General features: G+C 74.2%; 39 protein-coding genes and 1 riboswitch. Of the genes, 25 read left to right on the top strand and 14 right to left on the bottom strand.

Annotated features, from left to right (window positions below):
- The 3 genes from IEZ12_RS15645 to IEZ12_RS15635 form a co-directional block, all read left to right on the top strand.
- A partial coding sequence (locus IEZ12_RS15645; RefSeq protein ID WP_229847565.1) for a DnaJ-like cysteine-rich domain-containing protein occupies positions 1 to 638 on the top strand: 638 nt, incomplete at its 5' end.
- A 122-nt stretch (positions 639 to 760) separates the two neighbouring features.
- Positions 761 to 1,297: a SigE family RNA polymerase sigma factor gene (locus tag IEZ12_RS15640; RefSeq protein WP_043910125.1), complete on the top strand. Its 537-nt coding sequence runs from the start codon at positions 761 to 763 to the stop codon at positions 1,295 to 1,297.
- A 58-nt stretch (positions 1,298 to 1,355) separates the two neighbouring features.
- A complete protein-coding gene (locus IEZ12_RS15635) occupies positions 1,356 to 2,567 on the top strand; it encodes a hypothetical protein (RefSeq protein WP_189272584.1) in 1,212 nt (403 codons plus the stop codon).
- A gap of 22 nt (positions 2,568 to 2,589) precedes the next feature.
- Here the strand turns inward: IEZ12_RS15635 and IEZ12_RS15630 are convergent, their stop codons facing one another.
- The gene (locus IEZ12_RS15630; RefSeq protein ID WP_189272583.1) at positions 2,590 to 3,900 is read right to left on the bottom strand and encodes a type I glutamate--ammonia ligase; all 1,311 of its coding nucleotides are present in this window, start codon (positions 3,898 to 3,900) and stop codon (positions 2,590 to 2,592) included.
- A 203-nt stretch (positions 3,901 to 4,103) separates the two neighbouring features.
- Between IEZ12_RS15630 and IEZ12_RS15625 the strand changes: the two genes are divergently transcribed.
- Together IEZ12_RS15625 and IEZ12_RS15620 are read left to right on the top strand one after the other, a co-directional pair.
- The gene (locus IEZ12_RS15625; protein WP_189272582.1) at positions 4,104 to 4,736 is read left to right on the top strand and encodes a TetR/AcrR family transcriptional regulator; all 633 of its coding nucleotides are present in this window, start codon (positions 4,104 to 4,106) and stop codon (positions 4,734 to 4,736) included.
- Positions 4,737 to 4,860: 124 nt separating this feature from the next.
- Positions 4,861 to 6,348, top strand: a complete 1,488-nt coding sequence (locus IEZ12_RS15620) for an MFS transporter (protein WP_189272581.1) — start codon at positions 4,861 to 4,863, stop codon at positions 6,346 to 6,348.
- A 65-nt stretch (positions 6,349 to 6,413) separates the two neighbouring features.
- Here the strand turns inward: IEZ12_RS15620 and IEZ12_RS15615 are convergent, their stop codons facing one another.
- Complete coding sequence (locus IEZ12_RS15615; protein ID WP_189272580.1) at positions 6,414 to 6,995, bottom strand: Uma2 family endonuclease; 582 nt, start codon at positions 6,993 to 6,995, stop codon at positions 6,414 to 6,416.
- 384 nt (positions 6,996 to 7,379) lie between these two features.
- On the opposite strand from IEZ12_RS15615, the gene IEZ12_RS15610 reads away from it, so the two are divergent.
- The 9 genes from IEZ12_RS15610 to IEZ12_RS15570 all read left to right on the top strand — a co-directional run bounded on the left by IEZ12_RS15610 (position 7,380) and on the right by IEZ12_RS15570 (position 18,791).
- A complete protein-coding gene (locus tag IEZ12_RS15610; RefSeq protein WP_189272579.1) occupies positions 7,380 to 9,155 on the top strand; it encodes a 3-hydroxyacyl-CoA dehydrogenase family protein in 1,776 nt (591 codons plus the stop codon).
- 194 nt (positions 9,156 to 9,349) lie between these two features.
- On the top strand, positions 9,350 to 10,261 hold the full coding sequence (locus tag IEZ12_RS15605) for a TetR family transcriptional regulator (protein WP_189272578.1): 912 nt from the start codon (positions 9,350 to 9,352) through the stop codon (positions 10,259 to 10,261).
- A 371-nt stretch (positions 10,262 to 10,632) separates the two neighbouring features.
- Positions 10,633 to 11,970: a crotonyl-CoA carboxylase/reductase gene (gene ccrA / locus IEZ12_RS15600; protein ID WP_189272577.1), complete on the top strand. Its 1,338-nt coding sequence runs from the start codon at positions 10,633 to 10,635 to the stop codon at positions 11,968 to 11,970.
- The gene (locus tag IEZ12_RS15595) at positions 11,970 to 13,994 is read left to right on the top strand and encodes an ethylmalonyl-CoA mutase (protein WP_189272576.1); all 2,025 of its coding nucleotides are present in this window, start codon (positions 11,970 to 11,972) and stop codon (positions 13,992 to 13,994) included. The genes ccrA and IEZ12_RS15595 overlap by 1 nt, the downstream gene beginning before the upstream one ends.
- 19 nt (positions 13,995 to 14,013) lie before the next feature.
- Positions 14,014 to 14,973, top strand: a complete 960-nt coding sequence (locus IEZ12_RS15590) for an HpcH/HpaI aldolase/citrate lyase family protein (protein ID WP_100589450.1) — start codon at positions 14,014 to 14,016, stop codon at positions 14,971 to 14,973.
- Positions 14,974 to 14,976: 3 nt separating this feature from the next.
- Complete coding sequence (locus tag IEZ12_RS15585) at positions 14,977 to 15,474, top strand: MaoC family dehydratase (RefSeq protein ID WP_043910110.1); 498 nt, start codon at positions 14,977 to 14,979, stop codon at positions 15,472 to 15,474.
- 135 nt (positions 15,475 to 15,609) lie between these two features.
- Positions 15,610 to 16,812 (top strand): acyl-CoA dehydrogenase family protein, encoded by a 1,203-nt coding sequence (locus IEZ12_RS15580; protein ID WP_189272575.1) that lies wholly within the window; start codon positions 15,610 to 15,612, stop codon positions 16,810 to 16,812.
- 436 nt (positions 16,813 to 17,248) lie between these two features.
- A complete protein-coding gene (locus IEZ12_RS15575) occupies positions 17,249 to 17,926 on the top strand; it encodes a phosphatidylserine decarboxylase (protein WP_043910107.1) in 678 nt (225 codons plus the stop codon).
- The gene (locus tag IEZ12_RS15570) at positions 17,913 to 18,791 is read left to right on the top strand and encodes a CDP-alcohol phosphatidyltransferase family protein (protein ID WP_369880776.1); all 879 of its coding nucleotides are present in this window, start codon (positions 17,913 to 17,915) and stop codon (positions 18,789 to 18,791) included. Before IEZ12_RS15575 ends, IEZ12_RS15570 begins: the two co-directional genes overlap by 14 nt.
- A 61-nt stretch (positions 18,792 to 18,852) precedes the next feature.
- Here the strand turns inward: IEZ12_RS15570 and IEZ12_RS15565 are convergent, their stop codons facing one another.
- The 4 genes from IEZ12_RS15565 to IEZ12_RS15550 all read right to left on the bottom strand — a co-directional run bounded on the left by IEZ12_RS15565 (position 18,853) and on the right by IEZ12_RS15550 (position 26,004).
- On the bottom strand, positions 18,853 to 20,190 hold the full coding sequence (locus tag IEZ12_RS15565; RefSeq protein WP_043910103.1) for a hypothetical protein: 1,338 nt from the start codon (positions 20,188 to 20,190) through the stop codon (positions 18,853 to 18,855).
- A gap of 376 nt (positions 20,191 to 20,566) precedes the next feature.
- Complete coding sequence (locus IEZ12_RS15560; RefSeq protein WP_189272574.1) at positions 20,567 to 21,679, bottom strand: alpha/beta hydrolase family protein; 1,113 nt, start codon at positions 21,677 to 21,679, stop codon at positions 20,567 to 20,569.
- A gap of 101 nt (positions 21,680 to 21,780) precedes the next feature.
- Complete coding sequence (locus IEZ12_RS15555) at positions 21,781 to 25,101, bottom strand: hypothetical protein (protein WP_189272573.1); 3,321 nt, start codon at positions 25,099 to 25,101, stop codon at positions 21,781 to 21,783.
- 408 nt (positions 25,102 to 25,509) lie between these two features.
- Positions 25,510 to 26,004, bottom strand: coding sequence for a hypothetical protein (locus tag IEZ12_RS15550; protein WP_229847564.1), 495 nt, complete (start codon positions 26,002 to 26,004; stop codon positions 25,510 to 25,512).
- Between the two features lie 266 nt (positions 26,005 to 26,270).
- Positions 26,271 to 26,400: riboswitch (cobalamin riboswitch) on the top strand.
- 31 nt (positions 26,401 to 26,431) lie between these two features.
- Between IEZ12_RS15550 and IEZ12_RS15545 the strand changes: the two genes are divergently transcribed.
- The 5 genes from IEZ12_RS15545 to IEZ12_RS15525 all read left to right on the top strand — a co-directional run bounded on the left by IEZ12_RS15545 (position 26,432) and on the right by IEZ12_RS15525 (position 33,084).
- Entirely contained in the window at positions 26,432 to 27,382 is a 951-nt protein-coding gene (locus tag IEZ12_RS15545) for a cobalamin biosynthesis protein (protein WP_189272572.1), read from the top strand.
- 115 nt (positions 27,383 to 27,497) lie between these two features.
- Positions 27,498 to 29,045 (top strand): cobyric acid synthase, encoded by a 1,548-nt coding sequence (locus IEZ12_RS15540; RefSeq protein ID WP_189272571.1) that lies wholly within the window; start codon positions 27,498 to 27,500, stop codon positions 29,043 to 29,045.
- Positions 29,042 to 31,093: a putative cobaltochelatase gene (locus tag IEZ12_RS15535; protein WP_189272570.1), complete on the top strand. Its 2,052-nt coding sequence runs from the start codon at positions 29,042 to 29,044 to the stop codon at positions 31,091 to 31,093. Before IEZ12_RS15540 ends, IEZ12_RS15535 begins: the two co-directional genes overlap by 4 nt.
- A gap of 4 nt (positions 31,094 to 31,097) precedes the next feature.
- Positions 31,098 to 31,694: a cob(I)yrinic acid a,c-diamide adenosyltransferase gene (gene cobO, locus IEZ12_RS15530; protein WP_100589440.1), complete on the top strand. Its 597-nt coding sequence runs from the start codon at positions 31,098 to 31,100 to the stop codon at positions 31,692 to 31,694.
- Positions 31,695 to 31,698: 4 nt separating this feature from the next.
- On the top strand, positions 31,699 to 33,084 hold the full coding sequence (locus IEZ12_RS15525; RefSeq protein ID WP_189272569.1) for a cobyrinic acid a,c-diamide synthase CobB: 1,386 nt from the start codon (positions 31,699 to 31,701) through the stop codon (positions 33,082 to 33,084).
- A 76-nt stretch (positions 33,085 to 33,160) separates the two neighbouring features.
- Here IEZ12_RS15525 and IEZ12_RS40055 read toward each other — a convergent pair whose 3' ends face one another.
- Positions 33,161 to 34,927, bottom strand: a complete 1,767-nt coding sequence (locus IEZ12_RS40055) for a DUF4190 domain-containing protein (RefSeq protein WP_189272568.1) — start codon at positions 34,925 to 34,927, stop codon at positions 33,161 to 33,163.
- Between the two features lie 148 nt (positions 34,928 to 35,075).
- Here IEZ12_RS40055 and IEZ12_RS15515 point away from each other — a divergent pair, with 148 nt between their 5' ends.
- The 3 genes from IEZ12_RS15515 to IEZ12_RS15505 all read left to right on the top strand — a co-directional run bounded on the left by IEZ12_RS15515 (position 35,076) and on the right by IEZ12_RS15505 (position 37,822).
- A complete protein-coding gene (locus tag IEZ12_RS15515) occupies positions 35,076 to 35,717 on the top strand; it encodes a GntR family transcriptional regulator (RefSeq protein WP_043912328.1) in 642 nt (213 codons plus the stop codon).
- A gap of 4 nt (positions 35,718 to 35,721) precedes the next feature.
- Positions 35,722 to 36,201, top strand: coding sequence for an OsmC family protein (locus IEZ12_RS15510; RefSeq protein WP_189272567.1), 480 nt, complete (start codon positions 35,722 to 35,724; stop codon positions 36,199 to 36,201).
- 118 nt (positions 36,202 to 36,319) lie between these two features.
- Complete coding sequence (locus IEZ12_RS15505) at positions 36,320 to 37,822, top strand: alpha/beta hydrolase (RefSeq protein ID WP_189272566.1); 1,503 nt, start codon at positions 36,320 to 36,322, stop codon at positions 37,820 to 37,822.
- Positions 37,823 to 37,902: 80 nt separating this feature from the next.
- On the opposite strand, the gene IEZ12_RS15500 is transcribed toward IEZ12_RS15505, so the two are convergent.
- Together IEZ12_RS15500 and IEZ12_RS15495 are read right to left on the bottom strand one after the other, a co-directional pair.
- The gene (locus IEZ12_RS15500; protein ID WP_189272565.1) at positions 37,903 to 39,507 is read right to left on the bottom strand and encodes an ABC transporter permease; all 1,605 of its coding nucleotides are present in this window, start codon (positions 39,505 to 39,507) and stop codon (positions 37,903 to 37,905) included.
- Entirely contained in the window at positions 39,504 to 40,409 is a 906-nt protein-coding gene (locus IEZ12_RS15495) for an ABC transporter ATP-binding protein (RefSeq protein ID WP_189272564.1), read from the bottom strand. The genes IEZ12_RS15500 and IEZ12_RS15495 overlap by 4 nt, the downstream gene beginning before the upstream one ends.
- Before the next feature lie 125 nt (positions 40,410 to 40,534).
- On the opposite strand from IEZ12_RS15495, the gene IEZ12_RS15490 reads away from it, so the two are divergent.
- Complete coding sequence (locus IEZ12_RS15490; RefSeq protein ID WP_189272563.1) at positions 40,535 to 41,029, top strand: GbsR/MarR family transcriptional regulator; 495 nt, start codon at positions 40,535 to 40,537, stop codon at positions 41,027 to 41,029.
- A gap of 11 nt (positions 41,030 to 41,040) precedes the next feature.
- Here the strand turns inward: IEZ12_RS15490 and IEZ12_RS15485 are convergent, their stop codons facing one another.
- From IEZ12_RS15485 to IEZ12_RS15470, 4 genes are all read right to left on the bottom strand, one after another.
- Positions 41,041 to 41,268 carry a hypothetical protein gene (locus tag IEZ12_RS15485; RefSeq protein WP_189272562.1) on the bottom strand — a complete coding sequence of 76 codons (228 nt, stop codon included), beginning with the start codon at positions 41,266 to 41,268 and terminating at the stop codon, positions 41,041 to 41,043.
- Positions 41,269 to 41,325: 57 nt separating this feature from the next.
- A complete protein-coding gene (locus IEZ12_RS15480) occupies positions 41,326 to 42,408 on the bottom strand; it encodes a TolB family protein (RefSeq protein ID WP_229847563.1) in 1,083 nt (360 codons plus the stop codon).
- A gap of 67 nt (positions 42,409 to 42,475) precedes the next feature.
- Complete coding sequence (locus tag IEZ12_RS15475; protein ID WP_189272561.1) at positions 42,476 to 43,753, bottom strand: MFS transporter; 1,278 nt, start codon at positions 43,751 to 43,753, stop codon at positions 42,476 to 42,478.
- A 6-nt stretch (positions 43,754 to 43,759) separates the two neighbouring features.
- Positions 43,760 to 44,650 carry an alkaline phosphatase family protein gene (locus tag IEZ12_RS15470; protein WP_189272560.1) on the bottom strand — a complete coding sequence of 297 codons (891 nt, stop codon included), beginning with the start codon at positions 44,648 to 44,650 and terminating at the stop codon, positions 43,760 to 43,762.
- 285 nt (positions 44,651 to 44,935) lie between these two features.
- On the opposite strand from IEZ12_RS15470, the gene IEZ12_RS15465 reads away from it, so the two are divergent.
- The gene (locus IEZ12_RS15465) at positions 44,936 to 45,376 is read left to right on the top strand and encodes a cobalamin biosynthesis protein (protein WP_229847562.1); all 441 of its coding nucleotides are present in this window, start codon (positions 44,936 to 44,938) and stop codon (positions 45,374 to 45,376) included.
- On the top strand, positions 45,373 to 46,413 hold the full coding sequence (gene cobC / locus IEZ12_RS15460) for an Rv2231c family histidinol phosphate aminotransferase CobC (protein ID WP_189272558.1): 1,041 nt from the start codon (positions 45,373 to 45,375) through the stop codon (positions 46,411 to 46,413). The genes IEZ12_RS15465 and cobC overlap by 4 nt, the downstream gene beginning before the upstream one ends.
- A gap of 8 nt (positions 46,414 to 46,421) precedes the next feature.
- Here cobC and IEZ12_RS15455 read toward each other — a convergent pair.
- On the bottom strand, positions 46,422 to 46,963 hold a 542-nt coding region (locus IEZ12_RS15455), incomplete at its 5' end, for an MOSC domain-containing protein (protein WP_229847561.1).

Here is a 46,963-nt window from a genome sequence, read left to right as displayed (position 1 = left end):
GGCGGACGATGGCGGCCGAGGAGATACCCGGGGCGGCGGAGGAGCTGCGGCGGCGCGGCGAGCGGCTGTACGCGGAGTTCGCGGCGCTGCTGGAGGCGGTGGCGCCCGGGATGGCTCCGCCGGCCGTGCTGCCGGAGCATCCGGACATCACCGCGTTCGGCAATCCGCTGAGCTTCGGCCACCACCGCCAGGTCGCCTTCGACCGCACCCCGACCGACCCCGACCCGCTGGCCCTGGCCGAGTCCGAACTGGCCGACTGGCAGCGGACGGTGGAGCGCACCGAGACCGGTTCGAAGGTCCTGCACGCGTGGCGGGACGGGATGACGATCCGGCTGCACTTCCACCCGGTGCGCGGCCTGACGCTGGGCCGGGCCGACCTGGAGCCGATGGCGCTGCACCTGCCGGAGGTGTTCGTCCGCCCCGAGCCGCTGCTCGCGCCGGAGGACGTCCAACCCGGCTACGAACTGTGCCCGGAGTGCGAGGGCCTGGGCTGGTGCGATCGCTGCTGGGGCCGCGGTTGGACGATGGGCGGCGTCACCTGGGGCGGCCGGACCGAGGGCCGGGCCCGCTGCGGCGACTGCCACGGCAGCCGGGCCTGCCCGTTCTGCCGCGGCGCGGGCGAGCGCCCGGCCCGCTGAGGTCCGACCCGCCGCGATCCGGCGGCGTCCGGCAGAAATTTCCGCGTCGGCCCCGTGACGCCCCCGGCGGTCCGTTCCGTCTGAAGGGTGACAAGGCACGGAGCCGGGGGAGAACAGCAGACGTGGCAGGAGCAGCAGGGCGCAGCGGCGACCTGGAGTACGCGGAGTTCGCCGCCAACCGGTCCGGCGCGCTGTACCGTTCGGCCTGTCTGCTGACGGGCGGTGACACCCATCTCGCCGAGGACCTGGTGCAGGAGACGCTGAGCCGGATGTACGTGGTGTGGCGTCGCCCTGGGCGGTTGTTCGGCGGGCGGGCGATCGAGAATCCGGCGGGCTACGCGCAGGGCGTGTTGTACCGGCAGTTCATCGACCATCACCGGCGGCGCAGTTCGACCGAGCGCCCGGTCGCCGAACTGCCGGACCTGCCGGGTCCGCAGGACGACAGCACGCTGCGGATGACGCTGCTCCAGGCGCTGGCCCAGCTGGCGCCGCGGGACCGTGCGGTGCTGGTGCTGCGGTACTGGGAGGACGTCAGTGTCGAGGAGACGGCGGAGATCCTGCGCTGCCGTCCGGGCGCGGTCCGTTCCCAGGCCTCCCGGGCGCTGGCCCGGCTGCGGACCCTGCTGGGCGAGGGCCTGGCCGACCTCGCCCGGCGCTGACGCCCGTTCGGTGCCCGTCCTGTCCTTCCCCTGTTGCCCCCGGAGACGGTGATCACGCATGCCCGCACTGCCCGAGCACGACTTCGAGGACCGGCTCTGCCAGGTCTTCCACGAGACCGGGGAGAGCTTCGTCCCGGACACCCCGCGACTGGCCATGGGCGGCGCGACCCGGGGCCGCCGCCGTCAGCGTCGCCGGCTGGCGCTGGGCGCGGCCGCGGCCGTGCTGGCGGTGAGCGGGCTGGGCGCCGCCGTCCTGCCGTCCGCGCTGCAGACGAACAGCACGGGGCCGGCGGCCTCGCCCGTCCCGTCCCCGCCCGTCAGCGACACGCCGGACGCCGGCCGGATCCCGCAGGAGGCGCACCTGGTCTCGGCGGTGGCGGAGCGGCTGCCGGCGGATCTGCGGATCGTCCGCTCCACCGGGACGACGCACGGCACGGCCGCCTTCGAGTCCGGGATCGCGCGGGCCGAACTGACGCTGGAGGACGGGCACGGACCGAGCCTGCTGACGGTGAACATCATGAACACCACCGGGTGGGGGCCGTCGCGCGCGTGCCCCGGCTACCCCATCAAGGGGGTGGAGTGCCAGGAGACGGTCGAACCCGACGGCACCAAGGTGGCCGTCACGGAGTTCACCGCCCCGGACCCCGAGCCGAAGAAGAAGTTCACCGAGGTGGAGCTGAACGCCCCGGACGGGATGCGGATCACCGTCGCGTCGTTCAACTCCCTGACGACGTCGGGCGATCCGACCCGGCCGGACCCGCTGCTGTCCGTCGACCGGCTCCGTGCGCTGGCCGTCGACCCTTGGTGGCGTGCCTTCGATGCGCTGCGACCGGCCACACACCGGACGTCGAACCCCGCGGGCGGCCGGACGAAGCAGCCCGATCTGCTGCCGGCCGGGCTGAAGGTGCTGTCCAGCACCGACAGCGGTCAGCTGCAGTCGGCGACGCTGGCCGACGGCGGACGGACGGTCGACCTGACCGTCCAGCAGGAGCAGGCCGGCGCGCCGGTGCGGGAGTGGTTCGCGGGCGCCCCCGCGCTGCCGGACGGCACCCTGGTCCGCAGCGTCACCGCCCGCCCGGTCCCGAACGCCCAGGGCGCCACCGAGACGATCGTCGACGTGCTGCGCTCCGACGGCGCCCGCGTCCGGGTCACGGCGGTCAACCCGGCGGGCGCGGGCAACCCCGACGCCGGGCAGGCTCCGCTGCTGACGCTGGATCAGCTGACCGCGATCGCGCTGTGCCCGGGCTGGACGGTGCCGGCGCCGAGCTGAGCGCGGCCCCGCCGGCGGGGCGTCAGTACCGGTAGCGGACCGCCTCGATGATCTCCGCCGGGCGGCGGTCCGCGAATCGGGCGATCTCCGCCTCCCGGACGTCGATCACCGCCTGCCACAGCGACTCCCCCATCGCGGCGCGCAGCACCTGGGACTTGCGCAGCGCGTCCACCGCCTGGCCGAGCGTGGCGGGCAGCCGTTCGGCGACGCCGTCGGGGTCGCCGGTGGTCTCGGCGGGCAGTCGCAGTGCGTCGCCGAGGCCGGCCAGGCCGGCGGCCAGCACGCCGCCGACCGCCAGGTAGGGGTTGGCGGCGGCGTCGAAGCACTTGATCTCGGCGTTGGCCTGCTCGGGGGCCGAGCCGGTGATCAGCCGCAGCGCGGCCTCCCGGTTCTCCAGCCCCCAGCAGCGGTGCGGGCCCGACCAGTGGCCGGGCACCAGCCGCAGGTAGCTGGCCACCGACGGGGCGCCGAGCGCGAGCAGCGCGGGCAGTTCGGCCAGCACCCCGGCGAGGAACGCCTCCATCTCCCGGGTGAGGCCGTGCGGGCCGCTGCCGCCGTGACCCAGGTTCTGGCCGTCGCGCCACAGGCTCAGGTGCAGGTGGCCGCCGTTGCCGACGCCGTCGGCGGCGACCAGCGGCGCGAAGCTCGCGCGCAGCCCGTGCCGCAGCGAGACGGCCTGCACGGTGTGCCGGACCAGCAGGGCGGTGTCGGCGGCCTCGACCGGCCCGCCGGGGGCGACCGACAGTTCGAACTGGCCGTCGCTGTACTCGGGGTGCAGCTGGAGCACCGTCACCTTCTGCTCGCGCAGCGTGCGCAGCAGGTCGCGCAGGTAGTCGCTGTTCCCGATCAGGCGGCGCATGCCGTACGCGGGGCCGGCCTCGCCGCCCTCGACGATCCACTCGACCTCGATGCCGGCCTGCACCGTCAGCCCGCGCTCGACGAGTGCCTCGGCGGTGCGGCGGGCGAACCGGCGCTGGCAGCCGGGGTGCGGCTCGCCCTGCTGGGTCCAGCGGTCGCCGGGGGCCCAGGCCCAGCCGGGCTGGGCGGCGAGCCGGTGCAGGGCCGCCAGGTCGGGCACCAGCCGCAGGTCGCCGACCGGGCTGCCGGACGGGGCGAGCGAGTCGTCGACCAGGAACGCGTCGAAGCAGGGCGCGGCGCCGACGCCCCACCGGGCGGCGCTCTCCAGGCCGCGGACGGGCACGGACTTGACCCGGGTGACCCCGGAGTTGTCGACCCAGCCGACGATCACCCCGTCGACGCCCTCGGCCTCGATCCTGGTGGCGGCCAACCGGGCCTCGGCGGCGCGCTCGGCGCGCGGCTTCACGGTGCTCATGCGCCCATGCTGGCCTGCGGCGATGCGGTGCGCGGGCGACCGGGCCGAGACGTCACTCGTCCGTGCAAACCTGAATGTGACGCAGCTCACATAAAAAGATGAAATTCCGGGGACCGAGTCCCCGTTTGAACCTCTGTCCAAGCAGAACCGGGGAACACCTCCCCACTCTCTGCCGCTCGCCGCTCGAAGGGAGCACCGCACTCATGACCACCGTCACCGCTCCCCGCCGGCGCGCGGACGCCACCCGCAACCGCGCACTGATCGTCGCCGCGGCCCGCGAGGCCTTCGTCGAGTACGGGGCGATGGCCCCGCTCGACGAGATCGCCCGCCGGGCCGGCGTCGGCAATGCCACGCTCTACCGGAACTTCGCCGACCGCCGCGCCCTGATCCACCAGGTGTCGCTCGCCGTCATCGACCGGATCGTGGCGCACGCGCACGCGGCCACCGCCGAGGAGCCCGACTCCTTCGCCGCGCTGAGCCGCTTCGTGCACGCCGCCGCCGACGAACGGATCGGCGCGCTGTGCTCCCTGCTGTCCGGCACCATCGACCCGAACGACCCCGAACTCGCCGACGCCCGCGCCGAGATGAAGCAGGCCACCGACGACCTGGTGCTCCGCGCGCAGGCCGACGGGCTGCTCCGCGCCGACATCGGGGCCGGCGACATCGTGGTCGCCGTCTCCCAGCTCACCCGACCGCTCCCCGGCACCGCCTGCCTCGACCTGGACCGACTGGTCCACCGGCACCTCCAGCTCCTGCTGGACGGGCTGCGCGCCGCCGCCCCGTCCACGCTGCCCGGCTGTGCCGTGACCCTGGAGGACCTCACGCAGCGCGCCTGACCTTCCTCGCGCTCGACTTCCGCTCCGCACACACGACTTGCGGCAGACCGCCCGACCGGGCCGGCTGCCGACCGCACGCTTTCGCACGTCTCGTACGCTCTCGCACACACAGGTGGGTACCTCCATGTCCGAAACCCTCCAGCCGGATCCACGTCGCTGGAAGGCTCTGCTCTTCATCGCGCTGGCCCAGCTGATGGTCGTCCTCGACGCCACCGTGGTGAACATCGCCCTCCCGCGCGCCAAGGAAGACCTCGGCTTCGCCGACAGCACCACCCAGTGGGTCATCACGGCCTACGCGCTGGCCTTCGGCGGGCTGCTGCTGTTCGGCGGCCGGCTCGCCGACCTGTGGGGCCGCCGCCGGACCTTCATGGTCGGCCTGGTCGGCTTCGCCGCGGCCTCCGCGCTCGGCGGCGCCGCCGTCAACACCTCCATGCTGCTCGGCGCCCGCGCCCTGCAGGGCGTGTTCGGCGCGATGCTCGCCCCCGCCGCGCTGTCGCTGCTCGCGGTCATGTTCACCGACGGCAAGGAGCGCGCCAAGGCGTTCGGCATCTTCGGCGCCGTCGCCGGCGGTGGCGGTGCGATCGGCCTGATCCTGGGCGGCGCCCTCACCGAGTACCTGAACTGGCGCTGGACGTTCTTCGTCAACATCCCGTTCGCCGCGGTCGCCCTCGCCGGCGCGATCCTGGTGATCCGCGAGCCCGCCGTCGGCCTCAACCGCAACCGCCTCGACATCCCCGGCGTGCTGCTGGTCACCACCGGCCTGGTCTCCCTGGTCTACGGCTTCACCCGCGCCGAGAGCGAGGGCTGGGGCGACAGCAGCACCATCGGCCTGTTCGTCGCCGCCGCCGTGCTGCTCACCGCGTTCGCGTTCGTCGAGAGCCGGGTCAAGGCCCCGCTGCTGCCGCTGCGCGTCCTCACCGACCGCAACCGCGGCGGCGTCTACCTCTCGCTCGGCATGGCCGTGATCGGCATGTTCGGCCTGTTCCTGTTCCTCACCCTCTACATGCAGGGCGTGCTGGGCTACAAGCCGTTGGTCAACGGTTTCGCCTTCCTCCCGATGGTGGCCGGCATGATCACCGGCTCCACCCAGATCGGCGCCCGCCTGATGACCCGGGTCCCGGCCCGCTACCTGATGGCGCCCGGCTTCCTGGTCGCCGCGCTCGGCCTGCTGATCCTCACCCGGATCGACGTCGGCACCTCGTACTGGCAGATCCTGCCCGGCCTGATCCTGATGGGCCTCGGCATGGGCACCGCCTTCATGCCCGCCATGAGCCTGGCCACCTACGGCGTCCAGCCCCGCGACGCGGGCGTCGCCTCCGCGATGGTCAACACCTCCCAGCAGGTCGGCGGCGCGATCGGCACCGCCCTGCTCAGCACCGTCGCCCACAGCGCCGGCACCGAGTGGGCCAAGTCCCACGCGGCCACCGCCACCGACCCGAAGCTGTTCGCGCTCCAGGCCCAGGTCCACTCCTACTCCGTCGCGATCTGGTGGGCCGTCGGCATCATGGCCCTGGCCTCCCTCACCGCCTTCACCCTGATCAACGCCGGCAAGCCCGAGCACCACGACTCCACCGCCGAGATCGAGGACGCCGTCCCGGTCATGGCGCACTGACACCGCATCACCAGACGAACGGCCCCGCCCGGAACCCTCCGGGCGGGGCCGTTCCGCATGCGGAGTCAGCGGCTGAAATCCTTGAGTTCCTCGGTCTCCAGCGTGACGTTCACCGGCTCCGGCAGCTGCACCACGTGCCCGTAGGCCAGCGTCACGACGCTCTCATAGCGGCCGTTCGAGGGCTCGCTGTGCACCGTCACCGAGCCTTCGTCCCGGTCGACCAGCAGGAACACCGGGATTCCGGTCTCCGCGTACGCCCGCGGCTTCTCCAGGCGGTCGCGACGATTGGCGTCGGCATCGTACGACGTCACCTCGACCACCATCAGCACCCCGGCCGGGTCCGCCCACTCCCCCTGCCCCGCGAAGGTGCGCCGGGGCGCGAGCGAACCGTCCGGCTTGGCCAATCCGTTTCGGTAGCTCGCCACTTGCAGCCCCTGCTCCGGATAGAGCCGCAGGTCCGGGCGCTGGGCCATGCAGCGCTCCAACAGCCACATGATGATTTCGCCGTGGTCGCCGTCGGGCACCGGCTTGACTCCGATCCTGCCGTTGATGAACTCGAGCACCACCTCTTCCCGCTCCGCCGTTATGGCGATCTCTCTGAACTGGGCGAGTTCCATCTGAGGGCGTTCGGTCGTCATGACAGCCATGGTGTCCTCCTTGGAGAGCTGCGGCCACAGTATGGGCACCTCGACACCCGGCCTGCCGCCAACTCCCCCTTCCTACCCGCCAGTAGCTGGGCTACAGTGTCGGCACGCGCCAGCGCCGGGCTTCGGGAGCCGCACCGGTGGGCTGCGTCTCTTCTCTCGTGTGCGCGTCGGCGTCGCTTCATGATCCTGTCGGAGCGCCTGAGCACCACGGCACTGCCCCTCGACGGAACCGGAGCGGACCGGTCCGTACCGCGGGGTCGCCGCTGTTCTTCTTCCGTTCCCCCTCATTTCTCCCGTGCCGTCGGCACACCCTCCCCTGTCACGCCCGCTGCCCGGGCGGTGGCGGGGGCCGTCGGCGCGGGCCCATGACAAGGAGTCTGGACAATGGAGCGTCCCTTCCCCACTGTTGCCGTGGTCGGCCTGGGCACCATGGGTGCCGGGGTGGCCGTGGCGGTGGCCCGCAGCGGCCGTCGGGTGATCGGCGTGGAGGCCGGTCCGACCCAGGCGGTGCGGGCGCTGGCCCGGATCGAGGCGTCCACCGCCCGGGCGGTGGCCCGCGAGCGGCTGACGGCCGAGGAGCGCACTGCGCTGCTCGCGCTGATCGAGGTCGGTGACGACCTGGCCGCGGCCGCGCAGGCGGACCTGGTGATCGAGGAGGTCCCGGAGGACCTGGAGCTCAAGCGCGGCCTGTTCGCCGAGCTGGACCGGATCTGCCCGCCGGAGACGGTGCTGGCGACCGGCACCACCGCGCTGAGCGTGACCCGGATCGCGGCGGCCACCGCCCGCCCGGAGCGGGTGCTGGGGGTGCACTTCTTCAACCCGGTGCACTCGATGAAGCTGGTCGAGGTCGTCCGCACCGTGCTGACGTCCCCCCAGGCGGCCGAGCAGGTCGCCGAGTTGGCCCGGGACCTGGGCAAGGAGCCGGTCGCCGCGGGCGACCGGGCGGGGTTCATCGCCAACGGCCTGCTGTTCGCGTACCTGAACCAGGCGGCGGCGATGTTCGAGTCCCGGTACGCCACCCGGGAGGACATCGACGCGGCGATGCGGCTGGGCTGCGGCCTGCCGATGGGTCCGCTGGCGCTGCTGGACCTGATCGGCGTGGACACCGCCCGCACCGTGCTGGAGGCGATGTACGAGCAGTCGAAGGACCGGCTGCACGCCCCGGCGCCGATCCTCGGCCAGCTGGTCGCGGCGGGCCTGCTGGGCCGCAAGTCGGGCCGCGGTTTCTACACCTACGAGGCCCCGGGTTCGTCGACGCCGGTGGCCGAGGAGGCCGCGGCGGCCGAGGCCCGCCCGGCCGGCCGCGAGGTGCGCAGTGTCGGCGTGTGCGGCAGCGGGACGATGGCGACCGGCATCGTGGAGGTGTTCGCGAAGGCGGGCCTCCCGGTGCTGCTGGCGGCCCGCAGCCAGGAGAAGGCGGAGCGGGCGAAGGCCCAGTTGGCGAAGTCGCTGGAGCGTTCGGTGGCCAAGGGCCGGCTGACCGAGCAGGCCCGGGACGCGGCGCTGGCGCTGGTCACCCCGACCGGCGGCTACCAGGACCTGGCGGACGTGGACCTGGTGGTGGAGGCGGTGGCGGAGGACCTCGCGGTCAAGCGCGAGCTGTTCACCGCCCTGGACCGGATCGTCAAGCCGGGCGCGGTGCTGGCCACCACCACCTCCTCGCTGCCGGTGATCTCCTGCGCGACGGCGACCTCCCGTCCGCAGGACGTGATCGGCATGCACTTCTTCAACCCGGCGCCGGCCATGAAGCTGGTCGAGGTGGTCTCCACGGTGCTGACCGCCGAGGACGTCACGGCGACCGTGCTGGAGCTGTGCGCGAAGGTGCGCAAGCACCCGGTGGAGTGCGGCGACCGGGCCGGTTTCATCGTGAACGCGCTGCTGTTCCCGTACCTGAACGACGCGGTGCGGATGCTGGAGGAGCACTACGCGACGGTGGACGACATCGACACCGCGATGAAGCTGGGCTGCGGCTACCCGATGGGCCCGTTCGAGCTGCTGGACGTGGTGGGCCTGGACGTGTCGCTGACCATCGAGAAGGTGCTGCACCAGGAGTTCCGCGAGCCGGGCCTGGCGGCCGCGCCGCTGCTGGAGCACCTGGTCGCGGCGGGCTGCCTGGGCCGCAAGACCGGTCGCGGTTTCCGCGACCACGCACGGCGATGACCGGCCGTCCGGCACCCTCGCCGGGCCACCGGCCGCCGCCCGGCGAGGGCGTCAACCCGGCTGCGCCGAGGCCACCTTGGGGTGCCGGCACGGTCTCCTCGCGGTGGCCGCGACCCGCGGTGGTGCCGCCCGCGGCGCCGGTGCGCAGGGCCAGGCCGGCGGGGGCGGCGCCGGGGGCGTGTAGCGTTCCGGACATGGATCGCCAGACCTCGCCTTCCCAGCAGCAGCAGCCGGCCGCCGGGCCGGACCAGTCGCGGTCGGGGGTGGAGTCCGGGGCGGGCAGTCGCCGGGCCGCCGCCCAGCGGCTGCAGATGCGCCAGGACCTCACGGCGGCGGCCATGCAGCTGTTCGCCACCCAGGGGTACGAGGAGACGACGGTCGATCAGATCGCGGCCGCCGCCGGGGTGGCCCGGCGCACCTTCTTCCGGTACTTCCGGTCGAAGGAGGAGGCGATCTTCCCGGACCACGACGACACCCTGGTGCGGGTGGCCGACCTGCTGGCCAGCGCCGAGGCGGAGGAACACCCGCTGGACGTGGTGTGCCGGGGCATCAAGGAGGTGCTGCGGATGTACGCCTCCACCCCGGACATGTCGGTGGCCCGCTACCAGTTGATCCGCCAGGTCCCGGCGCTGCGCGAGCGGGAGATCGCGGTGGTCTCCCGGTACGAGCGGCTGTTCACCCGCTACCTGCTGGGCCGGTTCGACGCGGCCGAGCAGACCCCGCCGGGCTGGCAGCGCGGCGGGGACGACGACTCGATGCTGGCCGAGGTGTCGGCGGCGGCGGTGGTCGCGGCGCACAACCACGTGCTGCGGCGCTGGCTGCGGGCCGGCGGGCACGGCGACGTGGAGGCGCAGCTCGACCACTCCTTCGAGGTGATCCGGGGGACGTTCTGGCCGACCCCGCCGAGCGGCGCCCGCCGCCGCGGCACCACGCTGGCACCCGGTGCCAATGGTGACGGAGTGACGCCGGAGGACTCCGCTGCCGTGAGCGCACTGAGTGCCAGCCCGAGCGGTGAGGTACTGATCACAGTGGCCCGCACGGACGCCCCGCTGGAGACCGTGGTGGATTCGATCCGGGCCGCGCTGGCGGGTCGAAACACCATGTAATCCAGGCAGTTTCAGCAGGCGACAAGCAGAATCGAAGGCCCGTTCCCGGTTTCGGGAGCGGGCCTTCGGGCGTTCCCGTCAACCCTCCGACCGGCGTGTCCTGGCTCACTCAAGAAGTTGGCACCCCGTGTCTTTACGAGTGGCACAGGGTGCCACTACCTTGTTGCCACCGGTCGCGGCGCCGCGGCTCCCCACCTCGGCGCGCCGTCGTCCGGCGTCCCCCGACCTGGGGGGACACGCACCTGCGACTCCACCCTTTCGTCGCACCACCGCAGTACCCGACCCCTCAGACCCTCAGCGAAGCCGGTGTCCGCTCCCGGCTCCCCCAGACGCCCTGTGTCCCTCGCACAGGTACGCCTTCGGAGGCAGCCATGCAGGAAATTCTCGACGCGATCCTCAGCGGCAACGCCACGTCCGCCGACTACGCGGGCCTCGCGCTGCCCGAGTCCTACCGGGCCGTGACGCTCCACAAGGACGAGGAGCAGATGTTCGCCGGCCTCGCCAGCCGCGACAAGGACCCGCGCAAGTCGCTCCACCTGGACGACGTCGCGCTGCCCGAGGTCGGCCCGGGCGAGGCCCTGGTCGCCGTGATGGCCAGCGCCGTCAACTACAACACCGTGTGGAGCTCGATCTTCGAGCCGGTCTCCACCTTCTCCTTCCTGGAGCGCTACGGCCGGCTCTCCCCGCTGACGAAGCGTCACGACCTGCCGTACCACGTGGTCGGCTCCGACCTGGCGGGCGTGGTGCTGCGCACCGGCGCCGGCGTCAACGCCTGGCAGCCCGGCGACGAGGTCGTCGCGCACTGCCTGTCGGTCGAGCTGGAGTCCCCCGACGGCCACAACGACACGATGATGGACCCGGAGCAGCGCATCTGGGGCTTCGAGACCAACTTCGGCGGCCTGGCCCAGCTCGCGCTGGTGAAGACCAACCAGCTGCTGCCCAAGCCCAAGCACCTCACCTGGGAGGAGGCCGCCTCCCCGGGCCTGGTCAACTCCACCGCGTACCGCCAGCTGGTCTCGCGCAACGGCGCGGGCATGAAGCAGGGCGACAACGTGCTGATCTGGGGCGCCAGCGGCGGCCTCGGCTCGTACGCCACCCAGTACGCGCTGGCCGGCGGCGCCACCCCGATCTGCGTGGTCTCCAACGACGCCAAGGCCGACATCTGCCGGGCCATGGGCGCCGAGGCGATCATCGACCGGTCCGCCGAGGGCTACAAGTTCTGGAAGGACGAGAACAACCAGGACCCGCGCGAGTGGAAGCGCCTGGGCGCGAAGATCCGCGAGTTCACCGGCGGCGAGGACGTCGACATCGTCTTCGAGCACCCCGGCCGGGAGACCTTCGGCGCGTCCGTCTACGTCACCCGCAAGGGCGGCACCATCGTCACCTGCGCCTCCACCTCCGGCTTCATGCACCAGTACGACAACCGCTACCTGTGGATGTCGCTCAAGCGCATCGTCGGCTCGCACTTCGCCAACTACCGCGAGGCGTTCGAGGCCAACCGCCTGATCGCCAAGGGCAAGATCCACCCGACCGTCTCCAAGGTCTACGCGCTGGAGGAGACCGGACAGGCCGCCCTCGACGTGCACCACAACAAGCACCAGGGCAAGGTCGGCGTGCTCTGCCTGGCCCCCGAGGAGGGCCTGGGCGTGCGGGACCACGAGCTCCGTGCCAAGCACCTGCCCGCCATCAACCGCTTCCGGAACGTCTGATGGCCGCTCAGGAACGCGACCGCCCCTGGCTGATGCGCACGTACGCCGGCCACTCCACCGCGAGCGACTCCAACGCGCTGTACCGGCGCAACCTCGCCAAGGGCCAGACCGGCCTGTCGGTGGCCTTCGACCTGCCGACCCAGACCGGCTACGACTCCGACCACGTCCTCGCCCGCGGCGAGGTCGGCCGGGTCGGCGTGCCGGTCGGGCACCTGGGCGACATGCGGACCCTGTTCGACGGGATCCCGCTGGAGCGCACCAACACCTCGATGACCATCAACGCCACCGCCATGTGGCTGCTGGCGCTGTACCAGGTGGTCGCCGAGGAGCAGGGCGCGGACATCGCGGGGCTCACCGGCACCACCCAGAACGACATCGTCAAGGAGTACCTGTCGCGCGGGACGCACGTCTTCCCGCCCGGCCCGTCCGTGCGGCTGATCACCGACATGATCGCCTACACGGTCGCGAACATCCCGAAGTGGAACCCGATCAACATCTGCAGCTACCACCTGCAGGAGGCCGGGGCCACCCCGGTCCAGGAGATCGCCTACTCGATGTGCACCGCGATCGCCGTCCTGGACGCCGTCCGCGACTCCGGGCAGGTCCCGGCCGAGCGGATGGGCGAGGTGGTCGCCCGGATCTCCTTCTTCGTCAACGCGGGCGTCCGCTTCGTCGAGGAGATGTGCAAGATGCGGGCCTTCAACCGGCTGTGGGAGAAGATCACCCGCGAGCGCTACGGCATCGAGGACGCCAAGCAGCGGCGCTTCCGGTACGGCGTGCAGGTCAACTCGCTGGGCCTGACCGAGGCGCAGCCGGAGAACAACGTCCAGCGCATCGTGCTGGAGATGCTGGCCGTCACGCTGTCCAAGGACGCCCGCGCGCGTGCCGTCCAACTCCCGGCCTGGAACGAGGCGTTGGGCCTGCCGCGGCCGTGGGACCAGCAGTGGTCGCTGCGCATCCAGCAGGTGCTGGCGTACGAGTCGGACCTGCTGGAGTACGGCGACCTGTTCAACGGCTCGCACGTGGTCGAGGCGAAGACCGAGGAACTGCTGGCCGGCGCCGAGGCGGAGATCGCCAAGGTGCTGGGGATGGGCGGGGTGATCCCGGCCGTCGAGTCCGGCTACCTGAAGTCCAACCTGGTGGCCTCGCACGCCGCCCGGCGGGCCCGGATCGAGGCCGGCGAGGACCGGATCGTCGGGGTCAACTGCTTCGACACCACCGAGGACAGCCCGCTCACCGCCGACCTGGACACCGCCATCATGGTGGTCGACCCGGCGTCCGAGCGCTCCGTGCTGGCCAACCTGGAGGCCTGGCGCGGCAGCCGGGACGAGGCCGCGGTGCAGACCGCGCTGGCCCGGCTGAAGGAGGTGGCCGGCACCGAGGAGAACCTGATGGAGGCCACCCTGGACTGTGCCCGGGCCGGCGCCACCACCGGCGAGTGGTCGTTCGCGCTGCGCGAGGTGTTCGGCGAGTACCGCGCCCCCACCGGGGTCGGCGGCGCGCCGGTCGCGGTCGCCGCCGAGCCGGGCGGCGAACTCGCCGCCGTGCGCGAGGCCGTGGCCGCCACCGCCGCCGAACTCGGCACCGGCAAGCTCCGCCTGCTGGTCGGCAAGCCCGGCCTGGACGGGCACTCCAACGGCGCCGAGCAGATCGCCGTGCGGGCCCGTGACGCCGGTTTCGAGGTGGTCTACCAGGGCATCCGACTGACGCCCGAACAGATCGTCTCCGCGGCCGTCGCCGAGGACGTGCACTGCGTGGGCCTGTCCATCCTGTCCGGCGCGCACCCGGAGCTTGTGCCCGACGTCATACAGCGGTTGAACCGGGCCGGGGTGGAGGATGTGCCGGTGATCGTGGGTGGAATCATCCCCGCAGCGGACGCCGAGGCCCTCAAGGGCGCCGGAGTCGCTGCCGTGTTCACACCCAAGGACTTCGGCATCACCACCATCATCGGCCGGATCGTGGACGAGATCCGGCTGGCCAACAGGCTTCAGCCGTGGGCCGCGACCACCGCCGCGACCAGCTGACCCGGAAGGAAACTCCCCAATGACTGTGAACCGTCTCCGTCCGCGCCGTTCCTGCCTGGCCGTGCCCGGCAGCAACCCGCGCTTCCTGGAGAAGGCCCAGGGCCTGCCCGCCGACCAGGTCTTCCTGGACCTGGAGGACGCCTGCGCCCCGCTGGTCAAGGAGAGCGCCCGCCACACCATCGTGGACGCCCTGAACAACGGCGACTGGGGCGGCAAGACCCGCGTCGTCCGGGTCAACGACTGGACCACGCACTGGACCTACCGCGACGTCATCACGGTCGTCGAGGGCGCCGGCAACAACCTGGACTGCATCATGCTGCCCAAGGTGCAGGACGCCCAGCAGGTGATCGCCCTGGACCTGCTGCTCACCCAGATCGAGAAGACCGTCGGCCTGGAGGTCGGCAAGATCGGCATCGAGGCGCAGATCGAGAACGCCAAGGGCCTGATCAACGTCGACGCGATCGCCGCCGCCTCGCCGCGCCTGGAGACCATCATCTTCGGCCCGGCCGACTTCATGGCCTCCATCAACATGAAGTCCCTGGTGGTCGGCGAGCAGCCGCCCGGCTACGGCGCCGACGCCTACCACTACATCCTGATGCGCATCCTGATGGCCGCCCGCGCCAACGACCTGCAGGCCATCGACGGCCCCTACCTGCAGATCCGCAACCAGGAGGGCTACCGCGAGGTCGCCCGCCGCTCCGCCGCCCTCGGCTTCGACGGCAAGTGGGTGCTGCACCCGGACCAGGTCGCCGCCGCGAACGAGATCTACTCGCCCGGGCAGGAGGACTACGACCACGCCGAGCTGATCCTCGACGCCTACGACTGGTGCACCTCCGAGGCGGGCGGCGCCAAGGGCTCCGCGATGCTCGGCGACGAGATGATCGACGAGGCCAGCCGCAAGATGGCCCTGGTCATCGCCGGCAAGGGCCGCGCCGCGGGCATGCAGCGCACCACCAAGTTCGAGATCCCGGAGAGCTGAGCCATGCAGTTCGGACGCACCTACGAAGAGTTCGAGGTCGGCGCGGTCTACAAGCACTGGCCCGGGAAGACCGTCACGGAGTACGACGACCACCTCTTCTGCCTGCTGACCATGAACCACCACCCGCTGCACCTGGACGCCAACTACGCGACCACCACCGTGCAGGGCCAGAACGTGGTGGTCGGCAACTACGTCTACTCGCTGCTGCTGGGCATGTCCGTCCCGGACGTCTCCGGCAAGGCGATCGCCAACCTGGAGATCGAGTCGCTGCGCCACATCGCGCCGACCTTCCACGGCGACACCATCTACGGCGAGACCACCGTCCTGGCCAAGAACATCACCTCGAAGCCGGACCGCGGCATCGTGTACGTCGAGACCAAGGGCTACAAGCAGGACGGCACCGTCGTCTGCATCTTCCGCCGCAAGGTGATGGTGCCGACCGAGACGTACGTCAAGGAGCGTGGCGGCGAGCAGCCGGGACGCCCCGAGCCGCTGGCCTGACGCCCCTTCCAGACCCCGGACGGGCGGGCCGCCGTCATCGGCCCTGCCCCTACCCGGTTCCCGGGGGCTCCGCGGCAGCCACGCGCCGCGGAGCCCCCCAACCCCACCCCTCTTGAGCAGTCACGGAGCCGCACGATGGGACGCCTCGCACAGACCGACGGCCTCACCGAGATCCAGCGGGACATCCTCGCCACCGTGCGGGATTTCGTCGACAAGGAGATCATTCCGGTCGCGACCGAGCTGGAGCACAAGGACGAGTACCCGACCGCCATCGTCGAGGGCATGAAGCAGCTCGGCCTGTTCGGGCTGACCATCCCCGAGGAGTTCGGCGGCCTCGGCGAGTCGCTGCTCACCTACGCCCTGGTGGTGGAGGAGATCGCCCGCGGCTGGATGTCGGTCTCCGGCATCGTCAACACCCACTTCATCGTGGCGCACATGATCAACGCGCACGGCACCCAGGAGCAGAAGGACTACTTCCTGCCGAAGATGGCCGCCGGCGAGCTGCGCGGCGCCTTCTCGATGTCCGAGCCGGCCCTCGGCTCCGACGTCTCGGCGATCTCCACCAAGGGCGTCAAGGACGGCGACTTCTACGTCCTGAACGGCCAGAAGATGTGGCTGACCAACGGCGGCACCTCGTCCGTCGTCGCGGTGCTCTGCAAGACCGACGAGGGCGGCAACACGCCCTACAAGAACATGACCACCTTCCTGATCGAGAAGACCCCGGGCTTCGGACCGAACGAGACCGTCCCCGGCCTCACCGTGCCCGGCAAGATCGAGAAGATGGGCTACAAGGGCGTCGACACCACCGAGCTGGTGCTCCAGGACGTCCGTGTCCCGGCGGACCGGATCCTCGGCGGCGTCCCCGGCAAGGGCTTCTACCAGATGATGGACGGCGTCGAGGTCGGCCGGGTCAACGTGGCCGCCCGCGGCTGCGGCGTGGCCCGCCGGGCGTTCGAGCTGGGCATCGCCTACGCCCAGCAGCGCACCACCTTCGGCAAGAAGATCGCCGAGCACCAGGCGATCCAGTTCAAGCTCGCCGAGATGGCCACCAAGGTCGAGGCCGCGCACCAGATGATGGTGATGGCCGCCCGCAAGAAGGACAGCGGGCAGCGCAACGACCTGGAGGCCGGCATGGCCAAGTACCTGGCCTCCGAGTACTGCAAGGAGGTCGTCGAGGACTCGTTCCGGATCCACGGCGGCTACGGGTTCTCCAAGGAGTACGAGATCGAGCGGCTGTACCGGGAGGCCCCGATGCTGCTGATCGGTGAAGGTACGGCGGAGATCCAGAAGATGATCGTGGGACGCCGCCTGCTGGAGGAGTACCGGCTCGCCGACTGAGGCAGTCCCCGTACCGGGCCGGAAGGCGGGCGTGCGGGCCCGCCGCCGGCCCGGCCGTGCCCGCCCCCGGCCTGGTCAGCCGGACCGCGGCGGGGCACGGCACTCGATGCGGTCGCCCGGCGCGTTTCCCCAGGTACGCGCCGGGCGACCGCTTCCGTGCACGGCCCGTGACCGGCGTGTCGCTGAGACGTGAATCACCCGTGACCCGCGACCTCTTGGGGAACCGGACTCGGTCCGGTTACGGTCGTACACATAGCAGGTGCCCGACTCGGCAGGCAGGCGTAGTTCCACTAGCAGGCGGCTTGCCCAGATACCGGCAGGTCCCGATAGCATCCACCGGGACAGCAGCCGTCCCAGACAACTCGATCCCCGCGGTGGCCCTCGTCCAGGGGCCATTCTGTGTTCCCCGCGCGGGGCCCGCGACTAAAGGTCCTCGATGCCCATCAGCCCGTCCTCTCACACCTCCGCCCAGGGATTCGCCCCCGAGGGTCGGCGTCCCCGCGTCACCATCGCGCGCGGTGCCACCCCCTGGTTCGTTCCCACGCTGGCCACCGCCGCCGTGACGACCGCCCTCACCCGGCGTTCCGGCAAGTGGGCCCTGGCGGCCGTGCCGGCCTGCGCGCTCAGCGCGGGCATGCTGTGGTTCTTCCGCGACCCCGAGCGTGAGATCGGTGCCGGCAGAGTGATCTCCCCGGCCGACGGCGTGGTCCAATCCATCGACGAGTGGCCGGACGGCCGCACCCGCGTCGCGATCTTCATGAGCCCGCTCAACGTCCACGTCAACCGCGCGCCGCTGGCCGGCAACGTGACGTCCGTCGAGCACATCGCCGGTGGATTCGTCCCGGCGTTCAACAAGGACAGCGACCGCAACGAGCGCGTCGTGTGGCACTTCGACACCGAGCTCGGCGACATCGAGATGGTGCAGATCGCGGGCGCCGTCGCCCGCCGCATCGTCCCCTACATGGACGCCGGCACCAAGGTCGAGCAGGGCGAGCGGGTCGGCCTGATCCGCTTCGGCTCCCGCGTCGACACCTACCTGCCGGCGGGCGTCGAGGTCGGCGTCACGGTCGGCCAGAAGACGACCGCCGGGGTGACTCGCCTTGACCGTGACTGATCCGGAGACCCTCGTGGGCCTCGGTGACGAGGAATCCACCGAACTTCGCCGACGCCGCTGGGCGCGGGACCGCGAACTCCGCGCCCCCCGCTCCCCGCAGCACCTGTCCACCGCCGACTTCCTGACGCTGGGCAACGCCGTCTGCGGCTTCCTGGCGATCTACTCGACCACCACCGGCATCCTGATGCCGCACCTCACCGGTGAGTCGAACGCCCCGGTCAAGCACAGCGCCGCCACCGTCGTGACGCTGCTGCTGATCGGCGCCATGTGCGACCTCTTCGACGGCCTGGTGGCGCGCAAGCTGCGCTCCTCCGCGCTCGGCGCCGAGCTCGACAACCTCGCCGACCTGATCAGCTTCGGCATCGCGCCGGCGTACTTCGTCGCGGTGTGGGGCCTGGTCTCCTCCGGCTCCAACCAGCAGCTGTCCGCGTTCATCGCGCTGACCGTGCTGCTGGCGGTGGTGCTGCGCCTCGCCAGGTTCTCGGCCGTGAAGATGCGACCGGGGATCTTCCAGGGCATGCCCTGCCCGATGGGCGCGATGACCGTCATCGCGATCGTGCTGCTCGACCCGCCGTTCCTCCCCGGCCTGCTGCTGATCTTCGGCGTGGCCTACCTGATGGTCAGCCGGATCGAGTACCCGAAGCCGCAGGGCCTGCTGGCCACCGCGACGGTGGCCTGGATCGTGGTCTCCATCGGCTGCCTGGCGGCCTGGGCCGCGGGCCTGCCCGGCGGCGACACCCTGATGCACATCGGCGCGCTCGCCCAGATCGCGCTGGCCGCGATGGCGCCGCTGCTGGTCATCCGCCGCAAGGTCGGCGAGAAGGTGGGCGTCGTCCGCGCCCGCCGCGCCGAGAACCGAGGCTGACCTTCACACAGCAGAAAGCCCCCCGTTCGAATCGAACGGGGGGCTTTCGCGTTACCCGGGCTCAGGCCCCGCCGGTGTGCACCGAGAAGGCGCTGCGACGGGCGGCGCGGGCAACGGCCGGGTCGGGGTGGACCGAGGCGACGGCCGTCAGGACGCTCGCGGCGCGCGGGTGGCCGGACTGGCGGGCGCGGTGGAACAGGCGGACGGGTTCGCCGGCCGACGCGCCCTCGACGTGGCCGACCAGCAGGTCCGTCTCGCCGTGGTCGAGGACGGCGGCGGCGGTGTCCACCCAGAGCCAGGCGGCGTCCTCCGCGCCGAGCACGTCGGCCGGGGACGCGCCCCCCTCGTCCAGCTGTTCGGCCAGCCAGAGCAGCGCGTAGGGCCGCAGCACGGCCTCCTCGACGGCGGCCCGGACGCCCTGCTCGGCGGTGGAGCCGGCCACCACCCGCAGCGCCTCGAAGGCCAGGCCGCGGACCAGCGCGTCCTCGCCGCGGGCGGCTTCCAGGAGTTCGGCGACGGCCCGGTCGGCGGGGCGGGCGGCGACCCAGGCGCGGAACTCGGCGCGGGCCGGGCCGGGGCTGTAGTCGGCGCAGGCGCTGAGCAGCTCCAGGGCGCTCTGTTCGATGTGCCCGGCGGCGGTCTGCGCGACGGTGCAGATCTCCTCCAGCTTGGCGCGCACCGCCCAGTGGCCGAGCGGGGAGAGCTCGGCGGCCTCGTCCTGCCGGCCGAGCGCGCCGACGGCGGCCAGGCCGTCGAGCATCCAGTCCAGGACGGCGGCCACCTCGGCGGGCGAGTGCGGGGTGTCGATCTGCGGTTCCCGGCAGGTGCCGCGGACCGCGGAGACCGCGGAGGCGGCGTGCGGGACCGGGGAGAGCGGGAAGGTGCCGCTGCCGGGGCCGAGGCGGCGCTCGTCGAGGCCGCGGCGGAGCAGTTCGAGCAGCTCGCTGTCGGCGACCGGCCCGTCCACCAGGTGCAGGAAGGACAGCAGCTGCGGGGCCTGGTCGACGGCCTGGCCGGCCAGCTGGGCGAACACGCCGCGCAGCGCGGCGGGCGGCACGGGGGCGAGCAGCGTCCAGGCGTCGAACAGCGCGGACCAGCCGCGGACCACGGCCTCGTCGTCGCGTTCCCAGGCGTGCAGCCGCCAGCCGGGCCCGGCGCCGCCGTCGCGGAGCTCGACCAGGCCGACCAGCAGCGCCTGGCCCCAGGCGTTGGCGGCGGCGCCGACCGTCATGGCGAGGGCGCGGCCGGCGGCGCGGGCGTCCTCGGGGAGGAGTTCGCCGCGCTTGTCGACCTCGGTGAGCTCGCCGGCCCAGCGGGCGACGCGGACCGCGTCGGCGAGCATCCGGCGGGCCAGCGGGGCGAGCTCGGCGGGTGCGGGGAAGCCGTCCGGGACGGGCACTCGGCCCCGTCCGGGCTTGGCGGGTACCCGGCGGCGGTTGGCTGCGGGTACGGTGCCCTCCGCACGCCCGACGGCCGTTCCGGGCAGACGGGTCACCGTCGCACCGGTGCGGTGGGGCGGGTGCGGGGCATCACGGTCGCGCGGGTTCCGAGACGTCACGCCGTGCAGTCTTCCCCTTGCACGGGCCTTCTGTCACATCGGCTGCCGGGCTGTCTCGGCGCATTGTCCGAACCGTTCGAACGGCGGGGGGACAAGCGGGTCCAAAGCGGGACGAACCACTCCGCTTTTCGGCATGGACATGGCGCTTGACGTGATCGCTCCGCGCCGGGTTCGGGAACAGGACGCGGTGGGACCGGTTCCGGTTCCCCTCCCGGGGTCACAGCAGCGGGGTGAGGAAGCGGCGCAGCGCCTCGGTGTACCGGGCCGGGTCGGCGTTCCACAGCGCGGCGTGCTGCGCTCGTGGCACCGAGTGCAGGCTGACCAGGTCCGCGCGCTCGGCCGCGAGCCGCTCGGCGGCCGCCCACGGGCTGATCGGGTCGTCCGGGCTCTGCAGCAGCAGGGTGGGCGCGGGCAGGTCGGCGCCGGACGCGATCCGGGCGAAGCCCGCCAGGTCGACGCCGGTGCGGCCCTGGGCGGCGAGCGCGCCGAGTTCGGCGAGCATCGGGGACGCCCCGCCGCGGCCGGCCGCCCGGCGTGCCGACTCCGGCCAGTCCAGCACCGGGGAGTCCAGCACCAGCCCGGCGATCTGCGCCCGCCGGGCGGAGCGGGCGGCGGTGTACAGCGCGACGGTCGCGCCGACCGACCAGCCGTACAGCACGACCCGGCCCGCGCCCTGGTCGAGTGCGGCGCGGATCGCCGCGTCGACGTCCTGCCACTCGGTCTCGCCGAAGTGCCCGAGGCCGTCCGGGGAGGCGGGCGCGCCCGCGTCGCCCCGGTAGGTGACCGTCAGGGTGGGCAGCCGCAGCACGTGCAGCAGCGGCAGCACGGGCAGCGCCTGCGAGCGGTCGGCGGCCGCGCCGTGGATCAGCACCACGCAGGTGCCGCGGATGCCGGCGGTGCGCCAGGCCGGGAAAGCGCCGAGCTCGCCGGCCACGGCCGTCTCGGAGTAGTCCAGGCCGAGCGCGGTGCGCGGATCGCCGAGCAGCACCCGGGGGGTGAGCCGGACTTCGGTGCCGACGGCGAGGGTGCCGTGCTCGGCCCGCTCCAACCGCCGGGTGACCGTCCCGCCGCCGGAGCCGAGCACCTCGCCGACCACGGCGTGGCCGCCCAGGCCCCACTCCAGCGCGTAGTGGCCGCGGCGGACGGTGTCCGGGGTCGCGGTCAGCGTGACCCGGCCCGGGCCGAGCTCGTGCACGGTGACCGGCGGCGGCGGTTCGACCGCGCCCGGCTGCACCACCTGGTCCGACATCTTCCGGCCGAGCAGCAGGAACGCCGCCGCTCCGGTCCCTGCGGCGGCGGCTGCGACGACGGCGGCGGTTCCCCAACGCATGGCGGTCTCCCGGGGGCTGGCGGGTCCTGTGCCTCCAGTGCACCCGCCCGCGGACCGCTCGGCGAATCGGAACGGCACCTGGGGTGACGCTCGGTGACCGGTCAGTCGGTGTCGGTGCGGATCGTGTGCGCCTCGTCTCGGACGTCCGGCTCGGGGTGGCGGCGCAGCTCGCGCAGCAGCGCCCGCCACGGCTCGGACCAGCGGTCGCGGGCGCCGGCCCGGGCCAGGGCGACGGCGAGCATGCCGCCGGCGAACGAGCCGTCCGGGGCCAGCCGGCGGGCGGCGGCCAGCGCGGGGGCGGTCCTCGCCCACCCGTACTGCGCCTTGCGGCCCAGCTCCTCGGCGGCCCGCACGGCGAGCGCCGGACGGTCCGTCAGCAGCGGCAGCAGCCGGACCAGCCGGTCGCCCAGGTCCTCGGCGCTCACGTCGACCGCCCCGACCAGCAGCTCCACGGCCGACCGGCGCAGCGCGGGCTCGACCAGCAGGACGGCGGCGGCGGCCCGGCACACCGCCGCGGCGTTCGGGTTGTTCCAGGAGTGGAGGAACAGCCGGTTCTGCAACCGGGCCAGCCGCTCGCGGCTCCGGTCCTCCCCCGCGCCGACGGACGCCGCCAGCGCGGTCAGCACGCCGCTGAGCACGCTGCCGGGCGCGCAGCCGCCCAGCGGGTGCGGGGTGTCGCCCAGGGCGATCACCGTGAGGGTCTCGGCGGCCGACTCCCAGCGGCGCCGGTCGTCCGGATCGAGGACGGTCCGGGCCAGCCCGGCGACCGCCTGCGGAACGTGCCCGGCCAGGTCCGCGAGGCGGGTGCGGGCGGCGTCCTCGACCGACCGGTCGCCGCTCTCCAGCAGGCCGGCGACCAGTTCGGCGTACCGGGGGTGGTCGGCGGGCGGCAGGCGGTGCGGGTCGACTTCGGTGAGCCGTCGGCGCTGGTCGGGGGTGCCGTGGGCGGCGATCTCGGCGAGCAGGGCCCAGCGCAGTTCGCCGGCCGGCGCCGGGGTGTCGTCGGCCCGGCGGTCGCCGAGCCGGTGCAGGGTCTCGGCCAGCGCGGCGGTGCGGACGTCCGGGTGCCCGCCCGGGGCCCGGACGGCGTCCAGCAGGAGGGTCGCGGCGGCCTCGGCGGGCAGGTGGCGGGCGGCCAGGCGGACGGCCTGCTTCCGGCTGGTGATCCTGGCGGGCGCGTCGCCGAGTGCCGGCGCGCGCAGCAGGGCGGCGAGCGTCCCGGGCGGGGTGTGGCGGGCGGCGCGGTCGGCCGCGTGCAGCGCGACCCGGGCGCGGTTGTCGGCAGCCCGGGCCAGCAGGTCGGGCAGCACGGCGGCGGGGTCGTCGGTGGTCGGCAGGGCGGCGAGCGCGGTCTCGGCGAGCACCGTGTCCGGGTGGTCGGCCCAGCGGCGGAGCAGGGCCGCGCCGTGGCCGGGTATTCGGGCGGCGGCCCGGAGCGCCGCGGCGCGCTCCTCGACGGGGCGCTGCGGGTCGTCGGCGACGGCCGCCTGACCGGCGGCCGCGGCCTGCTGCTGACGGGGTGTCCAGCGGTCGGCGGTGGCGGTGTCCGGCGGGGTCGGGGCGGTCAGCAGGCGGTCGACCAGGTCGGTGCGGACGGCGGCCAGGGCGGCGGTGAGGCCGTCGAGGCGTTCGCTGCGGCCGGTGGCGCCGGGCCCGGCCTGGACGGCGTCGCGTTCCAGCACGTCGAGGAGGGCGAGCAGGTCGGGCAGCGCGGCCGGGTCGACGGGCAGCAGGGCCTGCGCGCGGCGGGCGGCCGGATCGCTGCCGCCGCGCACCGTCCGGATCAGCAGGTCGGCGAGGGTGCGCCTGGTCCGGGGGCCGGCCGCCTCGGCGACGGCGAGCAGCAGGGTGGCGTCGGCGGTCGCGGCCGAGCGGTGCAGGGACGGGCGGAGGGCCTCGACGACGGCCCGTTCGCTGCCTCGCGGCAGGTCCAGGCCGCGCGCGCCGGTGCGTTCCAGGACGTGGCCGGCCCAGTCGGCGAGGGCCGTCCCGGCGTTGTGGCGCCCGAGGACGGCGACGGCCGCGGCAGTGAGCGCGGCGCGGGTGCGGTCGGAGCAGTCGCGGGCGGTGAGCGCGTCCTCGGCGAGGCGGTGCAGGTCGGGCGCGTGCTCGTCCCGCAGGCCCCGGGACAGTTCGCCTAGGGCGGCCGGCGCGGCCCGACGGACCAGGTCCTGTTCGTTGCGCAGGCGGCGGGTGAGCGTCAGGAGCTGCTGCACGGCCGCCGGGTCGCCGGAGAGGCCGGCGTTGCGGATCAGCAGACGCCAGGCGTGGGCCCGGTCCTCGGGGTCGGGGGCGCCGGTCCCGGCGAGCAGCCGGGGCCGGGCCTCCTCGGGCGGCAGCAGGGCGGTCAGCCGGTCGGCGCTGTCGTCGCCCCCGTCCTTCGCCCGGCGCAGGCGGTCGATCCCGGCCCGGGCCCGGACGTACCGGTCGGCGGCGGGCAGCAGGGCGAGCGCATCGGCGTGGCCCGCCCACCGGCGGCCGGTGTCGGCATGCGCGGCGTCGTGGAACGCGGTGCGGCGCCCGGGCGGCAGCGCCCGCAGCAGCGCCAGGTCGTGGCCGACGCCCTGGTGGGCGAGCTCGGTCAGCGACGGCGGGGCGGCCGCGGCCAGGCGGCGGGCGACGGCCGGGCGCAGCGGCGGGTCGTGCCGGCTCCGACCGGCGGTGATCAGCAGCCGGACGGTGCGCTCGGCGTCGGCGTCGGCCAGGTCGGCGAGGCGGTCGCGCAGCAGGTTCGACAGGCCGCCCCCGTGCCACCGTTCCAGCAGGTCGAGCATCCGCAGCGGCCGGTGCCGGGCTGCGGCGGCCAGGCCCCGGGCGTGCCGGGCCCAGGCGTCGCGCCGGCTCGCCCGGGCGGCGAGCTGGGGCTCGACCGCGTCCAGCACGGCCTGCGGATGCCGGTGCCCGAGCGCGGCCGTGACGTCCACGGCGTGCACGAAGGCCGGGAGTTCGACGGCCACGAACCCGGGCGAGCACAGCGGCAGCAGCGGCGCGGCGGCCACCGGCCCGTGACTGCGGCTCAGCGCCGCGACCAGCCGCTCCGCGAGCTCCGACCGCCCCGAGCGGAGGACCGCCCCGACCAGCTCGCCCCGGACGGCCGTGGGCGCGGCGAGCACCGCCCGCTCCACCGCCTCGTCCGGCACCGGCAGCCGACGGATCGCCCGCTGCGCGTAGCGGCGCACCACCGGATCGGGGTCGGCGAGTCGGGCCGTGAGGTGGTCGGTGTGCCGCCCGGCCTGGGCGGCGAGTGCCGCCAGCCGTCGGCCGTAGCCGCCGTGGCCCGCCAGCTCGTCGAGCAGGGCGGCGAGTTCGCCGGTGGCGGCGAGGGCGTGGGCGGTGCGGGCCACCGTCCGCAGGCGCTCGGCGTGGGGCAGCGGCTCCACGGCGGCGAGCAGGCGGTCGGCGGAGAAAGAGGTGTGGATCATCGTGCGTGATTCTTACCGGCCGACCGGGCCCGGCACCAGTCGCCCGGGTGCCGCCCCGTCGTTCCGGGCGGCGCGGCAGCGGCGGCGCTCGGCAGGCGCGGTGCGATCCGCCCTTCGGTGCGCCAACGGAGCATCCCTGAAAGCGAGTTGAATGATCTCCACTGGAGCTCCCTGCCGTGCGGGCCTGGCGACCCACCGATCGAGCGCTGCACTGCCGTCCCCGGTCGACACGACCACAGGGTCGGCCGTGGCGGCGGGCACCCGGCGTCGGACCGACCGGTTGTCCGCGCTGAAGGCCTGGCGCGCCGGGCTGAGGAGCACGCAAAGACCGAACTGGCCGCCCGTATCCGGAAGTTCGCGGCGTACGCGCGCGGCGAGCCGACGCCGGACGCGCTGCGCCGAGCGGGGTCAGTGCTTCTTGCAGGCCGTGGCTTCGAACTCCGCGACGGGGACGGTGAGCGTGGAGGTGGGCCCGTAGTAGCGGACGTGTCCCGGCGCGAGCTGCTCCAGGTCCTCCGGGGTGAAGTCGACGGAGGTCGACGACCGGGAGTCGTCCCTGGTCCAGCCGCGCAGGTGGTAGGTGGTCCCGGCGTCGAGCGGGCCGGCGGACCTGGCCGTCTCCCAGCCCTCGGCAGGCGCGTCCAACGCCCAGGTGCTCAGCCCGGACCCGAGCGCCGGCTTGGCGGTCCACTCCCCGACCGTCTCCGTGTGGCTGCCCTCACTGGTGTAGAGGCTCGCGCCGTCGATCCGCTGCCCACAGGCCATCAGCACCCCCAACGGCCGCCCGTCCTCGGTCACGGAGATCCCGGCGACGGCACCGCTCGAACCCGCACACCCCGAGACCCCCGCCAGCGCGGCCGTCCCCACGACGACCGACGCGGCTCGCCGGACCAGCTGTCGCACGGTGCCTCCCTCGATGTCCCGCCCGCCCGGGCCGGTGAAATGCAGTGGCAGCCCGGGACCCGTCGGGCGACGGCCGGAGCGCATGGACGGTACCAACACAGCCTCAGGCGGTCGCCGGGGCGGTCCTGTTGAGGACCCGTCCGGACCCTCTGACCTCGGGCCCGGGCCTGGACGGGCCTTCGGCGGGGCGCTCGCCGGGGCGCGCGACGGTGTGTGACCAAACCCTCCGTCGGCTCGGTTGACTGTCGCGAAGCGGGCGTGGTGGGATCTTCGGGCCAAACGGAGGCAAGCAGAGGAAGCCGGTGCGAGTCCGGCGCGGTCCCGCCACTGTGACCGGACACCCCACGCGGGGGTGACCGGAAGTCAGGAGACTCTGGCCCCCGTTCCGTCGATCCAGGGCGCGGACCCTGAGTGAGGACACAACGCCATGCGGGCTGCCCCGTACCTGGTGGGCGCGGTCGCGGGATACCTCGCGGACGCCCGGCTCGGAGACCCCCGACGCGGACACCCCGTCGCCCTGTTCGGCACCGCCGCGGCCCGGCTGGAACGCCGGCTGTGGCGCGACCGTCGTGCCGTCGGCGCGGTGTACACGGGGCTCGCCGTCGGCGGGGTCGCGGGCGGAGCGGCACTCGCCGCGCGGGCCGTCCGTCGTTCGCCGCTCGCCGCGGCGGCGCTCACCGCCGGTGCGACGTTCACGGTCCTCGGCGGGACGTCTCTCACCCGGGAGGCCCGGGCCATCGGGGACTCCCTGGCCGCCGGTGATCTGACCGCCGCCAGGGAGCGGCTGCCGCACCTGTGCGGGCGCGACCCCTCCGGGCTGGACGAGCAGCAGATCGCCCGGGCGGTGGTGGAGTCCGTCGCGGAGAACACCGCGGACGCGGTCGTCAACGCCCTGGTCTGGGGCGGCATCGCGGGCGTCCCCGGGCTGCTGGCCTTCCGGGCCGTCAACACCCTGGACGCGATGGTCGGTCACAAGTCCGAGCGGTACCGGCGCTTCGGCTGGGCCTCGGCCCGGCTCGACGACGTCGCCGGCTGGCCCGGCGCCCGACTCACCGCCCTGCTCACCGTCGCCGCCTCCGACTCCCCCGCCCGCACCTGGCGCGTCTGGCGCCGCGACGGCTCCGCCCACCCCAGCCCGAACGCCGGCCAGGCCGAAGCCGCGTTCGCCGGCGCCCTCGGCGTCCGACTCGGCGGCACCCTCCGCTACGGCGACCGCGTCGAGCACCGCCCGGTCCTGGGCGCCGGCCACCCCCCGGTCACCGCCCGCGACATCGACCGCGCCTGCCGCCTCTCCCGCCGCGTCTCCACCCTGGCCCTCGCTGTCACCACCACCGCCCGACTCGCCGCCCTCACCCTCCGCACCCGGCGGTCCAGGTGACCGCGTCCCCGGACGCAGCCCTTCGCAGTTCCCCGCGCAGCGGGACGCCTGCACGCGCGTGCGCGGTTCGTCCGCTTTCCTCTGTTGCTGTTCTCGTCTCCGAAGGAGGCCGTCGGTGAGTGGTGCGTTGTTGGTGGCCGGGACGACCTCGGATGCCGGGAAGAGTGTGGTGACGGCGGGGATCTGTCGGTGGCTGCGGCGCGAGGGGGTGCGGGTGGCTCCGTTCAAGGCGCAGAACATGTCGCTGAACTCGTTCGTGACGGCCGACGGGGCGGAGATCGGGCGCGCGCAGGCGATGCAGGCGCAGGCGGCGGGGGTGGAGCCGGAGGCGGCGATGAATCCGGTGCTGTTGAAGCCGGGGGCGGACGGCCGGAGTCAGGTGGTGTTGATGGGGCGGGCCGTGGCGGAGGTCGGGGCGCTGGACTACCGGGACCGGAAGCCGGTGCTGCTGGAGCGCTCGCTGGAGTGTCTGGCGGACCTGCGGTCGCGGTTCGACGTGGTGGTGTGCGAGGGCGCGGGTTCTCCGGCGGAGATCAATCTGCGGGACCGGGACATCGCGAACATGGGTCTGGCATCGGCGGCCCGGCTGCCGGTGGTCGTCGTCGGCGACATCGATCGCGGTGGGGTGTTCGCGTCGATGTTCGGGACGCTCGCGCTGCTCTCGGCGGACGACCAGTCGCTCGTCGCGGGCTGGTTCGTGAACAAGTTCCGCGGTGACGCGCGGCTGCTCGCGCCGGGGTTGGAGATGTTGCGGGAGTTGACGGGGCGTCCGGTGCTGGGGACGTTCCCGATGCTTCAGGGGCTGTGGCTGGACGCGGAGGATTCGCTGGACCTGGCGTCGGTGGCGCAGCGTCCGGCGGCGGGCGGGCCGGTGGGGGCGGAGGTGCTGCGGGTCGCGGTGGTGCGGTTCCCGCGGCTGTCGAACTTCACGGACGTGGATGCGCTGGCGCAGGAGCCGGGGGTGCTGGTCCGGTGGGCGACCCGTCCGGAGGAGCTGGCGGACGCGGACCTGGTGGTGCTGCCGGGTACCCGGGCGACCGTCGCGGACCTGGACTGGCTGAGGGGGCAGGGCCTGGCGGAGCCGCTCGCGCAGCGGGTCGCCGCGGGGTTGCCCGTGCTGGGCGTGTGCGGCGGCTACCAGATGCTGGGCCGGGAGATCGTGGACGAGGTCGAGTCGCGGGCCGGCGCGGTGGACGGTCTGGGGCTGTTGCCGACCCGGGTGGTGTTCGGCGCGGAGAAGGTGCTGGCCCGTCCGACGGGCGTGGCGCTCGGTGAGCGGGTGGCGGGTTACGAGATCCACCACGGGGTGGTGTCGGTGGACGGCGGCGAGGCGTTCGTCACCGATGTCGACGGCGCGGCGCTGGACGGCTGCCGGGTCGGGCCGGTGTGGGGGACGACCTGGCACGGGGTGCTGGAGAACGACGCGTTCCGTCGGACGTTCCTGACCGCGGTCGCCGCTGCCGCGGGGCGGGCCTTCGTGCCGGCCCCGGACACCTCGTTCGCGGCGGCGCGCGAGCAACGGCTGGACGCACTGGGCGACCTGGTCGCGGAGCACGCCGACACGGACGCGCTGTGGAAGCTGATCGAGAACGGGGCGCCGGCGGGCCTGCCGTTCGTGCCGCCCGGGGCTCCGGCCCCGGTGCAGATGGAGAGGGCAAAATGAGTGAACTGACCGATGCCCGTTACCCGTTCACGGCCGTCGTGGGGATGGACGACCTGCGGCTGGGCCTGTTGCTGAACGCGGTGTCGCCGGCGGTGGGCGGCGTGCTGGTGCGGGGCGAGAAGGGCACCGCGAAGTCGACGATGGTGCGCGCGCTGGCGGGGCTGCTGCCGTCGATCGCGACCGTGGCCGGCTGCCGGTTCGCGTGCGACCCGCTGTCGCCGGACGCGCAGTGCCCGGACGGGCCGCACGCCGGCGCGGACTCGGCGGAGCGTCCGGCGTTCCTGGTGGAGCTGCCGGTGGGTGTCTCCGAGGACCGGGTGGTCGGTTCGCTGGACCTGGAGCGGGCGCTCGCGGAGGGCGTGAAGGCGTACGAGCCGGGGCTGTTGGCGAAGGCGCACCGGGGCGTGCTGTACATCGACGAGGTGAACCTGCTCCAGGACCACCTGGTGGACCTGCTGCTGGACGCGGCGGCGATGGGGCGTTCGTACGTGGAGCGCGAGGGCGTCTCGGTGCGGCACGCGGCCCGGTTCCTGCTGGTCGGGACGATGAACCCGGAGGAGGGCGAGCTGCGGCCGCAGCTGCTGGACCGGTTCGGCCTGACGGTGGAGATCGCCGCCACCCGGGACGCGGACGAGCGCGCCGAGGTGGTGCGCCGCCGCCTCGCCTACGACGCCGATCCGGCGGGCTTCGCGGCGAGTTGGGCCGCACGGGAGCAGGAGCTCGCCGAACGGATCGGCGCGGCACGGGAGTTGCTGCCGTCCGTCGAGCTCTCCGACCTGGCGCTCCGTCAGATCACGGCGGTGTGCGCGGCGTTCGAGGTGGACGGTCTGCGGGCGGACATCGTGATGGCGCGCACGGCGGTGGCGCTGGCCGCGTGGGCGGGGCGCACCGAGGTGCTGGAGGAGGACGTCCGCAAGGCCGCGCAGCTGGCCCTGCCGCACCGGCGGCGGCGCAACCCGTTCGACGCGCCGGGCCTGGACCAGGAGCAGTTGGACCGGACGCTGGCCGAGCACCAGGAGCCCGGCGACGAGGACCCGGACGGTGACGGCCCGGACGACGGCGGCCCCGGCGACGGCGGCCCGGGGGGCGGCGGTTCGCCCGCCCCGTCCGAGCCCGATGAGCCTGCTGCGACCGGGAGTTCCGAGGACGCCCCGGCCGTGCCGCCGCAGCAGCGGCCCGGCGGCACGAAGGCGTCGTCGCCGGTGGCGGCCGACCGGCCGTACCGGACGCGGCTGTTCAAGGTGGACGGCACCGGCCGGGGTGCGCAGGGACGGCGCTCCCCCGCCGAGACGGACGCCGGGCACACCGTGCGGGCGCGCCGTCCGCAGGGGCGGCTGACCAGGCTGCACCTGAGTGCGACGCTGCGGGCGGCGGCGCCGCACCAGGTGGCGCGCGGGCGGACCGGTCGGGCGCTGGTGCTGCGGCGCGACGACCTGCGCGAACAGGTGCGCCGGGGGCGGGAGTCGAACCTGGTGCTGTTCGTGGTGGACGCCTCGGGGTCGATGGCGGCCCGGCAGCGGATGACGGCCGTCAAGGGCGCGGTGCTGTCCCTGCTGATGGACGCATACCAGCGCCGCGACAAGATCGGCATGGTCACGTTCCGGGGCTCCGGCGCGGAGCTGGCGCTGCCGCCGACCTCCTCGGTGGAGGTGGGCGCGGCCCGGCTGGAGCAGCTGCCGACCGGCGGACGGACGCCGCTGGAGGCGGGCCTGCTGCGGGCGCACGAGGTGCTGCGGGTGGAGCGGCTGCGCGACCCGGACCGGCGGGCGCTGCTGGTGGTGGTGACCGACGGCCGGGCGACCGGGGCGCGCGACGCGCTGGCGCGGTCGCACCGGGCGGCCGGGCTGCTGGCGGCGCAGGGCGTGGCCGCGGTGGTGCTGGACTGCGAGTCCGGCCCCGTCCGGCTGGGCCTGGCACGGGAGTTGGCGGCGCACCTGAACGGCGACGCGGTGAGCCTGGACGAGCTGCGGGCCGACGGGGTGGCCGCGCTGGTGCGGGAGACCCGTTCGACGATGACCTCTGGTTCCATGACACGAAAGGCGGCGTGACCGAATGCCCAAGGGAGTTGCGGAGAACGTCCCGGACGACGGCCTGACCACCCGGCAGCGGCGGACGCTGCCGATCACGGCGGTGCACACCGGTCCGGGCAAGGGGAAGTCCACGGCGGCGTTCGGGATGGCGCTGCGGGCGTGGAACCAGGGCTGGCCGATCGGGGTGTTCCAGTTCGTCAAGTCGGCGAAGTGGAAGGTCGGCGAGGAGAACGCGCTGCGGGTGCTCGGCGAGTCCGGGCAGGGCGGCACGGTCGCGTGGCACAAGATGGGCTCGGGCTGGTCGTGGGTGCAGCGGGACATCGAGTCGTCCGAGGAGGCGGCCCGGGAGGGCTGGGAGCAGGTCAAGCGGGACTTGGCGGCCGAGACGTACCGGTTCTACGTGCTGGACGAGTTCACCTACCCGCTGCACTGGGGGTGGATCGACGTGGCGGAGGTGGTGGAGGTGCTGCGCGAGCGCCCGGGCAGTCAGCATGTGGTGGTGACGGGCCGCAACGCACCCGAGCCGCTGCTCGAACTGGCTGATCTGGTCACCGAGATGACGAAGCTGAAGCATCCGATGGACGCGGGCCGCAAGGGCCAGCGCGGTATTGAGTGGTAGATCGTTGAACGACAGCATTCCTCGGCTGGTGGTGGCCGCCCCGTCCTCCGGCTCGGGCAAGACCACGGTGGCGACCGGTCTGATCGCGGCGTTGGCGGCGCGCGGGTTGAAGGTGTCGCCGCACAAGGTCGGCCCGGACTACATCGACCCCGGCTACCACGCGCTGGCCGCCGGCCGCCCGGGCCGCAACCTGGACGCCTGGATGAGCGGCCCGGACCGGATCGCCCCGCTGTTCGCGCACGGCGCGGCCGGGGCGGACGTGGCGGTGGTCGAGGGCGTGATGGGCCTGTACGACGGGGCCGCGGGGCAGGGCGAGTTGGCATCCACCGCGCAGGTGGCGAAGCTGCTGCGGGCACCGGTGGTGCTGGTGGTGGACGCCTCCTCGCAGTCCCGTTCGGTGGCGGCGCTGGTGCACGGCTTCGCGTCCTGGGACCCGGAGGTGCGCCTGGCCGGGGTGATCCTCAACAAGGTGGCCTCGGACCGGCACGAGACGCTGCTCCGCGAGGCGCTGGAGGAGGGCTCCGGGGTGCCGGTGCTCGGCGCGGTGCGGCGGGCCAAGGCGGTGGACACCCCGTCCCGACACCTGGGCCTGGTGCCGGCCGTGGAACGCTCGGCGGAGGCCCTGCGGGCGGTCCGCGAGATGGGCGACCTGGTCGCCGCCTCGGTCGACCTGGACGCCGTGCTGGCGCTGGCCCGCACCGCACCGCCGCTCTCCGTGGACGCCTGGGACGCGGCGGCGGAGGTCGAGCCGGTCGTCGGCCCGCGGCCGCGGATCGCGCTGGCGGGCGGCGCCGCGTTCTCCTTCTCGTACGCGGAGAACGCCGAACTGCTGGCCGCCGCCGGGGCCGAGGTGGTGCCGTTCGACCCGCTGCACGACGAGCGACTGCCCGAGCGGACGGCGGCGTTGGTGATCGGCGGCGGCTTCCCGGAGGTGTACGTCTCCGAGCTGAGTGCGAACGCGTCGCTGCGGCGCGCGGTCGCCGAACTGGCCGCGAGCGGCGCGCCGGTGGTCGGCGAGTGCGCCGGACTGCTGTACCTGGGACGGGAGTTGGACGGCCTGCCGATGTGCGGGGTGCTGGCCGCGACGGCCCGGATGACGTCCCGGCTGACGCTCGGCTACCGGGAGGCGGTGGCGCTCGCCGACTCCCCGCTCGCGGCGGCCGGATCGCGGGTGCGCGGGCACGAGTTCCACCGCACCGTCACCGACCCGGCGGCCGGCCCGTCCCCCGCCTGGGGCTGGCGCACCCCCACCGGCCCGCACACCGAGGGCCACCTGCACGGCTCGGTGCACGCCTCCTACCTGCACCTGCACTGGACGGGCGCCCCGGCCCTGCCGACCCGCCTGGTCCGGCACGCCGCCGCCTGGGCCGCCTCGCACGACGGGAACTGACGGCGGGAACCGGCGGCGGGAACCGATGGCCGGTCCGGCCGCGCGGGCCGAGATGCTCGCGCGGCCGGCGGACGGTTCAGACCGCCTTGCTGTTGCCGCCCTGGTGCTTGGCCGGTTCCTCCTGCTGGGTCGCCAGGCCCAGCGCACGACGCAGCGAGATGATCTCGTCGTCGCCCAGGTTGTCGTCGGCGAGCCCCAGTTCGGTGCGGAGCGTCGCGTTGTCGGTGGACTGGGCGGCCAACTGGTAGTGGGTGGCGGCGATCCTGGACTTGGCGACCAGCCGGTCGACGGTCGCCTTGTCGGCCGTGGTCCAGCGGTAGTTCGACAGCAGGGTGGCCTGCCGGTTCGCGGCCGCGCTCATGTCCTTGGCCCAGGTCCGGTACGCCTGCGGGTCGTCCTCGATCCCGGTGTCCTCGTCCGGGCCCTTGCCCCAGGCCTTGTCGAACTGGTTAGTGGCGTCCAGCAGTTGGCGCTGGTCGGGGGTCAGGCTGCTGGCGTACTTCCGCAGCATGCCGGTGCGCGAGGACTTGTCCTCGTTGGCCAGGAAGCAGACGATGCGGCGGGCGGCGGGGGCCTTCCAGGCCACCCGGTCGGGGTAGAAGTAGAAGGTCACCACCTTGTCCGGGATCGCCCAGGTGTCCGCCACGTAGGTGTCCACGCGGTCCGCGCAGAGCTTCTCGGCCTCCTCCTTCATCACGTCCTCGCCCGGGTACGCGCCGGTCTGCTCCGTGGCGGGCTGCACCCAGTACGTCTCGCCGAAGTGCGCGGACGTGCAGTCGACCGGCCGGGCATTGCCCGCTGCGGCGCGGTCGAAGCACTGGCCGAGGGACAGCCGGAACGGGGAGTTCGCCGAGAGGCCCGAGTCCGAGGTCGGCGAGACGTGCGAGGGCCGGGAGCCGTCCTCCTCGAAGTCGTCGACGCTGAAGGCGCCGCCGATCACCGTGAGGACGAACAGCGCCATGCCGAGGCTGCCGGCCACGATGCCGGAGATGGCCAGCCCCTTGCCGCGCTCACCGGTCCGCTTGATCTGCCGCAGCGCGCCGATGCCCAGGCCGATGCCGATGAAACCGAAGTAGCAGCAGACGATGCCGACGATCAGCGAGGCGATGGCCAGGTTGTTTGTGTACAGCGAGCGCTGCGGAGCCGGGTACATCATCGGCCCGCCCGGCGCGCCCGGCATTCCGGGCGGCGGGTACCCGCCCGTCCCCCACGGCTGCTGACCACCCGCCGCCGCCCACGGATTGCCCCCGTCGGGCACCGGCCCCGGCGCACCCGGCGGCACGTGAGCCCCCGGCGGCACGTGGCCTCCGGGCGGGGCCGCGGCCCACGGGTTCGCACCCGGCGGCAACGGCGCACCGACCGGCGCCGCACCCGGGACGGGCGGCGGCGCACTGGGCAGCGCCCACGGGTTCGCGGGCGCGGGCGGCTCGGAGGGCGCGGCGGGCGCGGCGGGCGCGGGCGGGACGGGCAGCGCGACGGGAGCGGGCGGGGCGTCCACGGGTGCCGAAGTCTCGGGCTCAGCAGGCTGCTTGGTGAACGAGAGCGCGGCCGGCGCGGCGTCCTCGACGTCCGGTGCAGTCGCGGCGGGAACTGACGGCGCCTCGGTCGGCGAAGGCTCGACCGGCGCGGCCGCCTCTGCATCCGCGACGGCGGTCTCGGGCTCGGGCGCGGCGGGCTGCTTGGCCAACGAGAGCGCGGCCGGCGCAGCGTTCTCGGCGTCCGGCGCGGGCGTGGTCGGCGTCGCGGGCGTGGCGGGCGTCGCAGGCGTGATGGGCGTGGTCGGGGAGTCGTTCCGGGCGGCGTCGGGGCCGGCCTCCCCGGAGCGCTCCTGGTCGAACGACATGGGTTTCCCCCCTGGGCGTGGAACTGTTCGACGGCTGCGCGAATATAGCGGACCGGTCCGTCGGTCTCCCAACGAGTTCGGTGTCCGGGCCCGGGCAGCGCCCGGAAGTCCATTGCATGCAATGCATGCAGCGCACTACGCTGCCGCTGTGCAGACCGAGAGCACCCGCCGCAGCCTGCGGGCCCTGATCCTCGACGGCCGCTACCCACCGGGGGCGCGGCTGGGCGAGGTGGAGGTCGCGGAGGCCCTCGGGGTGAGCCGCACCCCGGTGCGGGAGGCGTTCCGGGCGCTGGCGGCGGACGGCCTGCTGGCCGCCGCCGGGCGCGGTGTCCGGGTGGTGGAGCTGTCGGCGGACGAGCTGACGCACGTCTACCGGGTGCGGGCCGCGCTGGAGGCGCTGACCGCCGAGCTGGCCGCCGAACGGCAGCGCGCGGGGCGGCTGGCCCCGGCCGAGCTGACCGACCTGGCGGAGCTCGCCGACCGCACCCACCGGGCCACCGTGGAGCGCGAGTTGACGGAGGCGGTGGGGCTCAACCGGCAGTTCCACCGGCGGGTCGCGGAGCTGGCCGGCAACCCCGTCGCCCTGCACTCGCTGGAGCGGCTCTGGGACCAGATCCAGGTCTCCACCCGCCGTTCCCTGCACGCACCCGACCGCACCGCCCTGGTGGACGACCAGCACCGTGAGCTGCTGGCCGCCGTGACCGCCGGGGATCCGGCCGCTGCCGGGGCGGCCGCCCGGCGGCACGTCCTGGACACCTGCGCCGCCGCCCGGCCGCCCGAGAAGGAGTGACCCGATGGCCCTGTCCCACCACTACGCGGTCCGTGTCGACTGGACCGGCAACCTCGGTACCGGTACCGACACCTACCGCTCGTACTCCCGCGACCACGACGTCTCCTCGGACGGGGTGCCGACCCTGCTCGGCAGCGCCGACCCGACGTTCCGCGGCGACCGCTCACGGTGGAACCCGGAGCAGTTCCTGCTGGCCGCGCTCGCCCAGTGCCACATGCTGTCGTTCCTGTCGCACTGCGCGCGCAGCGGCGTGGTGGTGCTGTCCTACACCGACGAGGCGGAGGCCACCATGGAGACCTCGGGCGGCGGCGGCCGGTTCACCTCGGCGATGCTCCGGCCCCGGGTGGTGATCGCCGAGGAGTCGATGCTCGAAAAGGCGATCGCGCTGCACGGCCCGGCGAGCCAGGACTGCTTCATCGCCTCCTCGGTGAACTTCCCGGTCCACCACGAGCCCGTGGTGACGGCGCGGGCCACCGGTTCCTGACCGGTCGTCAACTTCCTTGGTGTGGCTGGCTCCAGTATGCGCATGGGGGCTGGCTCCAGGGAAAAGACGGTGGCCTGCGGGATCGATCCGGGCGGCGCGACGGCGAAGACTCACTGCCATGCGAATCACCCGACGAGGCGCCGCCCTGGCCGCCACCACCACCGTTCTGCTCGGCCTGACGGCACCGCTCGCCGCCGGAGCGTCCGCCCCCGACCGCCCCGCCTGGGGCGCGTGCGCGGGCGGCGCGCCGGACGGGCGGCAGCAGTGCGCCGAGCTCACCGTCCCGATCGACTACGCGCAGCCCGCCGGGCCGACCCTCCGGCTCGCCGTCTCCCGGATCCCCGCCGCCCGGCCCGATCAGCGGCGCGGGGCGCTGGTGCTGATCCCCGGCGGGCCGGGCGGCTCCGGCCTGAACGGGCCGAGCAACGCCGCGAAGCGCCTGCCCCAATCGGTGCTGGACAGGTACGACCTGATCGGCTTCGACCCACGCGGCGTCGGGCGTTCCAGTCCGGTCTCCTGCGGGCTCGACTACGCCGACCTGGCGCCCGGCAAGCTGCTGCCCTGGCCCGCGCCCGACGGGCACGGCGGCGATGCCAACCTGACCACCGGCCAACGCGTCGCCGACCGCTGCGCGGCCAACGGCGGCCCGGTGCTGCGCAGCATCACCACCCGGAACGAGGCGCGGGACATCGACCGGATCCGGCAGTCCCTCGGCGAGCGCCGGATCTCCACCTGGGGCGTCTCCTACGGCACCTACGCGGGCGCCGCGTACGCCACGATGTTCCCCGACCGCACCGACCGGATCCTGCTGGACAGCAACGACAATCCGGATCCGGTCCTGGCCGAGCGCAGTTGGCTGGCCGCCTTCGCCACCGGCGCGGAGGACCGCTTCCCGGATTTCGCGGCCTGGGCGTCCTCCCCCGAGGCCGGCGAGTTCCGGATCGCCGACACCCCCGAGCAGGTCCGCACCGCCTACCTGACGGCCGCCCAGCAGTTGGACGCGGCCCCGCTGCCCTGGCCCGGCCACAACCCGGGCGTACTGGACGGCAACGGCGTGCGCGGCACGCTGCTGAACAGCCTGTACGCGGACGCCAAGTTCCCCGCCGCGGCCGCTCTGATCCAGGCCGCCCAGGGCCACCGCGCACTGCCCGAGCAGGGGCCCGCGCCGGACGTGGCGGAGCTTGCGCAGATGCAGGCTTCCACGGCGGTCACGGTCGCCACCCTGTGCAACGACGTCAGCTGGCCGCGCGACCTCGGCTCCTACGCCACGGCGGTGGCCGCCGACCGGGTCGCGCACCCGCTCACGGCCGGCATGCCGGTGAACGCCACGGCCTGCGCGTTCTGGCACTGGCAGCCCGCCGAGCCGCCGGTGCGGGTCACCTCCGACGGGCCGTCCAACGTGCTGCTGGTGCAGAACCTGCGAGACCCGGCCACGCCCTACACGGGGGCGCTCAAGCTCCGCGCGGCGTTCGGCGACCGGGCCCGGATGGTCGCGGTCGACTCCGGTGGCCACGGCTCCTACCTGTCCCACGGAAACGCCTGCGGCGACGCGCTGGTGTCGGAGTTCCTGGCCACCGGCCGCCGCCCGGCCCGGGACGCGTTCTGCCCGAAGGCCGGGTGAGGCCGGTGCGCGGCCCGATCAGCACCCGTCCGTCCGGGGTTCGTCCGGCCGGTGGCGGTGCGTCGGGCCGCGCCCGGTCGTCAGCCCAGGTCGCGGCGGCGCAGCCCGGCCAGGCCCGCCAGGGCGGCGAGTGCGGCCAGCGCGGTGGTCCACAGCAGCGGCGCGGCGGTGAAGGCGCCGCCGGGCAGGTGCGGCAGGTGGGTGAACGGGGACAGGTCCAGTACCCACTGCGGCAGTTGCAGGATCGGTCCGAGCCAGGCGACCAGCACGAACATGCCGTACCCGGCCCAGCCGGCCGCCGTCCAGCGCGGCAGCAGGCCGTACACGGCCAGCGCCACGGCGGCGGTCAGCCACACCGCGGGCAGCTGGACGAGCGTCCCGCCGAGCATCCGGCCGACGGCGTCGCCCGTCCCGCCGCCGAGTGCGGCGCCCTGCGCCAGCCCGGCGGTGGCGCCGGCGACGGCCAGCAGCACGGCGGTGCCGAGCAGCGGGAACAGCAGGTGTCCGCCCGCCCAGCGCAGCCGGGAGACGGCGCCCGCCAGCACGGGTTCGGCCCGGCCGGAGCTCTCCTCGGCGCGCAGTCGCAGCACGGACTGCACGGCGTACACGGCGGCGATCATCCCGAACACCCCGGCGATGGTGGACAGGTAGGCGTTCAGCACGCCCTGCTGTCCGCCGAGCCGGGCCATCAGGTCGGCCATCTGCCGGTTGTCTCCGACCAGGTCGACCACGCCCTTGGCGACGCTGCCGAACACCGCGCCGCCCGCGGCGAAGGCCAGCGCCCAGCCGAGCAGGGCGCCGCGCTGCAGGCGGCGGGCCAGCGCGGCGGCGTCCGCCAGGCCGGGTGCGGCGGCGGCCGGGCCGGGGCGCTGCGGGAGCATTCCGGCGCCCAGGTCGCGGTGTTCGACCAGGGCCCGGGCCAGCGCGGTGAGCAGTGCGGCCCCGCCCAGCGGCAGCGCCAGCACCCACCAGCGGTCGCCGGCGAACGGGCGGACCTGCTCGCTCCAGCCGATCGGGGAGAGCCAGCTCGCCCAGCCGGCGCCGCTGCCGGAGTCGCCGACGGCGCGCAGCACGAACGCCAGGCCGATCGCCGCCCCGGCCAGGCCGTTGGCGGCCCGGCCGGTCTCGGCGACCTGCGCGGTGACGGCGGCCAGCGCGGCGAAGAACACTCCGGTGGCGCCGAGCGCCAGCCCGAACGCCAGCGCCCCGGCCAGGGCCTGACCGGCCGCCAGCAGCACGACCGTCACCAGCGCGGCCAGCGCGGCGTTCGCGGTGAGGGCGGTGGCCAGGGCGGCGGTCAGCGGGGCGCGGCGGCCGACGGCGCCGGCGCCGATCAGTTCGAAGCGGCCGTCCTCCTCCTCGGCGCGGGTGTGCCGCACCACCAGCAGGGTGGACATCAGCGCGGCCAGCACCGCCCCGAACACGCCCATCCGCCACGCGGTCAGCCCGCCGATGGTGGAGCCGTCGAAGATCGGGCCGTACAGGGCGCGCAGCGAGCCGTTGCCGTCGATGCCGGCCGCGAAGGTCCGCCGGGAGGCCTCGTCGCCGTACAGCTTGCGGAAGGAGAAGGCGGTGGAGGCGATCATGCCGGTGCCGACGTACACCCACACCGGCAGGGCGATGCGGTCGCGGCGCAGGGCGAGGCGGTAGAGGGCGCCGGTGCCGGTCAGCGCGTAGCCGCTCATCGGACGGCCGCCGTCGACGGGGCGTCGGAGACGTTCTCGTAGTGGCGCAGGAAGAGTTCCTCCAGCGTCGGCGGCCGGCTGGCGAGGCTGCGCACGCCGACGGCGGTGAGTTCGGCGAGCAGGGCGCCGAGCTGCTCGGTGTCGACCTGGCAGCGCAACCGGTTGCCGTCGACCGTCAGGTCGTGGACGTAGTCGGGGCGCGGCGGCGGCCCGGTGAGCACGGCGTCAACCGAGGTGCGGGTGAGGTGGCGCAGGTCGTCGAGGGTGCCGGTCTCCACGGTGCGCCCGGCCCGGATGATCGACACCCGGTCGCAGAGCGCCTCCACCTCGGACAGGATGTGGCTGGACAGCAGCACCGTGGTGCCCCGGTCGCGGGCCTCGGCGACGCACTCGCGGAACACCTCCTCCATCAGCGGGTCCAGGCCGGAGGTCGGCTCGTCCAGGATCAGCAGGTCGGTGTCGCCGGCGAACGCCGCGACCAGCGCGACCTTCTGCCGGTTCCCCTTGGAGTAGGCGCGGCCCTTCTTGGTGGGGTCGAGCTCGAAGCGCTCCAGCAGCGCGGCCCGGCGGGTCGGGTCGAGTCCGCCGCGCAGCCGCCCGAGCAGGTCGATCGCCTCCCCGCCGGAGAGGTTGCGCCACAGCGTCACATCGCCCGGCACGTAGGCGAGTCGGCGGTGCAGCGGCACGGCGTCGCGCCAGGGGTCGCCGCCGAGCAGCGTGGCGGTGCCGGAGTCGGCCCGCAGCAGGCCGAGCAGAACGCGGATGGTGGTGGACTTGCCCGACCCGTTGGGGCCGAGGAACCCGTGTACCTCGCCCTGTTCGACCGTGAGGTCCAGTCCGTCCAGGGCGCGGGTGCGGCCGAAGGTCTTCACCAGGCCGGACACCGAGATGGCGGTCGTCATGAGTTCGACGCTACTCTTGTTTCACAACTTCGTGAAGGCACCGAAAGTCCCGGATCTTCGCGTGGCGGCCGAAGTGTGTGAAGGTGGGCGGACGCCCGGCCGGGCGGGGTGTCGGGGAGGTTCGCATGGTGCGGGTGAGCGAGGTGGGCGGCATGGGCGCGCAGCGCGATCCGGCGGAGGTGTCGGAGTTCGTGGAGCGGTTCGCCACGGTGCTGACGGACGCCGGGTTCCCCCGGATGTCGGCCCGCGTGTTCACCGCCCTGCTGACCGCCGACTCCGGCCGGCTGACCTCCGCCGAGCTGGGCGAGCTGCTCCGGATCTCCCCCGCCGCGGTCTCCGGCGCGGTCCGCTACCTGACCCAGGTCGACCTGGTCAGCCGGGAGCGCGAACCCGGCACCCGCCGCGACCGCTACCGCATCCACGACCACGTCTGGTACGAGGCCACCGCCAACCGGGACCGCACCCTCTCCCGCTTCGAGTCCAGCCTCGCCGAGGGCGTCGAAGCCCTCGGCCCGGACACCCCGGCCGGCCGACGCCTCGCCGAATCGCTGGAGTTCTTCGCCTTCCTGCGGGTCGAGATCCAGCAGATGATGCAGCGCTGGCGCGACCGCCGGAGCTGACCGCCGGGCAGCTACCGTCCGCGCGGGATCCGGCCTCGCTGCCCCCACAGCGGCAGCGTGAGGACCAGCGGGGTCAGCACGAGGACGAGGACCGACGCGACCAGAAGCGGTACGGGTGTTCCGTCGGCTTCACCGAATCGACGGACCGCCAGGCCGACCAGCACTCCGCAGCCGAGCAGGGTGAGCAGCGCGTACGCCACCCCGCGCCCGCTCCGGCCGGCACCGCGCGTCCCGTTCACTGCGTCCCCCTCCGGTCGATCTCGATCGAGGACGCCACCCGGTCCGTGCGCGGACGGTCAGCCGAGGTACGCGGGGGCGACCGCGGAGCGCACCAGCACGGCGGGGGCGCCGGTGCCGTCGGCGGGGACGGTCCACAGGTCGGAGCCGTAGTCGCCGGGCAGCGAGTACAGCAGGGTGCGGCCGTCGGCCCACAGCGCCTGGTCGTCGATGTTGCGCTGCTCGGCGGTCGCGGTCTCCGCCATGGTGGCCAGGTCGAGCACGTACAGCCGCCACGGCGCGGCCGGGTCGGCGCCGGCCACCCGCTTCTTGTAGGCGATCCGGGTGCCGTCCGGCGACAGGGACGGGCATTCGACGTTCTGGTGCAGGGTGGTCAGGGTGCGGGCGGCGAGGTCGCCCTGCACCAGGTAGGTCTGGCCGCCGGTGGCGACCGTCGCGTAGAAGCGGTTGTCGTCGGCGGCGAAGGTGGTGCCCCAGACGTTGAGGTCGGACGCCTGGACGGGGTGGCCGTCCTTCAGCACCTGGAAGGTCTCCAGGTTGTCGTAGAACTGCCAGCTGCGGGTGTCGACGATCGCGGTCCGGGTCGAGAAGTCGGTGCCCGCGTAGGAGTCGCCGCTGACGAACACCGTCCAGCCGACCAGGTGGCCCGACGGGGAGACCCGGGCGCGGGTGGGGATGCCGGGCGCGGGGAAGCGCCTGGTCTCGTGCAGCGAGGCGTCCAGCACGGACGCGTGGTAGGTGTCGTCCAGCGCGCCGTGCTCGGCCTGCAGGCAGATTCCGGTGCCGGCGGCGGCGTGGAAGCGCAGGCACTTCACGCCGGACGCGGTCCGCGGGCCGTCCGGGTGGTCGGCGGGCACCGCGGCCACCTCGTCGCGGTGCGGGCCCCAGGCCAGGTTGCGCAGCAGCAGTTGACGCCCCGTCGGCTGCAGCGTCACCGCCCCCTCGCGCACCGGCGGCCCGCCGGCCTGCTCCTGGTTGCGCCGGTCGGCCCGGTCGGCGGCGTACCGGACGGCGGCCGTCCCGACCCCGGCCAGCAGCAGCACCGCGACCGCTAGCACCACCACCTTGCGCCGCACGGAGGCGCCCTCGACCGGGGGTTCGGGCGTCGCGGAGTCCGGGTCGGCGACAACGGGAGCAGTCATGGGGGGGTGTCCTCCGGGCGGGTTGGCGGGGGAAGGGAGGAGCAGCCGCGCCCTCCGTGGCGGTGCGTCAGTCGGTGGCGGCGGGACGGAGCAGGCGGGTGGCCGCGATCGCGGCGGCGGCGAGGGCGACCGTCGTCGCGGTGAGGGCGGCGCGCGGGCCCCAGAGGGTCCAGGCGGCGCCGAAGGCGAGGGAGCAGGCGAAGCGGGCGAGGGCCTGTCCGGTGCCGACCAGGGCCTGCCCGGCGCCCTGCTGACCGTCGGGGACAGTCGCGGCGGTGGCGGCGGCGAGCACCCCGTCGGTGGCGGCGTAGAAGGTTCCGTGCAGCAGCAGGACCAGCACCGCGGCGCCCGCGCCGCGCAGCGGGGAGAGCACCACCCCGTACGCGCCGAGCAGCACGGCGTGGCCGGCCAGGAACAGGGTGCGGCGGCCGACCTTGTCCGCGATCACGCCGAGCGGGACGGCGAGGGCCAGGAAGACCGCGGCGGTGCCGAGCGGCAGCAGCGGGAACAGGTGGGCGGGCAGGCCGAGTCGGCGCTGCAGCAGCAGGTAGAGGAACGAGTCGCTGACGGTGGTGAGGCCGAGCAGCACTGCGGCCAGGGTGAGTCGGCGCAGCGCGGGGCGGCGCAGCAGCGCGAGCGCGTCCCGCAGGGTGGGGCGCGGCCCCGTCGGCGCCTCGACCGGGGTGGTCCGGGCGGGGACGAACAGCACCAGCAGCAGGACGCCGAGCACGGCCACGCACCCGGAGACGGTGAACACCGCGCTGTAGCCGGCGCGTTCGGCCCGGTCGTCGGCGATCCGCAGCACCGCGAAGGCGAGCAGCGGGCCGAGCAGCGCGCCGGTGGTGTCCATCGCGCGGTGCACGCCGAACGCGCGGCCGCGGTGCTCGGGGGCGGTGGCGAGCGAGATCATCGCGTCCCGGGGTGCGGTACGCAGGCCCTTGCCGGTGCGGTCGATCGCCAGGACGCCGCCGATCAGCGGCACGGTGTGGACCAGCAGCAGCAGCGGTTTGCACAGCGCGGACAGGCCGTAGCCGATCCCGGCGACGACCTTGTGGCCGCGGGCGCCGCGGTCGGCGAGGTGGCCGCCGAGCAGCCGGACCAGCGCGCCGACGCCGTTGTTGATGCCGTCGAGCAGGCCGAAGCCGAGCGGGGACAGGCCGAGCGCGGCGACCACGTACAGCGGCAGGACCGCGCTGACCATCTCGGAGGAGACGTCGGTGACCAGGCTGACCGCGCCGAGCGCGAGCACGGTGCCGGGGACGGCGGCGCGCCGCCCCGGGCGGGTGCCCGGGGCGGCGGCCGCGGCGCGGCCGGTCTTGGTGGAGCGGGCGTCCGCGAGGTACATCCGGCGTCAGTTCCAGATGCCGGTGATGTCGGAGGCGGAGGCGGCGTTGCCCGCGTGGGCGCTCAGGCCGGCCAGGTCCTCCAGGGTGCGCAGCACGTTGTAGTGGTTGTAGGTGGTGGCGCTGGTGGAGCCGGGGATCACGTGCTGCCCGTAGACCACGGTCGGGATGCGGTTGCCGGAGAGGCTGTTGTCCTCGTCGAAGGTGACCACCAGCAGGCTGTTGTGGGTCTGCGCCCAGGTGGCGTACGCGCCGAGGTTGCTCTTGATCCAGGTGTCGCCGGTGGAGACCGAACAGTCGTGCATGTCGCTGCACAGGTTCGGCACCACGAAGGAGACCTTCGGCAGCGTGGTGTAGTCGGTGGGGAACTGGGCGAAGGTGTAGGCGGTGTTGGTCGGCACGTTGGCGAAGCCGAACCACGGGTTGTGCTTCTGCGCGTACTTGCCGCTGGAACACGTGGTGGAGCCCTGGCTGGGCAGGGTCTCGTTGTAGGAGCCCCAGCTCTTTCCGGCGGCGATCAGCTCGGAGGCCAGGTTGGGCGCGGTCATCGAGCCGACCTTGACGCAACTGTCGTCCGTGCGGCCCTGGTTGGAGCCGGAGAACAACATGTAGTAGTTCGGCTCGGACGGGTGGGTCAGGCCGTAGGACTGGGTGAGGTTGGCGCCGCCGGCCACCAGGGTGCCGTTCAGGTACGGGGCGCTGGAGCTGCCGATCACCTGGCTGTAGGCGTGGTTCTCCATCACCACCACGATGACGTGGTCGGGCGCGGGCAGCGCGGCGGCCTGCGCGGTGGAGCCGGTGGCGGCCCACAGGCCGAGCGAGGCGGCGGCGAGCGCGACGGTGCTTCCGATCGCGGTGAGGCGGCGCTTGGTGCGGCGGCTGAGCGGTGCAGCGGTCATGGCGAGGTCCCTCCGGGGCAGGGAACGTGCGGGACAGGGCTGGTGGGGCACGCGCTTGTTGGAGCGCCGGAAACCCTAGGCGCGGGCGGTGGCCGACGAACCTTTTGACAGGTTAAGAACAAGCGAACGCTTGGTCGGCCGACAAGGCCGCCCCGGCGCTTTTCGGCCAGCGGAGCGGCGCGGCTCACACCTGTCCCGATTGACCCGCCTCGGACCGACATGGTGGGATCTTTCCGGCCCGGCGCGCACGACCGGCACGGTGAACGAGGAACGGGAGGGCCGGGCGTGACAGCCGCCTTCGCTTCTCCGCCGCCCGCCCCCCGCGTGGTGCTCGGCCTCGGGCTGCGCCGCGGCGCCCCCGCCGCCGAACTGCTCCGCACCGCCGACGCCGCCCTCGCCGCCTGCGGCCTCGACCGCTCCGCCGTCGCCCTGATCGCCACCCTGGACCGCAAGCTCGCCGAGCCCGGACTGCGCGCCGCCGCACGGGAGTTGAACGTCCCCGCGGTCGGCCACCCGGCCGCCGTGCTGGCCGCCGTCCCGGTGGCCGGCTCCGCCCGGGTGGCCGCGGCGGTCGGCACCCCGAGCGTCGCCGAGGCCGCCGCGCTGGCCTCCGCCGGACCGGGCGGCCGCCTGCTGGCGCCGCGCACCGCCTCGGCCACGGCCACCGCCGCGCTCGCGGAGCGCGCCCCCGCAACCGCCGCCCCGCCCCAGGAGGCCACCAGGTGAACGCCGAGCCCGATCTGCGCCATCACGGCGACGCCGAAGTCCGCTCCGCCGGACTGGTCGACCTCGCGGTGAACGTCCGCACCGGCACCCCGCCGCCGTGGCTGCGCGCGCACCTCGCTGCCACGCTGGACACGCTGGCCGCCTACCCGGACGGCGCCGCGGCCCGTGCCGCCGTCGCCGCACGCCATGGGCGGCCGGTCGCCGAGGTGCTGCTCACCTCCGGCGCGGCCGAGGCGTTCGTGCTGCTCGCCCGGGTGCTGCGGCCGCGCCACGCGGTGGTGGTGCACCCGCAGTTCACCGAACCGGAGGCGGCGCTGCGGGACGCCGGGCACACCGTCCACCGGGTCCTCCTCACGCCGGAGCAGGGCTTCCGCCTGCTGCCCGGGGCCGTTCCGGAGGACGCCGACCTGGTGGTGGTCGGCAACCCCACCAACCCCACCTCCATCCTGCACCCGGCCGCCGCACTGGCCGAACTCGCCCGGCCCGGGCGAACCTTGGTGGTCGACGAGGCGTTCATGGACACCGACCCGGGCGAGACCCAGACCCTCGCCGGGGCCCGCGACCTGCCCGGCCGGGTGGTGGTGCTGCGCAGCCTCACCAAGACCTGGGGCCTGGCCGGCCTGCGGATCGGCTACCTGCTCGCCCCCGCCGACCTGGTCGCCGAACTCGCCGCCGCCCAGCCGCTGTGGCCGGTCTCCACTCCCGCGCTGGCCGCCGCCGAACTCTGCTCCACGCCCGCCGCCCTCGCCGAGGCCGACGACGCCGCCCGCACCACCGCGCTGGACCGCGAGCACCTGCTGAAGGGCCTCGCCGCACTCCCGGACGTCCGGGTGCACGGCGAGCCGGCGGCCTCCTTCGTGCTGATCCGACTCCCGGACGCCGCCGCCGTCCGCGACCGCCTGCGCACCGCCGGGTTCGCCGTCCGCCGCGGCGACACCTTCCCCGGCCTCGGCCCCGACTGGCTGCGGCTGGCCGTCCGCGACCGGGACACCACCGACCGCTTCCTCGACGCCCTGGCGGCCGCGATCCCCGGCTGACGCCGCCGTCAGTGCAGCTCGACCTCGTCCCCGGCCTCCACCGTGCCCGGGGCGAGGATCTGCGCGTACACCCCCAGGCAGGGCAGCGGGTCCATGCCGGGCAGCGGCACGACCCGGTTGAGCCGGGCCGGGCGGCGCAGCGCCTCCGGGTCGGCGGGCAGCTCGCCGTGCGCGAGGGTGGGAACGGCGCAGCGGGGGCTGGCGGCGATCAGGCGCAGCCGCAGGTCCGCGCCGACGGTGAGCTCGCGGCCGACCCAGTCGTTCTCCGCGAACGGCTCCCCGTCCGTCTCCAGGACCAGGTTGGGGCGGTAGCGGGCGGCGGGCGCGCCGGCCAGGGTGGCGGTGGTGACCAGGTGCAGCGGGGCGAAGTCGAAGAAGCTGCCGGGGGCCGCCGCCTTGCCGAAGTCCTGGACGGTGTACTCCACTTCGGCCTCGATGCCGTCGGCCAGCACCTGTTCGGGCACCGAGCGCAGCAGCACGGAGCCGGGCGGCCGTTCGGTGATCAGCCGGACGGGCCGACCGACCAGCGCGCTGATCGCGTCCTCGTCCA

This window comes from Kitasatospora griseola, from assembly GCF_014648555.1.
GTDB classification, from domain to species: domain Bacteria; phylum Actinomycetota; class Actinomycetes; order Streptomycetales; family Streptomycetaceae; genus Kitasatospora; species Kitasatospora griseola.
Note: the sequence above shows the minus strand (reverse complement) of the source record. Positions and strands in the feature narration are given on the sequence as shown.

What these genes read in the sequence shown, in the direction of transcription:
- IEZ12_RS15635 (WP_189272584.1), top strand. Translation starts at nt 1,356, where the DNA reads ATGCCCGCACTGCCCGAGCACGACTTCGAGGACCGGCTCTGCCAGGTC.
- IEZ12_RS15630 (WP_189272583.1), bottom strand. Translation starts at nt 3,900, where the DNA reads ATGAGCACCGTGAAGCCGCGCGCCGAGCGCGCCGCCGAGGCCCGGTTG.
- IEZ12_RS15625 (WP_189272582.1), top strand. Translation starts at nt 4,104, where the DNA reads ATGACCACCGTCACCGCTCCCCGCCGGCGCGCGGACGCCACCCGCAAC.
- IEZ12_RS15620 (WP_189272581.1), top strand. Translation starts at nt 4,861, where the DNA reads ATGTCCGAAACCCTCCAGCCGGATCCACGTCGCTGGAAGGCTCTGCTC.
- IEZ12_RS15615 (WP_189272580.1), bottom strand. Translation starts at nt 6,995, where the DNA reads ATGGCTGTCATGACGACCGAACGCCCTCAGATGGAACTCGCCCAGTTC.
- IEZ12_RS15610 (WP_189272579.1), top strand. Translation starts at nt 7,380, where the DNA reads ATGGAGCGTCCCTTCCCCACTGTTGCCGTGGTCGGCCTGGGCACCATG.
- IEZ12_RS15605 (WP_189272578.1), top strand. Translation starts at nt 9,350, where the DNA reads ATGGATCGCCAGACCTCGCCTTCCCAGCAGCAGCAGCCGGCCGCCGGG.
- ccrA (WP_189272577.1), top strand. Translation starts at nt 10,633, where the DNA reads ATGCAGGAAATTCTCGACGCGATCCTCAGCGGCAACGCCACGTCCGCC.
- IEZ12_RS15595 (WP_189272576.1), top strand. Translation starts at nt 11,970, where the DNA reads ATGGCCGCTCAGGAACGCGACCGCCCCTGGCTGATGCGCACGTACGCC.
- IEZ12_RS15590 (WP_100589450.1), top strand. Translation starts at nt 14,014, where the DNA reads ATGACTGTGAACCGTCTCCGTCCGCGCCGTTCCTGCCTGGCCGTGCCC.
- IEZ12_RS15585 (WP_043910110.1), top strand. Translation starts at nt 14,977, where the DNA reads ATGCAGTTCGGACGCACCTACGAAGAGTTCGAGGTCGGCGCGGTCTAC.
- IEZ12_RS15580 (WP_189272575.1), top strand. Translation starts at nt 15,610, where the DNA reads ATGGGACGCCTCGCACAGACCGACGGCCTCACCGAGATCCAGCGGGAC.
- IEZ12_RS15575 (WP_043910107.1), top strand. Translation starts at nt 17,249, where the DNA reads ATGCCCATCAGCCCGTCCTCTCACACCTCCGCCCAGGGATTCGCCCCC.
- IEZ12_RS15560 (WP_189272574.1), bottom strand. Translation starts at nt 21,679, where the DNA reads ATGCGTTGGGGAACCGCCGCCGTCGTCGCAGCCGCCGCCGCAGGGACC.
- IEZ12_RS15555 (WP_189272573.1), bottom strand. Translation starts at nt 25,101, where the DNA reads ATGATCCACACCTCTTTCTCCGCCGACCGCCTGCTCGCCGCCGTGGAG.
- IEZ12_RS15545 (WP_189272572.1), top strand. Translation starts at nt 26,432, where the DNA reads ATGCGGGCTGCCCCGTACCTGGTGGGCGCGGTCGCGGGATACCTCGCG.
- IEZ12_RS15535 (WP_189272570.1), top strand. Translation starts at nt 29,042, where the DNA reads ATGAGTGAACTGACCGATGCCCGTTACCCGTTCACGGCCGTCGTGGGG.
- cobO (WP_100589440.1), top strand. Translation starts at nt 31,098, where the DNA reads ATGCCCAAGGGAGTTGCGGAGAACGTCCCGGACGACGGCCTGACCACC.
- IEZ12_RS40055 (WP_189272568.1), bottom strand. Translation starts at nt 34,927, where the DNA reads ATGTCGTTCGACCAGGAGCGCTCCGGGGAGGCCGGCCCCGACGCCGCC.
- IEZ12_RS15510 (WP_189272567.1), top strand. Translation starts at nt 35,722, where the DNA reads ATGGCCCTGTCCCACCACTACGCGGTCCGTGTCGACTGGACCGGCAAC.
- IEZ12_RS15505 (WP_189272566.1), top strand. Translation starts at nt 36,320, where the DNA reads ATGCGAATCACCCGACGAGGCGCCGCCCTGGCCGCCACCACCACCGTT.
- IEZ12_RS15500 (WP_189272565.1), bottom strand. Translation starts at nt 39,507, where the DNA reads ATGAGCGGCTACGCGCTGACCGGCACCGGCGCCCTCTACCGCCTCGCC.
- IEZ12_RS15495 (WP_189272564.1), bottom strand. Translation starts at nt 40,409, where the DNA reads ATGACGACCGCCATCTCGGTGTCCGGCCTGGTGAAGACCTTCGGCCGC.
- IEZ12_RS15490 (WP_189272563.1), top strand. Translation starts at nt 40,535, where the DNA reads ATGGTGCGGGTGAGCGAGGTGGGCGGCATGGGCGCGCAGCGCGATCCG.
- IEZ12_RS15480 (WP_229847563.1), bottom strand. Translation starts at nt 42,408, where the DNA reads ATGACTGCTCCCGTTGTCGCCGACCCGGACTCCGCGACGCCCGAACCC.
- IEZ12_RS15475 (WP_189272561.1), bottom strand. Translation starts at nt 43,753, where the DNA reads ATGTACCTCGCGGACGCCCGCTCCACCAAGACCGGCCGCGCCGCGGCC.
- IEZ12_RS15470 (WP_189272560.1), bottom strand. Translation starts at nt 44,650, where the DNA reads ATGACCGCTGCACCGCTCAGCCGCCGCACCAAGCGCCGCCTCACCGCG.